This window comes from Kocuria turfanensis, from assembly GCF_001580365.1.
Classification (GTDB): domain Bacteria; phylum Actinomycetota; class Actinomycetes; order Actinomycetales; family Micrococcaceae; genus Kocuria; species Kocuria turfanensis.
In genome coordinates this window covers 624,492-681,257 of the sequence record NZ_CP014480.1, presented here as the reverse complement: position 1 = coordinate 681,257, position 56,766 = coordinate 624,492, and the positions used below count along the sequence as shown (strand labels likewise).

Annotated in this window: 53 protein-coding genes (2 of these 53 running past the window's edge); 36 read left to right on the top strand and 17 right to left on the bottom strand. The window is 74.6% G+C overall.

Translation table 11 applies throughout. The features are described from left to right. Both AYX06_RS03110 and AYX06_RS03105 read left to right on the top strand, forming a co-directional pair. Nucleotides 1–832: the 3' portion of a dihydrodipicolinate synthase family protein gene (locus AYX06_RS03110; protein ID WP_062734381.1), read on the top strand. It extends 68 nt beyond the left edge of the window; 832 of the gene's 900 nt are visible here — the last part of the coding sequence; the start codon falls outside the window, past its left edge; its stop codon occupies nt 830–832. A 250-nt stretch (nt 833–1,082) separates the two neighbouring features. Continuing rightward, nucleotides 1,083–1,985, top strand: coding sequence for an SDR family oxidoreductase (locus tag AYX06_RS03105; protein WP_062734379.1), 903 nt, complete (start codon nt 1,083–1,085; stop codon nt 1,983–1,985). A gap of 120 nt (nt 1,986–2,105) precedes the next feature. Here AYX06_RS03105 and AYX06_RS03100 read toward each other — a convergent pair whose 3' ends face one another. Continuing rightward, nucleotides 2,106–2,840 (bottom strand): VIT1/CCC1 transporter family protein, encoded by a 735-nt coding sequence (locus tag AYX06_RS03100; RefSeq protein WP_062734377.1) that lies wholly within the window; start codon nt 2,838–2,840, stop codon nt 2,106–2,108. Nucleotides 2,841–3,172: 332 nt separating this feature from the next. Here AYX06_RS03100 and AYX06_RS03095 point away from each other — a divergent pair, with 332 nt between their 5' ends. Next, on the top strand, nt 3,173–4,180 hold the full coding sequence (locus AYX06_RS03095) for a phenylacetate--CoA ligase family protein (RefSeq protein WP_232319383.1): 1,008 nt from the start codon (nt 3,173–3,175) through the stop codon (nt 4,178–4,180). A 3-nt stretch (nt 4,181–4,183) separates the two neighbouring features. Beyond that, nucleotides 4,184–4,585, top strand: a complete 402-nt coding sequence (locus tag AYX06_RS20370) for a phenylacetate--CoA ligase family protein (protein ID WP_232319382.1) — start codon at nt 4,184–4,186, stop codon at nt 4,583–4,585. A 5-nt stretch (nt 4,586–4,590) separates the two neighbouring features. Here AYX06_RS20370 and AYX06_RS03090 read toward each other — a convergent pair whose 3' ends face one another. The 3 genes from AYX06_RS03090 to AYX06_RS03080 form a co-directional block, all read right to left on the bottom strand. Further along, on the bottom strand, nt 4,591–4,899 hold the full coding sequence (locus AYX06_RS03090) for a hypothetical protein (RefSeq protein WP_147017535.1): 309 nt from the start codon (nt 4,897–4,899) through the stop codon (nt 4,591–4,593). 63 nt (nt 4,900–4,962) lie between these two features. Then, nucleotides 4,963–6,108, bottom strand: a complete 1,146-nt coding sequence (locus AYX06_RS03085) for an RNA polymerase sigma factor (RefSeq protein WP_062734372.1) — start codon at nt 6,106–6,108, stop codon at nt 4,963–4,965. A 6-nt stretch (nt 6,109–6,114) separates the two neighbouring features. Then, nucleotides 6,115–6,522 (bottom strand): YciI family protein, encoded by a 408-nt coding sequence (locus AYX06_RS03080; protein ID WP_062734370.1) that lies wholly within the window; start codon nt 6,520–6,522, stop codon nt 6,115–6,117. 374 nt (nt 6,523–6,896) lie between these two features. On the opposite strand from AYX06_RS03080, the gene AYX06_RS03075 reads away from it, so the two are divergent. Together AYX06_RS03075 and AYX06_RS03070 are read left to right on the top strand one after the other, a co-directional pair. After that, nucleotides 6,897–8,402, top strand: coding sequence for an FAD-dependent monooxygenase (locus AYX06_RS03075; protein ID WP_062734368.1), 1,506 nt, complete (start codon nt 6,897–6,899; stop codon nt 8,400–8,402). Nucleotides 8,403–8,592: 190 nt separating this feature from the next. Beyond that, complete coding sequence (locus AYX06_RS03070; protein WP_062734366.1) at nt 8,593–9,129, top strand: ferritin; 537 nt, start codon at nt 8,593–8,595, stop codon at nt 9,127–9,129. A 44-nt stretch (nt 9,130–9,173) separates the two neighbouring features. On the opposite strand, the gene AYX06_RS03065 is transcribed toward AYX06_RS03070, so the two are convergent. Then, on the bottom strand, nt 9,174–10,226 hold the full coding sequence (locus AYX06_RS03065; protein WP_062734363.1) for a Gfo/Idh/MocA family protein: 1,053 nt from the start codon (nt 10,224–10,226) through the stop codon (nt 9,174–9,176). Between the two features lie 42 nt (nt 10,227–10,268). Then, a complete protein-coding gene (locus AYX06_RS03060) occupies nt 10,269–10,541 on the bottom strand; it encodes a hypothetical protein (RefSeq protein ID WP_062734360.1) in 273 nt (90 codons plus the stop codon). 381 nt (nt 10,542–10,922) lie between these two features. Between AYX06_RS03060 and AYX06_RS03055 the strand changes: the two genes are divergently transcribed. From AYX06_RS03055 to AYX06_RS03020, 8 genes are all read left to right on the top strand, one after another. Continuing rightward, on the top strand, nt 10,923–11,159 hold the full coding sequence (locus AYX06_RS03055) for a hypothetical protein (RefSeq protein ID WP_062736849.1): 237 nt from the start codon (nt 10,923–10,925) through the stop codon (nt 11,157–11,159). Nucleotides 11,160–11,211: 52 nt separating this feature from the next. Then, entirely contained in the window at nt 11,212–12,495 is a 1,284-nt protein-coding gene (locus AYX06_RS03050; RefSeq protein ID WP_062734358.1) for an aminotransferase class V-fold PLP-dependent enzyme, read from the top strand. Between the two features lie 114 nt (nt 12,496–12,609). After that, entirely contained in the window at nt 12,610–13,083 is a 474-nt protein-coding gene (gene sufU, locus AYX06_RS03045; protein ID WP_062734355.1) for a Fe-S cluster assembly sulfur transfer protein SufU, read from the top strand. A 49-nt stretch (nt 13,084–13,132) separates the two neighbouring features. After that, nucleotides 13,133–14,140, top strand: a complete 1,008-nt coding sequence (locus AYX06_RS03040) for an MsnO8 family LLM class oxidoreductase (RefSeq protein WP_062734353.1) — start codon at nt 13,133–13,135, stop codon at nt 14,138–14,140. 266 nt (nt 14,141–14,406) lie between these two features. After that, the gene (locus AYX06_RS03035; protein ID WP_062734351.1) at nt 14,407–14,976 is read left to right on the top strand and encodes a nucleosidase; all 570 of its coding nucleotides are present in this window, start codon (nt 14,407–14,409) and stop codon (nt 14,974–14,976) included. A gap of 24 nt (nt 14,977–15,000) precedes the next feature. Beyond that, nucleotides 15,001–15,717: a lipoate--protein ligase family protein gene (locus AYX06_RS03030; RefSeq protein ID WP_062734347.1), complete on the top strand. Its 717-nt coding sequence runs from the start codon at nt 15,001–15,003 to the stop codon at nt 15,715–15,717. Between the two features lie 38 nt (nt 15,718–15,755). After that, a complete protein-coding gene (locus tag AYX06_RS03025) occupies nt 15,756–16,592 on the top strand; it encodes an SOS response-associated peptidase (RefSeq protein ID WP_062734344.1) in 837 nt (278 codons plus the stop codon). After that, nucleotides 16,589–17,008 (top strand): pyridoxamine 5'-phosphate oxidase family protein, encoded by a 420-nt coding sequence (locus AYX06_RS03020; RefSeq protein ID WP_062736848.1) that lies wholly within the window; start codon nt 16,589–16,591, stop codon nt 17,006–17,008. The genes AYX06_RS03025 and AYX06_RS03020 overlap by 4 nt, the downstream gene beginning before the upstream one ends. An 18-nt stretch (nt 17,009–17,026) precedes the next feature. Here AYX06_RS03020 and AYX06_RS03015 read toward each other — a convergent pair whose 3' ends face one another. Beyond that, the gene (locus AYX06_RS03015; RefSeq protein WP_062734342.1) at nt 17,027–17,542 is read right to left on the bottom strand and encodes a GNAT family N-acetyltransferase; all 516 of its coding nucleotides are present in this window, start codon (nt 17,540–17,542) and stop codon (nt 17,027–17,029) included. A 327-nt stretch (nt 17,543–17,869) separates the two neighbouring features. Between AYX06_RS03015 and AYX06_RS03010 the strand changes: the two genes are divergently transcribed. From AYX06_RS03010 to AYX06_RS02980, 7 genes are all read left to right on the top strand, one after another. Continuing rightward, a complete protein-coding gene (locus AYX06_RS03010; protein ID WP_062734339.1) occupies nt 17,870–18,193 on the top strand; it encodes a DUF6504 family protein in 324 nt (107 codons plus the stop codon). Between the two features lie 109 nt (nt 18,194–18,302). Beyond that, a complete protein-coding gene (locus AYX06_RS03005; protein WP_062734336.1) occupies nt 18,303–19,142 on the top strand; it encodes a fumarylacetoacetate hydrolase family protein in 840 nt (279 codons plus the stop codon). A 78-nt stretch (nt 19,143–19,220) separates the two neighbouring features. After that, nucleotides 19,221–20,189, top strand: coding sequence for a TIGR03885 family FMN-dependent LLM class oxidoreductase (locus AYX06_RS03000; RefSeq protein ID WP_062734332.1), 969 nt, complete (start codon nt 19,221–19,223; stop codon nt 20,187–20,189). Between the two features lie 63 nt (nt 20,190–20,252). After that, nucleotides 20,253–23,633, top strand: a complete 3,381-nt coding sequence (locus AYX06_RS02995) for a DNA polymerase III subunit alpha (RefSeq protein WP_084271419.1) — start codon at nt 20,253–20,255, stop codon at nt 23,631–23,633. A 205-nt stretch (nt 23,634–23,838) separates the two neighbouring features. Continuing rightward, nucleotides 23,839–24,786, top strand: coding sequence for a DUF2382 domain-containing protein (locus AYX06_RS02990; protein ID WP_062734329.1), 948 nt, complete (start codon nt 23,839–23,841; stop codon nt 24,784–24,786). Between the two features lie 285 nt (nt 24,787–25,071). Beyond that, the gene (thrS, locus tag AYX06_RS02985; protein WP_062734326.1) at nt 25,072–27,189 is read left to right on the top strand and encodes a threonine--tRNA ligase; all 2,118 of its coding nucleotides are present in this window, start codon (nt 25,072–25,074) and stop codon (nt 27,187–27,189) included. After that, complete coding sequence (locus AYX06_RS02980; protein WP_062734324.1) at nt 27,186–27,764, top strand: HIT family protein; 579 nt, start codon at nt 27,186–27,188, stop codon at nt 27,762–27,764. The genes thrS and AYX06_RS02980 overlap by 4 nt, the downstream gene beginning before the upstream one ends. Nucleotides 27,765–27,875: 111 nt before the next feature. Here AYX06_RS02980 and AYX06_RS02975 read toward each other — a convergent pair whose 3' ends face one another. The 3 genes from AYX06_RS02975 to AYX06_RS02965 form a co-directional block, all read right to left on the bottom strand. Next, entirely contained in the window at nt 27,876–29,975 is a 2,100-nt protein-coding gene (locus AYX06_RS02975; protein ID WP_062734322.1) for a M3 family metallopeptidase, read from the bottom strand. A 73-nt stretch (nt 29,976–30,048) separates the two neighbouring features. Then, the gene (locus tag AYX06_RS02970) at nt 30,049–30,333 is read right to left on the bottom strand and encodes a hypothetical protein (RefSeq protein WP_147017537.1); all 285 of its coding nucleotides are present in this window, start codon (nt 30,331–30,333) and stop codon (nt 30,049–30,051) included. Between the two features lie 11 nt (nt 30,334–30,344). Next, complete coding sequence (locus tag AYX06_RS02965; protein WP_186815629.1) at nt 30,345–31,064, bottom strand: GAF and ANTAR domain-containing protein; 720 nt, start codon at nt 31,062–31,064, stop codon at nt 30,345–30,347. A 440-nt stretch (nt 31,065–31,504) separates the two neighbouring features. Here AYX06_RS02965 and AYX06_RS02960 point away from each other — a divergent pair, with 440 nt between their 5' ends. The 10 genes from AYX06_RS02960 (at nt 31,505) to AYX06_RS02915 (ending at nt 43,066) form a co-directional block, all read left to right on the top strand. Beyond that, nucleotides 31,505–32,812, top strand: a complete 1,308-nt coding sequence (locus AYX06_RS02960; RefSeq protein ID WP_062734314.1) for a Mur ligase family protein — start codon at nt 31,505–31,507, stop codon at nt 32,810–32,812. A gap of 11 nt (nt 32,813–32,823) precedes the next feature. Further along, the gene (locus AYX06_RS02955) at nt 32,824–33,546 is read left to right on the top strand and encodes a type 1 glutamine amidotransferase (RefSeq protein ID WP_062734312.1); all 723 of its coding nucleotides are present in this window, start codon (nt 32,824–32,826) and stop codon (nt 33,544–33,546) included. A gap of 261 nt (nt 33,547–33,807) precedes the next feature. After that, a complete protein-coding gene (locus AYX06_RS02950) occupies nt 33,808–34,569 on the top strand; it encodes a YebC/PmpR family DNA-binding transcriptional regulator (RefSeq protein ID WP_062734308.1) in 762 nt (253 codons plus the stop codon). 26 nt (nt 34,570–34,595) lie between these two features. Continuing rightward, nucleotides 34,596–35,192 (top strand): crossover junction endodeoxyribonuclease RuvC, encoded by a 597-nt coding sequence (gene ruvC / locus AYX06_RS02945; protein WP_062734305.1) that lies wholly within the window; start codon nt 34,596–34,598, stop codon nt 35,190–35,192. A gap of 97 nt (nt 35,193–35,289) precedes the next feature. Beyond that, entirely contained in the window at nt 35,290–35,931 is a 642-nt protein-coding gene (gene ruvA / locus AYX06_RS02940) for a Holliday junction branch migration protein RuvA (RefSeq protein WP_062734303.1), read from the top strand. Nucleotides 35,932–35,957: 26 nt separating this feature from the next. Next, entirely contained in the window at nt 35,958–37,055 is a 1,098-nt protein-coding gene (gene ruvB, locus AYX06_RS02935) for a Holliday junction branch migration DNA helicase RuvB (protein ID WP_062736847.1), read from the top strand. Nucleotides 37,056–37,155: 100 nt separating this feature from the next. Next, nucleotides 37,156–37,605 carry a preprotein translocase subunit YajC gene (gene yajC, locus AYX06_RS02930; protein ID WP_062734301.1) on the top strand — a complete coding sequence of 150 codons (450 nt, stop codon included), beginning with the start codon at nt 37,156–37,158 and terminating at the stop codon, nt 37,603–37,605. 91 nt (nt 37,606–37,696) lie between these two features. After that, nucleotides 37,697–39,520: a protein translocase subunit SecD gene (secD, locus tag AYX06_RS02925; protein WP_062734299.1), complete on the top strand. Its 1,824-nt coding sequence runs from the start codon at nt 37,697–37,699 to the stop codon at nt 39,518–39,520. Then, entirely contained in the window at nt 39,520–40,539 is a 1,020-nt protein-coding gene (gene secF / locus AYX06_RS02920) for a protein translocase subunit SecF (protein WP_186815630.1), read from the top strand. Before secD ends, secF begins: the two co-directional genes overlap by 1 nt. Nucleotides 40,540–40,741: 202 nt before the next feature. Continuing rightward, nucleotides 40,742–43,066 carry a RelA/SpoT family protein gene (locus AYX06_RS02915; RefSeq protein WP_062736845.1) on the top strand — a complete coding sequence of 775 codons (2,325 nt, stop codon included), beginning with the start codon at nt 40,742–40,744 and terminating at the stop codon, nt 43,064–43,066. Nucleotides 43,067–43,140: 74 nt separating this feature from the next. Here AYX06_RS02915 and AYX06_RS02910 read toward each other — a convergent pair whose 3' ends face one another. Together AYX06_RS02910 and AYX06_RS02905 are read right to left on the bottom strand one after the other, a co-directional pair. Then, nucleotides 43,141–43,737 carry a type IV toxin-antitoxin system AbiEi family antitoxin gene (locus AYX06_RS02910; RefSeq protein WP_062734296.1) on the bottom strand — a complete coding sequence of 199 codons (597 nt, stop codon included), beginning with the start codon at nt 43,735–43,737 and terminating at the stop codon, nt 43,141–43,143. Nucleotides 43,738–43,912: 175 nt separating this feature from the next. Further along, complete coding sequence (locus AYX06_RS02905; protein ID WP_371860062.1) at nt 43,913–45,421, bottom strand: DUF349 domain-containing protein; 1,509 nt, start codon at nt 45,419–45,421, stop codon at nt 43,913–43,915. A 308-nt stretch (nt 45,422–45,729) separates the two neighbouring features. Between AYX06_RS02905 and hisS the strand changes: the two genes are divergently transcribed. Next, on the top strand, nt 45,730–47,082 hold the full coding sequence (hisS, locus tag AYX06_RS02900; RefSeq protein WP_062734294.1) for a histidine--tRNA ligase: 1,353 nt from the start codon (nt 45,730–45,732) through the stop codon (nt 47,080–47,082). A gap of 234 nt (nt 47,083–47,316) precedes the next feature. Here hisS and AYX06_RS02895 read toward each other — a convergent pair whose 3' ends face one another. Beyond that, the gene (locus tag AYX06_RS02895) at nt 47,317–48,600 is read right to left on the bottom strand and encodes an APC family permease (RefSeq protein ID WP_062734292.1); all 1,284 of its coding nucleotides are present in this window, start codon (nt 48,598–48,600) and stop codon (nt 47,317–47,319) included. A 144-nt stretch (nt 48,601–48,744) separates the two neighbouring features. On the opposite strand from AYX06_RS02895, the gene aspS reads away from it, so the two are divergent. Together aspS and AYX06_RS02885 are read left to right on the top strand one after the other, a co-directional pair. Next, nucleotides 48,745–50,685 (top strand): aspartate--tRNA ligase, encoded by a 1,941-nt coding sequence (aspS, locus tag AYX06_RS02890; protein ID WP_232319380.1) that lies wholly within the window; start codon nt 48,745–48,747, stop codon nt 50,683–50,685. Between the two features lie 97 nt (nt 50,686–50,782). Next, complete coding sequence (locus AYX06_RS02885; RefSeq protein WP_062734290.1) at nt 50,783–51,409, top strand: maleylpyruvate isomerase family mycothiol-dependent enzyme; 627 nt, start codon at nt 50,783–50,785, stop codon at nt 51,407–51,409. 227 nt (nt 51,410–51,636) lie between these two features. Here AYX06_RS02885 and AYX06_RS02880 read toward each other — a convergent pair whose 3' ends face one another. From AYX06_RS02880 to AYX06_RS02865, 4 genes are all read right to left on the bottom strand, one after another. Beyond that, the gene (locus AYX06_RS02880; RefSeq protein ID WP_062734287.1) at nt 51,637–52,923 is read right to left on the bottom strand and encodes an amino acid permease; all 1,287 of its coding nucleotides are present in this window, start codon (nt 52,921–52,923) and stop codon (nt 51,637–51,639) included. Beyond that, nucleotides 52,920–54,110, bottom strand: a complete 1,191-nt coding sequence (locus AYX06_RS02875) for a glutathionylspermidine synthase family protein (RefSeq protein WP_232319379.1) — start codon at nt 54,108–54,110, stop codon at nt 52,920–52,922. The genes AYX06_RS02880 and AYX06_RS02875 overlap by 4 nt, the downstream gene beginning before the upstream one ends. Before the next feature lie 47 nt (nt 54,111–54,157). Beyond that, on the bottom strand, nt 54,158–54,568 hold the full coding sequence (locus AYX06_RS02870; RefSeq protein WP_147017544.1) for a hypothetical protein: 411 nt from the start codon (nt 54,566–54,568) through the stop codon (nt 54,158–54,160). A gap of 169 nt (nt 54,569–54,737) precedes the next feature. After that, the gene (locus AYX06_RS02865) at nt 54,738–55,079 is read right to left on the bottom strand and encodes a phosphatase PAP2 family protein (protein ID WP_186815631.1); all 342 of its coding nucleotides are present in this window, start codon (nt 55,077–55,079) and stop codon (nt 54,738–54,740) included. Between the two features lie 55 nt (nt 55,080–55,134). Here AYX06_RS02865 and dtd point away from each other — a divergent pair, with 55 nt between their 5' ends. Both dtd and AYX06_RS02855 read left to right on the top strand, forming a co-directional pair. Next, nucleotides 55,135–55,587, top strand: coding sequence for a D-aminoacyl-tRNA deacylase (gene dtd / locus AYX06_RS02860; protein WP_062734276.1), 453 nt, complete (start codon nt 55,135–55,137; stop codon nt 55,585–55,587). A 256-nt stretch (nt 55,588–55,843) separates the two neighbouring features. Continuing rightward, on the top strand, nt 55,844–56,766 hold the 5' portion of the coding sequence (locus tag AYX06_RS02855; RefSeq protein WP_371860063.1) for a replication-associated recombination protein A. It continues 400 nt past the right edge of the window; only the first 923 of its 1,323 coding nucleotides appear in the window; it begins with the start codon at nt 55,844–55,846; the stop codon falls past the right edge of the window.

Sequence of the window (56,766 nt, the reverse complement as noted above, 5' to 3'; positions counted from 1 at the left end):
CACCGGCCTGGTGCAGCGGCTGGCGGCGGCGCAGGTCGACTCCGTCACCGCCCTGGGCTCCACCGGCTCCTACGCCTACCTGAGCACCGAGGAGCGACGCCGGGTCGCCCGGCTGGCGGTCGAGCACGCCGGGACCATCCCGGTGTTCGTCGGCATCGGAGCGCTGCGCACCTCACAGGTCCTCACCCACCTCGAGCACGCCCAGCAGGCCGGGGCCTCCGCGGTGCTGCTGGCGCCGATGAGCTACCAGCCTTTGACCGACGACGACGTGGTCGGGCTCTTCGACACCGTCACCGCCCACTCCTCGGTGCCGGTGATCGTCTACGACAACCCGGGCACCACCCATGTCACCTTCAGCACCGAGCTCTACGGGCGCATCGCGGAACTGCCCCGGATCGCCTCGATCAAGATCCCCGGTGTGCCCTCCGACCCCCGGGCCGCACGGGCGCGGGTGAGCGCGATCCGCGCGGTGGTCCCGGAGCACGTGAGCATCGGGGTCTCCGGGGACGCCACGGCAGCCACCGGCCTGGTCGCCGGCTGCGACGCCTGGTACTCGGTCCTCGCCGGCACGCTGCCGGCCCCGGCGCTGAGGATCACCCGGGCCGCCCGGGAGGGGCGAGCCCTCGAGGCCGCGGCCGAGTCCGAGCGGCTGACACCGCTGTGGCGGCTGTTCGCCGAGCACGGGAGCCTGCGGGTCGTGGCCGCCATCGCCGAACAGGAGGGGCTGGCGACCGGGGCGTGCCTGCCGCTGCCCCTCCGGGGACTGGACGACGCGCAGCGCGCCCGCCTCGCACGCGTCCTCGGCGACCTCGGCCTCGCCCGGCAACGCTGACGCCGGTCCGGCCCGCGGCGCGGCGGACCCCGTGCCGAGGACCCCGTGCCGCGGACCCCGTGCCGATGACCGCGCGCCGCGGTCCCGCCAGGGCAGGCACCACCTGGTAGGTTCCCCCGCATGAGGACCGCATGAGGACCGCATGAGGACCGCATGAGGACCGCATGAGGACCGCATGAGGACCGCATGAGGACCGCATGAGCGCCTGCCCCGTGACCGCCGCATCCCCCAGCACGCCAGGAGCACCACCATGCCTCACCCGACGCCCGTACGACCCCTGCAGGGCAGGACCGCCCTCGTCACCGGGGTCTCGCGCCGCCGTGGCATCGGCTACGCCGTGGCCGTCGAGCTCGCGTCCCTGGGGGCGAGCGTGTTCTTCCACCACCACGGCCCGCACGACGCGGACCAGCCCTGGGGCGGCGACGACCTGGACGCGGTCCGCGCCGGCGTCCGGGAGGCCCTGGTCGAGGGGGCGACGGCCGGCGACGCCTCCGCGGACCTGCGCGACGCGGACGCCGTGGAGCAGCTCGTGGACCAGGCGTGGGCCCTGACCGGCCGGCTGGACATCCTGGTCTGCAACCACGCCCGCAGCGGAGGGGACGGGTCCGTCCTCGACATGACCGCCGAGGTCCTGGACGCGTTCTGGGACACCAACACCCGCTCCACGCTGCTGCTCACCCGTCACTTCGCCCACCGTCACTTCGCCCACCGCCGCACCGCCACGGCCGCGCCCCACGCACCGGCCCGCCCCGGAGACCGTGTCCGGGGCGGCGGACCGGTCGACGAACGGACCGCGGGCCGGGTGTTCTGGATGACTTCGGGCCAAGGCGAGGGGCCGATGCGCGGTGAGGTCGCCTACGCCACCAGCAAGGCCGCCCTGGCCGGGGCGACCCCCACGGTGGCCGCGGAGCTGCTCGAGCTCGGCATCGTGCTGAACGCCGTCAACCCGGGGCCGGTCAACACCGGCTACCTCGACCCGGAGAGCACCGACCGGTCCCTGGCGGAGATCGAGGCGTGGCGCGAAGCCACCCCGTTCGGCCGCTGGGGACGCCCGACGGACCCGGCGCGGCTGATCGGGTGGCTGGCCACCGACCAGGGCGTGTGGGTCGCCGGGCAGGTCATCACCACCGACGGGGGCATGGGCCTCGTCTGAGCTCCCCGGGCCGTGCCCGCGCGGGGCGGGGAGCGCCGGGCGCAGCGGTCCGGAGCGGAGCTGGCCGACTTCGGCACGGCCGGCCGCGCTCGTCCGCCGGAGGAGCCTCCGGCGCCGCCTTCAGAGCTGGTGACCGAGGAGGAGACCGATGCCGTAGGTGATGACCATGGCGGTCAGGCCCCCGGCGACCGTGCGCAGCGCCGCCCGAGCTCGTGGAGCTCCGCCGAGGTGGGCGGCGAGCGAACCGGTGACAGCCAGGGCCATGACCACGGACACCATGGTGACCGGCACGGCGACCGGCCGCGGGGAGGCGAGGATGGTGAGCAGCGGAACGAGCGCGCCGAGCACGAAGGCGGCCGTCGACACCCGGACCGCGTGCCAGGGGTTGGTCAACTGTCCCGGGTCGATGCCCAGCTCGTAGCGGGCGTGCGCGGTCAGCGGACTCCCGGTCATCAGCTGCTCGGCCACCTGACGGGCCAGAGGGGCCTCGATGCCCTGAGCTGCGAACAAGCCGGTGAGACGGTCGATCTCGTGTGCGGGGTCGGTGTCGAGCCGACGCTGCTCGTGGGCCAGTTCGGCCTCCTGGGCGTCGCGCTGACTGGAGACCGACACGTACTCGCCCACGGCCATGGACAGGGCGCCGGCGATCACCGCAGCCACTCCCGAGGCCAGCAGGGCGCTGCTGCCGACGGCTGCCCCGGCCACGCCGACCACCATGCCGGCGGTGGAGACGATGCCGTCGTTGGCGCCCATCACCGCGGCCCGCAGGCCGTTCAACCGGGAGGCGATGACCCCGCCCCGGGCCTCCTCGAACGGCACCCCCACCGACGGACGCGAACTCCTGCGGAAGCCCATGGTGCTCCTCCCTCCGGAAGCCCCGGGCGGCGCTCCGGGACACCTCCATGTCACCACCGGGGACCGCCGAGGTCCACGCCTTCGCCCCGGGGCCGCAGCAGACGGGGGCACGAACGACGCTGCGCCCAGGGCCACCGGGCCCAGGCAGCCGTCTCAGTCCCGCCGTCACAGTGCCGGTGTCGACGGGCGGCCCGGGACGAACGCGCGCACACCGGCGGCACCGACCTGGACGAGGAGGACCGGCCCACCGGCCGCAGGGGGGCACGAGGACTGATGGCGTCACCTGTGCCGAGGCTCTGTCACCCCCGGCGCGGGGTTCCTAGAGTCGTTCCATGGGGGCACGAGGGGAACGCGTCACCGGTGACCGCGGCGGCAGCGCGTGGCGGGTGTGGTGGGACGCGCGCCGGACCCGACGTCGGGGCCCGGAGGCGGTCCGGAGGCGGCAGCAGGAGCGGCTGGCGGAGCTGGTGGTCTTCGCGCGGACGAACTCCCCGTACTACCGGCGGCTCTACCACGGGCTGCCGGAGCGGATCGAGGACGTCACCGCACTGCCGGTGACGGACAAGCGGGCGCTGATGGCCTCCTTCGACGACGTGGTCACGGATCCGGCCGTGACGCGCGCGGCGGTCGATGAGTTCGTGGCGGACCCGGCCCGGATCGGGGAGCCGTTCGCCGGGAAGTACCTGGTGGCCACCACTGCCGGCACCACCGGCACCCGGGGCGTCTTCGTGCTCGACGACCGGTACCGGGCGGTGACCTCGGGCCTGATGGCCCGGCTGAGCGCGGACTGGCTGTCGCCCCGGGAGGTGGTGCGGCTGGTGGTCCGCGGGGGACGCTTCGCCGCGGTCGTGGCCACCGGCGGGCACTTCCTGGCCGTGGCCACCAGCACCCGCGAGCAGCGGGAGCGGCCACGGCGCCACCGCCGGCTGCGGATCCTGTCGATCCACCGGCCGCTGCCCGAGCTGGTGGCCGAGCTCAACGCCTTCGACCCGCTGCTGCTCGGGGCCTACGCCAGCGTGCTGCGCCTGCTGGCCTCCGAGCAGCAGGCCGGGCGGCTGCACCTGCGACCGGTGCTCGTGCTCAGCACCGCCGAGGGCCTGCCCCCGGAGGAGCGCATCCGGCTCGAGCGGGCCTTCGCCGCACCCGTGCGGGAGGTCTACGGCTGCACCGAGTCCGGCTACGCCGCCTCCAGCTGCACGGAGGGCTGGCTGCACCTCATCGGGGACTGGGTGATCCTCGAGCCGGTGGACGCCGAGCACCGCCCCGTCCCGCCCGGGACGATCTCGCACACGGTGCTCATGACGAACCTGGCCAACCGGGTCCTGCCGATCATCCGCTAGGACGTGGGCGACCGCGTGCTGGTCAAGCCCGACCCGTGCGCCTGCGGGAACCCGGCCCCGGCCCTGCGCGTGCAGGGGAGGGCCTCGGACGTGCTGGCCTTTCCCGCCGCCGACGGCCGGGGCCGGGTGACGGTCCCTCCGCTGGCGCTGGGCACCGTCGTCGACCGCGTCCCCGGGGTGGAGCTGTTCCAGATCGTCCAGACCGACCCCACCGGTCTGCGGGTGCGGCTGCATCCCGCCGCGGAGGCCGACCCCGAACAGGTGTGGACGGCCGTGCTGAGCGGGATCGCCGGCCTGCTCGACGATCTGGGCCTGGCCCACGTCACCGTGCAGCGGGCGGCGGAGGCGCCGCAGCAGAGCCCCGGCGGCAAGTACCGCACCGTGGTCCCGCTGCCCGCGTCCTGACCGGATCAGCGGGGCGGGGCGTGCCGAAGCCGGCCCACGAGCCAGCCGGCGCAGAAGGCCAGGACGACGAGGCCGGCGACGACACCGGTCCACCCGGCCGCCGCCTCCGGGGTCACCCAGAGCACGTCGGGGAACGTCCCGTCGCCGAGCGGGGCGTACGCGAACCACCCGAACGAGGCCTCTGCAGGATTGAGCAGCACCAGCAGCGCTCCGCCCAGACCCACGACCACGCCCAGGCTCACCAGGACCACCAGCCATCGCGGCAGGCGGCGCGGCGGAGGGGTCCCAGGAGCGGTGGATCCGGCGGAGTTCATGTCCCGGAGCCTAGGAGCTCGGTCCCGCGATCCGGTGCATCCACGCCGGTTCGGACGGACCGCTCAGCCGCGCAGCCGCGCGTTGAGCCGTGCGGCCTGCCGCGTCAGGTGGTCGCGTTCGGGGAGCGTGGTCGCCAGCCGGGCGGCGTCGGCGTAGAGCCGTGCTGCGGTCTCCGTGTCGCCGGCTCGCTCGTGCAGGTAGGCCGCTGCGGCGGTGCGGCGGGGCAGCCGGGGATCGAGCCCGGCCAGGGCGGCCAGCCCGGCCCGCGGGCCCTGGGCCTCGCCGACCGCCACGGCCCGGTTGAGGCGGGCCACCGGGCTGTCGGTGAGGCGCAGCAGCTCGTCGTACCACTCGACGATCTGCACCCAGTCGGTCTCCTCGGGCGTGCGGGCGTCGGCGTGCAGCGCGGCGACGGCGGCCTGGGCCTGGAGCTCGCCCAGCCGGTCCCGGGCGAGGGCTGCCTGGAGAACCTCGACACCCTCGGCGATCAGGCGGGTGTCCCACCGGCGGCGGTCCTGCTCGGCCAGGGGCACGAGGCTGCCGTCGGGGCGGGTCCGTGCCGGTCGGCGCGCGTGGTGGAGCAGCATGAGCGCGAGCAGTCCCGCCACCTCCTCGTGCTCGGTCCCGGCCCGGAGCCGTCGGGTGAGCCGGATCGCCTCGGCGGCGAGGTCGACGTCACCGGAGTAGCCCTCGTTGAAGACCAGGTACAGCACGCGCAGCACCGTGGTGAGATCACCGGGCTGGTCGAACCGCACGCCCGAGACGGTCCGCTTGGCCCGGCTGATCCGCTGGGCCATGGTCGCCTCGGGCACCAGGTAGGCCCGGGCGATCTGCCGGGTGGTCAGGCCGCCGACCGCGCGCAGGGTGAGCGCGACGGCCGAGGCCGGGGTCAGGGAGGGGTGCGCGCACAGGAAGTACAGCTGGAGCGTGTCGTCCACCGCCCGTCCCGGGCCGGGCGGGGGATCCGCCTCGACGCGCTCCTCGCGCCGCCGCCGTGCGGTGTCGGCGCGGAGGGCGTCGAGGAACTTGCGCCAGGCCACGGTGACCAGCCAGCCCTGCGGGTCCCGCGGCGGATCGCGCGGCCACACGCGCACCGCTTCGAGCAGAGCGTCCTGCACGGCGTCCTCGGCCGCCGCGAAGTCGGCTCCACGGCGGACGAGGACGCCCGTCACGGTGGGGGTGAGGGCCCGCAGCAGGTCCTCGTCCACCGTGCGTCACTCCGTGACGGTCGGGGGCGCGGCCAGGAACGGGCGCACCTCGAGCCACTCGTGGATCGGCTTCCCGCCCGCCCCCGGGGCCGCGGACAGCTCACCGGCCAGCTCCAGCGCCCGTTCCCAGCTCTCGACGTCGATCACCATCCACCCGGCGATCAGGTCCTTGGTCTCCGCGAACGGGCCGTCGGTGACCGGTGGCCGGCCCTCGCCGCCGTAGCGGACGAACGTGCCCTCGGGGGACAGCGCCTGCGCGTCGACGAACTCGCCGGTGCTCTCCAGCCGTGCGGCGAAGTCGTTCATGTACTGCACGTGCGCCGATATCTCCTCCGGGGTCCACCGGTCCATCGGCACGTCGTTGACCGGCGCCGGGGCGCCCCGGTAGTGCTTGAGCAACAGGTACTTGGCCATCGTGATCTCCTCGGTGCGGTACGGCCCATTGTGGCCGTGCTCACCCCCAGGACGGAGCCGCCCGCAGGATCTCGACATCCCGGCGCGACATGTTCCGTCGAATGCCACGGGCACCCCGGACGAGGACGAGGGCGTCGGCGAGGACCCGGACGGGGACGAGGAGGAGCGTCGTGAGGATCGCCGGGGCCGGCCCGGCCGGGACACGTGCCGGGGGCTGCGCAGCACGGGGCCGTGGGGCACGCCTCGGCGCGGAGGACCTCCCTCACCTCCACGGTACGGCGCCGCGGGGGGCTTGCGGCAAGCCCCCCGCGGGGCCGCAGAATCACAGACCGGAGCCGGGGAGGAACCGGCACCGGCGGACCGAGGGGGAGCGGATGAACGAGCACGCGGTGGTGATCGTCGGCGCGGGGCCGACGGGCCTGATGCTGGCGGGCGAGCTGGCGCTGGCGGAGATCGACGTCGCCGTCCTGGAACGGCGGCCCGGGCAGGACCTGGTCGGCTCGCGCGCCGGAGGGCTGCACGCGCGCACCATCGAGGTGCTCGACCAGCGTGGGCTCGCCGACCGGTTCCTGTCCCGGGGCACGACCGCTCAGGTCGCGGGGTACGCCGGCGTTCCCCTGGACATCAGCGACTTCCCCACCCGCCATCCCTACGGACTCGCGCTGTGGCAGCACCACATCGAGCGCCTTCTCGCCGACCGGGCCGGCGAGCTGGGGGTGCCGGTCCACTACGGCCACGAGGTGGCGGGCCTCGTCCAGGACGGCGCCGGGGTCGACGTCGCCCTGTCCGACGGCCGGCGGTGGCGAGCGCAGTACGTCGTCGGGTGCGACGGCGGGCGCAGCCGGATCCGCGAGGCCGCCGGCATCGCCTTCCCGGGCTGGGACGCCACGACCAGCAGCCTGCTCGCCGAGGCCGAGACGGACGAGGAGCCGGAGTGGGGCATCCACCAGGACGCCCTCGGCAAGCACGCCTTCCGCCGGACGGAGGGAGGGCAGGTGGGGATCATGGTGACCGAGCGCCACGTCGGGCCCGGCCGCGAGCCCACCCTGCGCGAGCTCCGCGAGGCGCTCGTGGCGGTGTACGGGACCGACTACGGGGTCCACGGTCCCACCTGGCTGACCCGGTTCACCGACACGACCCGGCAGGCGGCGTCCTACCGGGAGGGGCGGGTCCTGCTGGCCGGCGACGCCGCCCACGTGCACGCCCCGGACGGCGGCCAGGGCCTCAACACCGGGGTGCAGGACGCGGTGAACCTGGGCTGGAAGCTGGCCCAGGTCCTGCGGCGGACATCGCCGGAGGACCTCCTGGACACCTACCACGCCGAGCGGCACCCGGTCGCCGCCCGCGTGCTGCGCCACACGATGGCCCAGGTCGCGCTCCGGCGGCCCGACGAGCGCCTCCGGGCCGTGGGCGAGACCGTCGCCGAGCTGCTGGGCATGGAGGAACCGCGCCGCCGGTTCGCCGCGATGATGTCCGGACTGGACGTCCACTACGACCTGGGTCCGGGACACCCCCTGCTGGGGCGGCGCATGCCGGACCTCGACCTCCGCACGACGGACGGCCCCTTGCGGGTGTTCGCCCTCCTGCACGAGGCCCGGCCGGTGCTGCTCGAGCTCGCCGAGCAGGAGCCGCACGGCGTCGACGTCCGCCCCTGGGCGGACCGCGTCCGACGGGTGCACGCCGAGTGCTCCGGCACCTGGGAGCTGCCGGCGCTGGGCGCCGTCCCGTCGCCCACGGCCGTGCTGATCCGACCGGACGGCCATGTGGCCTGGGTGGGGGAGGGGACCCGGTCCGGGCTCGAGGAGGCGCTCACCACCTGGTGCGGACCGCCTGCCGGGGCTCGCGGCGGGGCGGCCCGGACTGCCGCTCCGCAGCCCTGACCGCCCTGCCGCCGGGCGGTGCCGGAGGACTAGAATCGAGATCCTCACCGGGGTGCCGTGCCGTGGCCCTCCGGTGCCGTCCGGCCAGCACGTGTCAGGCGTACAGCCCCGGTCCCGGTCGGCGACGACTGCGCGGGCCGGCACGCAGCGTCGGTCTCCGCCCGGGACGCCGAGAACCCAGGAGCGTCCGATGGCACCCGAGTCCTTCACCCAGCTGCTGACCCGTCAGGTCGGGCACGAGTTCGCCGCCTCCCACCAGTACGTCGCCGTGGCCGTCTGGTTCGACAGCCAGGACCTGCCCCAGCTGGCCCGGCACTTCTACCGGCAGTCCCTGGAGGAGCGCAACCACGCCATGATGATCGTCCGGTACATCCTGGACCGGAACCTGCCCCTGGCCATCCCGGGAGTCGGGGAGGTGCGCAACGACTTCACCGATGTGCGCGAGCCGCTCGCCCTGGCGCTGTCCCAGGAGCAGGAGGTCACCGAGCAGATCAAGGCGCTGTTCGCCGCCGCCCGGGCCGAGGAGGACCCGCTGGGGGAGCAGTTCATGCTCTGGTTCCTCCAGGAGCAGGTGGAGGAGGTGGCGTCGATGACCACGCTGGTGAACGTCGCCGCCCGGGCCGAGAACCTTTTCGACCTGGAGAACTTCGTGGCCCGCGAGCACATCGGCGACGGCGGGCACGGCCATGGCTCGGGAGCCCCGGAGGCCGCCGGCGGGGCGGTCTGACCGGTCCTCGCCGCGTCTCCCGGCCGTCCCTTGCCGGCCGGCCCTTACCGGCCGTCCACTGGGCCGGAGGTCGCGGGGGCCTCCCGGGCGCCCGTGGCGGCGCTGCGGCGGGCGGCGTCGAGCACCGCGGCCGTGGCGACGGCGTCGGCGGGGTCCACCGGGGCTGGCCCGCCGTCGAGGATCCACCGGGCCACGTCCCGGTAGAAGTCGGCGGGCCCGCCGGCGGCGGTGGGCACGGGGGTGCTCTCGGCGCCGCGGACCAGCCAGCCGGTCGCCCCGTCCCCGGGGGCCAGGACGTCGAAGGGGCCGGGGCTGTCCTCGTGGCCGGGCACCAGGAAGGCGCCCTCCGAGCCGAGCACCCGGGTCCGCGGCCCGGGGGCGCCGACCAGGCTCGCGGCCCACAGGTGGCTGACCGTGCCCGAGGCGTGGTCCAGGGCCAGGAAGACGTCGTCCTCCGTGGGCGTGGTCAGGGCGCGCAGCTCGGCCCGGACCCCGGTCACGGGACCGAAGAGCTGCATCGCGGCGTCCACGAGGTGCGGGCCGAGGTCGAGCAGCAGCCCGCCGCCCGCACCGACCGCGTTCTCCCGCCACCGGTTCTTGGGCACCGGGCGCCAGCGCTCCCAGCGGCGCTCGAACCGGTGCACGTCCCCGAGCCGGCCCTCGGCCAGCAGCCGGGCGAGGGTCAGCTGCTCGGCGTCCCAGCGGCGGTTCTGGAAGACGGTCAGCGGCGTCCCGGTGGTCTCGGCCCGCCCGGCGACGGCGGCGGCGCCGGCGTGGTCGAGGGCCAGCGGCTTGTCGACGACCACGGGGATCCCGGCGTCCAGGCCGGCCAGCGCGTGCTCGACGTGCCGGCCGGTCGGGGAGGCGACGACCAGAACGTCCGGCCGGGAGGCCTCCAGCAGCGCGGTGAGGTGGGGGTGCACCGACACCCCGGGCCAGTCGGCGTCCGCCTCGGCGCGACGGCCGGGGTCGGTCGTGACGACGTCGGTGACCCGGCAGCCGGCCTCCCGCAGCAGCGGCGTGTGGAACTGCCGCCCGGCCATGCCGTATCCGACCAGTCCGGCGGTGAGCGTCCGTCCTGCGTGGTGTGGGGCCATGCCGTCACGATATCGGACCGGCGGGGCCCCGCCGTGACCGGGTCACGTCTCCGACCTGCCGTCGATGGGGCGCAGGTCCCGGGAGCAGGGCACCCGGGCGCCGGGCACCATGCGGTTGGTGATGCGCGCGAGGCTGTCCCGGTGCCGGGGCACCAGGTGCAGGGCATGGTGCAGGTAGGCGTCGACCTCCAGCTCGTCGACCTCCCCGCCGCTGCGGCGGTACTCCTCCCACAGCTCGTGCACGCCCAGCCCGGCGTCGCTGATCGCGGCGCGGATCATCCGGGCCTGGGTCCTGGCGATCGTCCGGTCGTCCATCCTGCACCTCTCGACCAGTTCCGCCCAGCGTAGTCCCGCCCCGGCGGCGCGCGTGAGGGGGCAGACGCCGCCGGGGCGGTCACCGGCACCCGCGGCGGCCCCGGCCTCGACCCCGAGCCGGTCGCCCGCGCGCCGCCGGTGCCGTCCCGGCGGGGCACCGCCTTCGCCCCGGTGCCTTCGCCCCGGTGCCTTTGCCCCCGGTGGCCGGGGAGGCGATCATGGTCCTGTGCTCCGCCGCCCCGCACGGTCCTGCTCCCGTCCCGGTGCGCGGACCCGCCGCGGCCGCCCGTCGTCGCCGGTGGGGCCGTGCGACGGCGAGCGGGCCTGCCGACACCGCCGGTGACCCGCCGGCACCGCGCACCGATGCTCGAGAAGGACACCATGACCGACCACCAGACCCCCGACGACGAGCCGGACCCGCCCCGGCGCAGCCTCTTCCGCCGCTTCGACGACCTCGCCATGCGGTTCTACGGACCTGCGGCGCGCAGCCGCCGGGACCTGCGGGGCCAGGACCAGCCCAGCGAGCAGACCCGGCAGTGGTACCAGGACCTGCAGCAGGATTACGTCGTGGAGAAGGACGCCAGTGGCCGCACCTATCTCCGGCCCCGCCGACCCTAGCGGCCGGCCGTGCCCGGGACGGCCGCCGGCCCGGGCCGTAGAGTGTCGGACCATGGACGGAAACGACGTGCAGCCGCTGACCGACGCCGAGGTGCGCGCCATCCGGGAGGACTTCCCCCTGTTGACGGGCGCCCCGGGGATCTACCTGGACTCCGGGGCCACCTCGCAGAAGCCGCTGGCCGTGCTGGACGCCGAGCGGGAGTTCTACCTGCACCGCAACGCCGCGGTGCACCGCGGCGCGCACGCCCTGGCGGTGGAGGCCACCGACGCCTACGAGGAGGCCCGCCGGGTCGTGGCCGGCTTCGTCGGGGCCACCGAGGCCGAGCTGGTGTGGACCTCCAACGCCACCGAGGCGATCAACCTGATCACCTACTCCTTCTCCAACGCCGCCGCCGGGCGCGGGGGAGAGGCCGCCGGGCGGTTCCGGCTCGGGCCGGGCGACGAGATCGTGACCACCGAGGCCGAGCACCACGCCAACCTCATCCCGTGGCAGGAGCTGGCCGCCCGCACCGGGGCGAGCCTGCGCTGGATCCCCGTGGACGAGGCCGGGCTGCTCGACCACGCGGCCGCCCGGCAGGTGATCGGGGAGCGCACGAAGGTGCTGGCCTTCAGCCACGTCTCCAACGTCACCGGGGCGGTCACCGACGTCGCCGACCTGGTGGGCCTGGCCCGGGAGGCGGGGGCGCTGACCGTGCTGGACGCCTGCCAGTCGGTGCCGCACCTGCCGGTGGACCTCCCCGCCCTGGGCGTGGACTTCGCGGTGTTCTCCGGGCACAAGATGCTCGGGCCCACCGGCATCGGCGCCCTGTGGGGGCGGGGGGAGCTGCTGGACGCGATGCCGCCGTTCCTCACCGGCGGGTCGATGATCACCCGGGTCACGATGGAGGGCGCCTCCTACCTGCCGGCGCCGACCCGCTTCGAGGCCGGCACGCAGCGGATCGCCCAGGCCGTGGCCCTGGCTGCGGCCGTGCGCTACCTGCAGGGCGTCGGCATGGAGCGCGTCGCCGCCCACGAGCGGGAGCTGGGGCAGCGGCTGGCCGCCGGACTCGCCCAGCTCGAGGGGGTCCGGCTGATCGGCCCGCCCCCGGGGGCCGACCGGGTGGGGCTGGCCGCGGTGGACGTGGCGGGGGTGCACGCCCACGACGTCGGCCAGGTCCTCGACGTCGCGGGAGTGGCTGTGCGGGTGGGCCACCACTGCGCCCAGCCGCTGCACCGGGCCCTGGGGCTGACCGCGACCACCCGGGCCAGCGGCTACCTCTACACCACCACCGCCGACGTGGACCGGTTCCTGGCCGAGCTGGCCGGGGTCCGCGCCTACTTCGGCGTGGCAGGCTGATCCCGTGCGCACCGACCCCGTGCGCTTCGAGCCCATGCGCTTCGAGCCCATGCGCTTCGACCCCATGCGCTTCGACCCCATGAGCACCGCACCGGACCGACCGAGGAGACGACGATGAGCGCGCTGGACGGGCTGTACCAGGAGGTCATCCTGGACCACGCCAAACGGCGCTCCGGGAAGGGCCTGGCCGACCCGGCCCCCGGTCACGCCGTGGGCGAGTCGCACCAGTACAACCCCACGTGCGGGGACGAGATCACCGTGCGCGCCGAGCTGGCCCCGGCGCCCCCGGGCACGGAGGGCACGGAGCCGGTGGTGCAGCGGATCACCTGGGAGGGCGAGGGCTGCTCGATCTCCATGGCCGCGGCCTCCGTGCTGGCCGAGACCGCCCCGGGCCTGACACGGGCCGAGCTGCTGGCGCTGATCGGGGCGTTCCGGGAGCTGCTGCGCTCCCGCGGCACCGTGGAGCCGGACGAGGAGGTCCTCGGCGACGCCGCCGCCTTCGCCGGGGTCTCCCGGTTCGCGGCCCGGGTCAAGTGCGCGATGCTCGGCTGGGTCGCCGCCGAGGAGGCCGTGGGCCGGACCGGGTGAGCCGCGGCGGCCCCGGAATTCCTCTCCCGCCGCGGCGGTTGAGCCGGACATGCCCCTCTCCGACGTCGCCCTGTCCCTGCTCGACCGCGCCAGCACCCGGCGCGGGTCCACGGAGGCCGAGGCGCTCGCCCGCGTGCTGGACCGGGCGCAGCGGGCGGAGGAGCTGGGCTACCACCGGTTCTGGGTGGCCGAGCACCACGGGGTGCCCGGCATCGCGGGCTCCGCGCCGGCGGTGCTGATGGCCGCGGCCGCGGCCCGCACCCGCCGCATCAGGATCGGCTCGGGCGGGGTCATGCTGCCCAACCACCAGCCGCTCGTGGTCGCCGAGCAGGCCGCCACCCTCCAGGCCCTGCACCCCGGCCGGATCGACCTCGGGGTGGGCCGCTCGCTCGGGTTCACCGCCGCGGTCCGGGACGCCCTGCGCACGGGCAAGGAGGCCGCGGACCGCTTCGGGGCCGACCTCGCCGAGCTGCTCGCCCACCTCTCCGGCACCGCCGCCGTGACCGCCCGCCCGCGCGACCACGCCGCGACCCCGGTCTTCGTGCTGGCCACCGGCGCCGGGGTGGACGTCGCGGCGCGGGCCGGGCTCGCCGTGGTGCTCGGCGGGCCGGCCCTGTTCCGTCCGGGCCCGGAGGGCGCCACCGCGGTGCTGGAGCGCTACCGGGAGCGGTTCCGCCCGTCGTCGTGGTGGCCGCAACCGTACGTGGTGGTCTCGGCGAACGTTGCGGTGGCGGGCACCCGGGAGGCCGCGCGGCGGCTGCTCCTGCCCGAAGCCCGCGCCCTGGCCGTCTCCCGGACGCGGGGCGAGTTCCCGCCCCTGGAACCGGCGGGACCGGCGGACCCGCAGGCGCTCCCGGACCGGGAGCGGCGCCTGGTGGAGGAGTCCCTGGCGGCCTCGGTGCACGGCACCGCCCCGGAGGTCCGGGCGGGCCTGGAGCGGCTGGTCGCCCGGACCGGGGCGGACGAGCTCCTGGTGACCGGCGGCGCGTACGACCTCGAGGCCCAGGCGGAATCCGACCGCCGGCTCGCCGCGCTGTTCGCCCTCCGCCCGCGCTGAACGCCGCGGCGCCGAGTCCCCCGCGCCGCACCCGGCGACGGCGCCCCACGGCGCCGGATCCCCGGTGATCCACCCTGTTGCGCCGAGTCCCCCCTGTGCGCGCAGATCCCCCCGTCCGATCGGGGGGATCTGCGAGGACAGGGGGGACTCGGCGGTGCGGACCGGTGGGAGTGGGGGACTCGGCGGTGCGGACCGGCGGGAGTGGGGGACTCGGTGCCGGGTGCGGGGCGGGTGGGGGCACACGGGGGTGCGGATAGAGTGGGCGGGTGCAGAAACTGCTCGTGCTCGCCGCCCACCCGCTGGAGACCAAGTACTTCCCGGACGACATCGACCTGGTCCTGATCGGCGTCGGGATGTCGGCGGCGGCGGTGCGCACCACCGAGGCGGTGCTCACCCGCTGCCCGGACCCCGCGCGGCGGGCGGAGCTGACGGTGCTCAACATCGGCAGCGCCGGGGCGCTGCGGGACGGGCTGCACGGGGTGCACGAGCCCTCCCGGATCATCAACCGGGACGTGGACGAGCAGCTGCTGCGCGCGGCCGGGATCCCCGTGGACAACGTCATCGAGCTCGGCGGCACCGGCCCGGTCCTCGCCACCGGGGACTCGTTCGTGGCCGGCGGACCCGCCCGGGACGCCCTGGCCGCCCGGGCCGACCTCGTGGACATGGAGGGCTGGGCGATCGCGGTGGCCTGCCGGCACCTGGGCGTGCGGCTGCGGATGGTCAAGCACGTCTCCGACGCCGCCGACGAGGCCGCGCTCGCGTGGGCCGAGAAGGTCGAGGTCAGCGCGGTGGCCCTGGGGCAGTGGTTCCGCGCCAGCGGCATCGCCGCGCGCTGACCCGCGACTAGACTGGGATCCAGCATGAAACTACTCCGCCAGCGCGAGTCCCTGGGCGCCCAGCAGGACTACGAGAGCGCCATGACCCTCCTCGCCGACGTCCGCCGCAGCGGTCCCGTGCTGCGCCTCTACGAACCGGCGCCCACGGTCGCCTTCGGCCGCCGGGACGAGCTGCGCCCGGGCTTCGCCGACGCCGCCCGGGCCGCCCGCGAGAGCGGCTTCGAGCCCCTGGTCCGGCGGGTGGGCGGGCGCGCGGCGGCCTACCACGGCGGGTGCCTGATCGTGGACCACCTCGAGGCGGCCGAGGACCCGACCACGGGCATCCAGGACCGCTACCGCCTGTTCGGGGACATGCTCGTGGCGGCCCTGGAGGAGCTCGAGGTCGAGGCCGACGTCGGGGAGATCCCCGGCGAGTACTGCGCCGGGGAGCACAGCGTGCACGGGACGCACCCGGCGTCGTCGTCGACCCCGGGCCGGAAGGTGAAGCTGGCCGGCACCGCCCAGCGGGTGGTCGCGGGCGCCTGGTACTTCAGCACCGTGCTGGTGATCGAGCAGTCCGAGCCCATCCGCTCGGTGCTCACCGACGTCTACGCCGCCCTGGACCTGGAGTGGGACCCCGCGACCGCCGGGGCCGTGGACGACCTGCGCCCGGGCACCACCGTGGCCGACGTCGAGCGCGGGATCCGCAAGGTGTACGGCATGTACTCCGAGTACCTGGGATACGGGCCGCTCACCGACTGAGTCCCGGCCGCGCGCCGGGCAGACCGAGGAGGCAGCAGATGTGCGGACGCTACGTCATCGCCCGGGCCGTGGGCGACCTCGTGGCCGAGACCGGGGCCGTCCCGGACGAGAGCCTCGGCGAGGCCGACTCCGAGCGGCTGCGGGCCAACTGGAACACCGCGCCCACCACCGACGTGCCCATCGTCCTGGAGCGCCTGGCGGGCGGGGACGGCCGGGACGACGGCGGGGAGCTGGTCCGCGAGCTGCACGTGGCCCGCTGGGGACTGGTCCCGGGCTGGGCCAAGGACCCCGCGGTCGGGTCGAAGATGTTCAACGCCCGGTCGGAGACCGTCCTGGAGAAGCCGTCCTTCCGCAAGGCGGTCCGCGCCCGCCGCTGCGCGGTCCCCGCCAACGGCTACTACGAGTGGAAGCGCGAGCCGGGCCCCGGCAAGGGCGGGCGCAAGCAGCCCTACTACGTCCACCCGGCCGACCCGGACGAGACCATCTGGTTCGCCGGGATCTACGAGTGGTGGCGGGTGCCCGAGGGCGCGGAGCTGCACTCGGCGGCCCTGCAGCCCGGCCGGGACGGCGGGGACAGCACGTGGCTGCTGTCCTGCTCGATCCTCACCACCGACTCCCCGGAGCCCTCCGCCGAGCACCCCGTGCTCACGGAGCTGCACGGGCTGCACGACCGGATGCCGATCCCGCTGGCCCCCGAGCACGTCGACGACTGGCTGCGCCCGGGGGAGGACGACGCCCCGCAGCTGGTGGACCTGGTGCGGGCCGAGGCGCACCGGACGGCCGCCCGGTGGGTGCTCGACCCGGTGGACCCGGCCGTCGGCAACGTGCGCAACAACTCCCCGGAGCTCGTCCTCCCGCAGCGGAGCCTGTTCTGAGCGCCGGGGAGGCCCTCCGCCGGGTCCGCGACTTCGTGCGGGCCCACGGCGGCGGGGTCGTGGCGACCAACAGCGGCACCGGCTGCCCCGAGTCCGCGTGGATCAACCTCGCGGCCCACGAGGACGGGCGGCTGGTCTTCGGCACGAACGAGCGCAGCCGCAAGTACGCGAACCTGCGGGCCGACCCCCGGGTCTCCCTGGTGGTGGTCTCGGGGGACGGCCAGGAGTTCCAGCTCGAGGGGCGCGCCGCGGTGCTCGAGGGCCCTGCGGCGCAGGACGCCGGCGAGCTGCTGGAGTCCCGTCACCCGGGCGCCACGGGCAAGGACAGCACCCGGCTCGTGGCCGTGCGCCTGCACTGGGCCCGGTTCGTGGACGTCGCGGCCGACCCCCCGGTCCGGGAGGACCTCACGCTGTGAGCCCGGCCCCGCCGGGGCTCAGACGTAGTCCGTCTCGTAGTCCGTCTCGGGGACCCAGCGGTTGAAGTCGAGCGTCAGGTACAGCGCGAGCGCCGCCGCGTTGTCCTCCGCGATGCGCAGGCTCACCTGGTCGTAGCCGTGGTCGTAGAGGGTGCTCATGGCGCAGCGCACCAGCTGCTCGGCCAGGCCCTGCCGGCGGCGGGAGGCCGCGGTGAACAGCTCGAAGATGTAGGGGGCGTCGGGCAGGTCCTCGCCGACGCGCCGGGCCAGGACCAGGGCCGCGGCCACGATGGTCCCGTCGTCGTCCACCACCACCGGCGAGGCCTCGGGCAGGAAGGGCCCGTACTCGCCGTCGAAGACGCCCCGGATCACCGTGCGCGCCTCCTCGAGGCTGGAGACCCCGCCCTGCTCGTAGGAGGAGTAGTAGAGCTGGGCGAGACTCTCGGCGTCCTCCGGGGTGGCCGGTCGCAGGGACACGGCAGGAGTCCTGGTGTTCTCCGTCGTGTGGGCGATCAGCGTGATGGTTCCGGTCATGGAGGCCTCCGTGATGTCGGCGCCGGGTGCTCCGGCGTGGGTCGGGCGAGGGGACAGGGGACGACCCGGGGGGTCTCGCGGGGCAAGCCCTCCGTGCTTTCAGCGTATCCATTTCGCCGGTCTTGTCCATGCTTCCCCGCCGCTCCCCGGCGCACCCGGAGCGCGGGGCAGGGCGGTGACCGGCCCGCGCGGAAGCGGCCACCGCCGGGGAACAGGTGTTCCGTCGAAGCTGTCCGGAGGGTTAGCCTGTCGTACAGGTGTTCTAGCTTCCAGAGGACAGGGCGCGCCGCACGGCGGGCGCCGGGACCGAGGAAGGGAGGGGCCGTCGTGGGCTTTCTGACGGAGGGCGTCGAGGTGGACTGCGACGCCGGCGGCGTGCCGGTGACCGTGCGCTGGCGCGGACGGGGCTACCGGGTGGCGCAGGACCCCGTGCGCTGGTACGAGCGCCGGGCGTGGTGGGCCGAGGACGCCCGGCTGCCCAAGGACCGCGGGATCGGGGCGGTGGACCAGCAGATGTGGCGGGTCCAGGTCCAGCTCACCGTCCGCTCGGAGCTGCTGACCCTCGAGCTCGTCCACACCCTCGACACCGGTCGCTGGCGGCTGCTGGCGGCCACCAGCGCCTCGGGGACCCAGGTGGTGCGCTGCGCCTAGGGGCGCCGGCCACCGCGCCCCGGGCGCATAGGATCGGAGTGCAGGGCCCGCCCGCCGCGCGCGGGGGAGCCCGGAGGCGCAGCACCCGCGGCACAGAAAGGCGGCACCCGTGAGACTCGGCACCGTGCGACGCAACGGCACCACCCAGGCCTTCCGCCAGGAGGCGGGGGAGACCGTCTACCTGCCCGTCCCCGACGTCGGGGCCCTCCTCGCCGGGGGCGACCTGCGGCTGGCCGGGGAGCCGGGTCCCGCGCCCGCCCCGGAGGAGCTGGCGGCGCCCGTGCTGCGCCCCGGCAAGATCCTGTGCGCGGGGCTCAACTACTACGACCACGCGGAGGAGGTCGGCCAGGAGATCCCGGAGCACCCCACGATCTTCGCGAAGTACGCCACCGCGCTGATCGGCCCCACCGACCCCATCGCCATGCCGGAGGAGTCCGAGAAGATCGACTGGGAGGCCGAGCTGACCGCGGTGATCGGCTCGCCCCTGCGCCACGCCACGCCGGAGCAGGCCCGCGCCGCCATCGCCGGGTACACGATCATGAACGACATCTCGGTGCGGGACTGGCAGGGCCGGACCTCCGAGTGGTTCCAGGGCAAGAACTTCGACCGCACCACCCCGGTGGGGCCCGTGGTCGTGACCCCGGACGAGGTCGACCCCGAGGCGGGGCTGGCCATCCGCTGCAGCGTCGACGGCGTGCTCCACCAGGACTCGGGCACCGACCGGATGATCTTCTCCGCCGTGGCGCTGGTCGAGTACCTCAGCCGGTTCCTGACCCTCGAGCCCGGGGACCTCGTGGCCTGCGGCACCCCCGCCGGGGTGGGCCTGGCCAAGAAGCCCCGCCGGATCTGGTTGCGCGACGGCCAGGAGGTCGTCACCGAGATCGAGGGCATCGGGCAGCTGCGCAACGTCTGCACCCCCGCCGAGGAGCTCCTGACCCGGAGCTCCTGACCCGGGCTGGCCGTCCGGGCCGGCCGACGGCACCCATCCCGACCCCGACCCCGACCCCGACCCCGACCGGAGGGCCCCATGGCGACCATCGGCTTCCACGCCTCCCACGAGCAGATCCCGCCCGAGCAGCTGCTGCGCGACGTCCGGCACGCCGAGCAGGCCGGCTTCGGCGCCGCCATGTGCTCCGACCACCTGGAGCCGTGGTCCCCGCGCCAGGGCCACTCCGGCTTCGCCCTGTCCTGGCTGGGCGCGGCGCTGGCCACCACGGCGCTGCCGTTCGGGTTCGTGCACGCCCCGGGCCGGCGCTACCACCCCGTGGTCACCGCCCAGGCCACTGCCACCCTCGCCCGCATGTTCCCCGGCCGGCTCTGGGCCGCCCTGGGCAGCGGGCAGCGGCTCAACGAGCGCCCGGTCAGCCCGGAGTGGCCGGAGAAGGAGCAGCGCCAGCAGTTCCTCGAGGCGAGCTTCGACGTCGTCCGCCGCCTGCACGCGGGGGAGGAGGTCAGCCACCGCGCACCGCTGCACGCCGACCGCGCCCGGGTCTGGGACCCCCCGGAGGTCGCCCCGCCCCTGCTGGTGGCCGCCCTCACCCCGGCCACCGTCCGCCGCTTCGCCCCCGTGGCCGACGGGTTCATCACCGTCAACCAGCCCCTCGAGGACCTGCGCCGGATGCTCGGGACCTGGCGCGAGGCCGGCGGCACCGGGCGGACCGCCCTGCAGGTGCACCTGAGCTGGGCGCCCTCCCTGGAGCAGGCCCGGGCGATCGCCTTCGACCAGTGGCGCACCAACGTCTTCGACCCCGTCACCATGGCCGAGCTCGCCTCCCCGCAGGACTACCAGCGCAAGGCGGTCCAGCAGGACGTCGGGGACGAGCAGATCGCCGGGGCGGTCAACGTCTCCGCCGACCTCGGCCGGCACGCGCAGTGGCTGCACGAGTACGCCGAGCTCGGCTTCGACGAGATCCACCTGCACCACGTGGGACAGGAGCAGGCGTCCTTCCTCGACGCCTTCGGGGACGCCGTGCTGCCCCAGTTCGCCGGGGCGTGATCCGCCCGCCCCGCACCGGCGTTTGCAATTGACTTAAGTTCGAACACATATTCGAATACCGGTGTGAGCTTTCCGCACCTGCACGTCGCCACCGCCTTCAGCGCCCACTACGGGGTGAGCCGGCCCTCCGTCCTCGTCGCCGCGGCGGCCGCGGACGGCGCGGAGGTGCTCGCCTGCACCGACCGGGACGGGCTCTACGGCGCGGTCAAGCACCTGGGCGCGTGCCGGGAGCACGGCATCGACCCCGTCCTGGGCGTCGACCTCGCCCTGTACGGTCCCGGGCGCGAGCGCGTCCTCGGCCGCGTGCTGGTCCTCGCCGCCGGCGGGACCGCCGGTGCCGGCTACGCCGCCCTGTGCCGGCTCGTCTCCGCCGCCCACGCCGGCGGCGGCCCGCCCGGGGTGGACCCGGACCAGATCGCCGCCCACGCCGTCCGCCCCGGGTGCACGGGCCCCCTGCTGAGCGTGCTGCTCGGGCCGGCCTCCGACGTCGGGCAGGAGCTTGCCGCCCGCCGCTACCGCGCCGGCCGCGCCGCCCTGGCCCGCTGGCGGGCCCGGCTGCCGGCGGAGGCGCTCGCCGTGGAGGTGGTCACCCACCTGGCCGCCCCCGGCACCGCGTGCAGCACCTCCCACGCGGCCCGGCTGCTGCGCGCCGCCGTCGAGGCGGGGCTGACCCCCGTGCTGACCAACGCGGTGCGCTACGCCACCCCCGCCGAGGCGGCGACCGCCGACGTCCTCGACGCCGCCCGCGCCCTCACCCCGCTCGAGGCCCTCGGCCGGGCCGGTCCGTCCGGCGGCGGGGGCGCCGCCGACCGTCGGGCGCCCCCGACGGAGCCGCTGCAGCCCAACGGCCAGGGCTGGCTCAAGTCCACCCGGCAGATGCGCTCGCTGGCCGCGGAGGTCGCCCGGGCCGCCGACCTCGGGGTCGCCGGCGCCACGGCCCTGCTGGCGGGCACCCAGCGGATCGCCGACCGGAGCCGCCTGGACCCGGTGGCCGACTGCGGCTGGGGGCGCCCGGTGGTGCCCGAGGCCTCCGTGCTGGGCCTGCGGCGCCCGGCGCCCGCGGAGCTGCGGGCCCGCTGCGAGGCCGGCCTGGCGCGGCGCTACCCGGGCCGCCGGGCGGGCCCGGCGGTGCGGTCCCGGCTGGACCGGGAGCTGGGGGTGATCGGGGAGCTGGGCTTCGCCTCCTACTTCCTCACCGTGGCCGAGGTCTCCGCGATGATCGGGGCGATGGGCGTCCGGCACGCCGCCCGCGGCTCCGGGGTCTCCTCGCTCGTCAACTACCTGCTCGACGTCTCCCAGGTGGACCCCCTGGAGCACGACCTGCTCTTCGAGCGCTTCCTCTCGCCCGACCGCTCGACCCTGCCGGACATCGACATCGACGTCGAGTCCGCCCAGCGCCACCGCGTCTACCGGGAGATCTTCGACCGCTTCGGCGCCGAGCGGGTGAGCCTCATGAGCATGCAGAACGCCTACCGGGCCCGCGGCGCCGTCCGGGACGCGGGGCTGGCGCTCGGACTGGACCCCGAGACCGTGGACACGGTGGCCAAGCAGCTGTGGCACCTGCCGGCCTCGGCCCTGCGCGAGACCCTCGCCCGCCAGCCGGAGCTGCGGGAGTTCGCCGAGCAGGTGTCCCGGGAGAAGCAGCTGGACCTGCTCGTGGACCTCACCGAGCGCCTGGACCGCCTGCCCCGGCACATCTCCATGCACCCGTGCGGGGTGATCCTGGGGGACCGCTCCCTCCTGGACCGCACCCCGGTGCAGGCCGGCGGGGCCGGGATGCCGATGAGCCAGTTCGACAAGCACGACATGGACCCCATGGGCATGCTCAAGCTCGACGTCCTCGGCGTGCGGATGCAGTCCGCCCTCGCCCACGCCGTCGAGGAGGTGGCCCGCATCCATCCCGGACGGCCCCGCCTGGACCTGGAGTCCGTCCCCGTCGACGACGAGGCCACGTTCGAGCTCATCCGCTCGACCCACACCCTGGGCTGCTTCCAGATCGAGTCCCCGGGCCAGCGCGAGCTCATCGGCAAGATGGCGCCGACGAGCTTCGGCGACCTCGTCGTGGACATCTCCCTCTTCCGCCCCGGCCCCATGCACTCGGACATGGTCCGGCCCTATCTGGAGCACCGCCACGGCTGGTCCCGGCCCGTCACCGTCCACCCGCGCCTCGACCCGATCCTCGCCGAGACCCACGGGGTGACCGTCTTCCACGAACAGGTCCTGCGCATCCTCGACGCCTTCACCGGCTGCGGTCTGGCCCGGGCCGACGAGCTGCGCCGCCGGCTCGGCTCGGACCGGCAGCTCGAGGTGGAGGCGTACTTCCGCGAGCGGGCCCGGGAGCGGGAGTACCCCCTGGACGTCGTGGACCGGGTGTGGGGGATCCTGGCGGCCTTCGGCTCGTTCGGCTTCTGCAAGGCCCACGGCGCGGCCTTCGCGGTGCCCACCTACCAGTCCGCGTGGCTGAAGGCCCACCACCCGGAGGCGTTCCTGGCCGGGCTCTGGGAGCACGACCCCGGGATGTACCCCAAGCGCCTGCTCGTGGGGGAGGCACGGCGGATGGGCATCCCCGTCCTGCCGGTGGACGTCAACCGCTCCGACGAGCACTACCGGGTGGAGCGGCTGGCGGAGGACCCCGGGCGCCTGGGCGTGCGCCTGGCCCTGACGGGCATCCACGGGGTCTCGCAGGCCGAGGTGCGCCGGATCGTGGCCGGGCAGCCCTATGCCTCGCTCGCGGACCTGCGGCAGCGGGCCCGCCCCGCCCGGCGCACCCTCGAGCGCCTCGCCGCCGTCGGCGCCTTCGACGGCCTGCTGCGCCGCTCCGGGGGAACCGCCTCCCGCGCCGACCTGGTGCACGCCCTGCGCACCCGGGCGGACAGCGCCCGTCCGCCCCGGGACCCCGGGAGCCGGGAGGTCCAGGGGCAGCTGGCCCTGGACCTGGGGGACCTGGAGCTGCGGGGCCTGCCCGCGGAACGGCCCGAGCCCACCGTCGAGGAGAAGGTGCGCACCGAGCTGGACCTGCTCGCGGTCGACGTCTCCGCGCACCTCCTGGACAGCTGGGCCCCCCTGCTGCGGGAGCTGGGGGCCGTGCCCGCCGAGCGGCTGCTGGAGCTGCGCAACCGGTCCGAGGTGCTCGTGGCGGGCGTGCGGGTCTCGACCATGACCCCGCCCCTGCGCAGCGGCCGGCGGGTGGTCTTCGTCAGTCTCGACGACGGCACGGGCGCGGTGGACTGCGCCTTCTTCCCCGACGCCCAGGAGCGCTCGGGGCAGCACCTGTTCGGCACGCGGCTGCTGCTGGTGCGCGGGCGCACCCGGCGCACGGGCCCCCGCGGGATCAGTCTCAGCGCGGAGCAGGCCTGGGACCTCGCCGACCCGGCGACCCCGGCGGCCGTCCGCTCCTCGGCCCGCTCAGCGGCACGCTCAGCGGTCCGCTCACCGGCCCGGTGAGCGGACCGGGGTCGGGGCATCATGCGCGGGGGACCGCCGCGGATCCAGCAGTTTCACTCTGGGAGAATCCATTGGCCAGCGGGCTGATAGCCAGTATGGTTACTAATAACAGCGAACGAGTTGCAGCCCGCCCCCCGGCGGGATTCGTCCGCGGCGGGCCCCTCCCGGGTGCCCGTTCTCCAGCAGATCAAGAGAAGGAGTTCTCATGGCTACGTACGACGTCAACGCACTGCTCTCGGCCACCGCCTACGACTCGGACGGCGACAAGATCGGCAAGGTCGAGCAGGTCTTCCTGGACGACAACACCGAGGATGTCACGTTCGTGACCGTCAACACCGGTCTGTTCGGCACCAAGGAGAGCTTCGTCCCGGTCGAGGGCGCCCGGCAGGACGGCGACCGCCTGGTGCTCCCCTACGCCAAGGGTGTCGTCAAGGACGCCCCGAACGTGGACGCGGACCAGCACCTCTCCCCGGCCGAGGAGGAGGAGATCTACCGCTACTACAAGATGAACTACTCCGGCACCGGCGGCGACCGTGACACCGACCGCGACCGCGACGGCCGGACGGACTACGCCACGACCGACTACACCGGCACCGGCACCACCGGCCGTGACGCCGGCGACACGCTCGGCACCGACCGCAACGCCGTGCCCGGCGCGGGCACCGCCGGCTACGCCGAGGTCGACCGCGGCACCGCCGACCGCGACGTCACCGACCGCGACCTCACCGACCGCGACCGGGACCTCACCGACCGCGCCGACAACGGCGTGGTCCGCCACGAGGAGCGGCTGCACGTCGGCAAGGAGCAGCAGGAGACCGGCCGCGCCCGCCTGCGCAAGTACGTGGTGACCGAGCGCGAGACCGTCGACGTCCCCGTCGAGCGCGAGGAGGTCCGGGTCGAGCGCACCCCGCTCAGCGGCACCGAGGCCACCACCGGCACCATCGGCGAGGAGGACGTCGAGGTGACCCTCCACGAGGAGCGCCCCGTCGTCGCCAAGGAGACCGTGGGTGTCGAGAAGGTCGGGATCGAGAAGGAGACCGTCCGCGACACCGAGCGCGTCGACGCCGACGTCCGCAAGGAGCAGGTCGAGGTCGAGACCGACGCCGAGCGCGGCACCGGCCTCACCGACCGCGATCGCCGCGACCGCATCTGATCGCACCGATCGTTCCGGGCCCCCGTCACCGCGAGGTGACGGGGGCCCGTCGTCGTGCCGGGCCCGTCGGAACACCGCCCGTACCGGGCCCGGCTCGGGCGGGGTCCCGCCGGGCCGAGGGCGCCGGACGCGGCCGCCCCGCGGGCCGGCCCGGCCTCACCGCCCCACCGGTCAGCACCGCACCGGACGGGTACCATCGATGCAGTGCGCGCCGCCCGCCGGTGCCGCTGCCTCGTGCCCCCCGTACGGGTGCGTGCCGTTGCCGACCGAAGGAGACCCCTCCCCATGACCACCGCGCCGGAGCACCAGCCCGAGTCCGCACCCCTCACGATCACCGTCGACGGCGAGCAGCGCACGGTGGGGGCCGGCACCTCCGCCGCGGAGCTGTACCGCGAGGAGCGCTCCGTGGTGGTCGCCCGCGTCAACGGTGTGCTGCGGGACCTCGCCACCGAGCTCGCCGACGGCGACGCCGTGGAGCGGGTGCTGATCTCGGAGCCGGAGGGGCTCGAGGTGCTGCGCCACTCCACGGCCCACGTGATGGCCCAGGCCGTGCAGCAGCTGCACGAGGACGCGAAGCTCGGCATCGGCCCGTACATCACCGACGGCTTCTACTTCGACTTCGACGTCGAGCAGGCGTTCACCCCCGAGGACCTCAAGGCGATCGAGAAGCGGATGCAGCGGATCGTCAACTCCACCCAGTCCTTCCGCCGCCGCGCCGTGAGCGAGGAGGAGGCCCGGACCGAGATGGCGGACGAGCCGTACAAGCTCGAGCTGATCGGCCTGTCCCAGGGCCCCGGCTCGGGCGGGGACGTGGACGCCGCCGCCGAGGGCGCGTCCGTGGAGGTCGCCGCCGGGGAGCTGACGATCTACGACAACGTGGACCGCAAGACCGGGGAGACGGTCTGGAAGGACCTGTGCCGCGGCCCGCACCTGCCGGACACCAAGCTGATCGGCAACGGCTACGCCCTCATGCGCTCGGCCGCCGCCTACTGGCGCGGGTCCGAGAAGAACAAGCAGCTGCAGCGCATCTACGGCACGGCGTGGCCGTCCAAGGAGGAACTGAAGGCCTACAAGGACCGCCTGGCCGAGGCCGAGCGGCGCGACCACCGCCGGCTCGGCTCGGAGATGGACCTGTTCTCCTTCCCGGACGAGCTGGGCTCCGGCCTGCCGGTGTTCCACCCGAAGGGGGGGATCATCCGCAAGACCATGGAGGACTACTCCCGCAGCCGCCACACCGAGGCCGGCTACGAGTTCGTCTACACCCCGCACATCACCAAGGGCCACCTCTACGAGGTCTCGGGGCACCTGGACTGGTACCGGGAGGGGATGTTCCCGGCCATGCACGTGGACGAGGAGCGCGACGCCGAGACCGGCCAGCTCACCAAGCAGGGCCAGGACTACTACCTCAAGCCCATGAACTGCCCCATGCACAACCTCATCTTCCGCTCGCGCGGCCGGTCCTACCGGGAGCTGCCCCTGCGGCTGTTCGAGTTCGGGCAGGTCTACCGCTACGAGAAGTCCGGCGTGGTGCACGGCCTGACCCGGGTGCGGGGCATGACCCAGGACGACGCCCACATCTACTGCACCCGTGAGCAGATGAAGGCGGAGCTGACCACCACCCTCACGTTCGTCCTCGACCTGCTCAAGGACTACGGGCTCGACGACTTCTACCTGGAGCTCTCCACCAAGGACCCGGAGAAGTTCGTGGGCTCGGACGAGCTGTGGGAGGAGGCCACGGCGACCCTGGCCGAGGTCGCGGCGGAGTCCGGGCTGAACCTGGTGCCGGACCCCGGGGGCGCGGCCTTCTACGGCCCGAAGATCTCGGTCCAGGCCAAGGACGCCATCGGGCGGACCTGGCAGATGTCGACCATCCAGCTGGACTTCAACCTCCCGGAGCGCTTCGACCTCGAGTACCAGGCCGCGGACGGCACGCGGCAGCGCCCGGTGATGATCCACCGCGCGCTGTTCGGCTCCGTGGAGCGCTTCATGGGCGTGCTCGTGGAGCACTACGCCGGGGCGTTCCCGGCGTGGCTGGCCCCCGTCCAGGTGGTGGCGATCCCGGTGGCCGAGGCGTTCAACGACTACCTGCAGGACGTGGTGGACACCCTCCGGGCCCGCGGGGTGCGCGTGGAGCTCGACGCCGGCTCCGACCGGTTCCCCAAGAAGATCCGCACCGCCTCCAAGGAGAAGGTGCCGTTCGTGCTCATCGCCGGCGGGGAGGACGCCGAGGCGAACGCGGTGTCCTTCCGGTTCCGCGACGGCTCCCAGGACAACGGCGTCCCGGTCGGCGAGGCCGTCGAACGGATCGTGGCGCACATCCAGCGCCGGGTGAACGAGGAGCCGACGGCCGCCCTGCCCGAGGACCCCCACGCCGCCGCGGAGACGGCCGGGGTCGGGCAGTGACCGGCCGGGCGCCCGAGGGCGGACCTCCGCACCACTGGATCCGCCAGGACGAGTTCGAGATCCCGGGGGTGCCCGACAGCTTCCAGCGGCTGTGGACCCCGCACCGGCTGGCCTACGTGCGCGGGGAGGACCCGTCCGTGCGGGAGGACCCCGGGTGCCCGTTCTGCCACGGCCCGCAGCGCGCGGACGAGGAGTCCCTGATCGTCCACCGCGGCGCGCACTGCTTCGTGATCCTCAACCTCTTCCCGTACAACCCCGGGCACCTCATGGTGTGCCCGTACCGGCACGTGGCCGACCTGACGGAGCTGGGGGAGGAGGAGCTGCGCGAGCTCACGGACCTGACCCGCACCGCCGTGTCGACGATCCGCCGGGTGGCCTCCCCGCACGCCTTCAACGTGGGGATCAACCTGGGGGCCGCGGCGGGCGGGTCGCTCTCCGGGCACCTGCACCAGCACGTGGTGCCCCGCTGGAACGGGGACGCGAACTTCATGCCCGTGCTCGCCGGGACCAAGGCGATCATGCAGACCCTCGGGGACACCCGCCAGGACATCGCCGACGCCTGGCCGGAGGCCTGAGCCCCGGCCCGCCGCGTCCCGCACCGGGCCACGGCCCCGCCGGGTGCCCGGACCGCTCCGGGCACCCGGTCCCGTGCGTGATCCGTCAGGGCCTGCCCGGCCGCGGGCCGCTCAGGCCCGGTCCGGGCCCCCGGCCTCCGGGGCCGGGGCGCCCCGCCGCCGGTGCACGAACTCCTCGCGGGGCAGCAGCCCGCGCCGCTGCAGCAGGGCGCTGAGGTGCGGGCGCCGGCCCAGCAGCGCCTCCACCGCCTCGAGGGGTGCCGTCTCGTTGCCGCGGGAGAGCACCTCCTCCGCGAAGCGGCGGCCGTTCTCCCGGGTGAGCCCGCCGTGGGCGGTGAACCACCGGGCGGTGTCCGCGTCGAGGATCTCGGACCAGATGTAGGCGTAGTACCCGGCGGAGTAGCCACCGGCGAAGATGTGCTTGAAGTACCCGGTCCGGTAGCGCGGGGCGATGCCGGGCACGTCGATCCCGGCCCGCTCCAGGGCCTCCTGCTCCACGGTGCGCGGGTCGGGCAGCCGGGACGGGTCCTCGATCCCGTGCCAGGCGAGGTCCAGCCAGGTCGAGGCCAGGTACTCCACGGTCCGGAAGCCCTGCCCGTGCGCGGCGGCCTGCCGCAGGGCGGCCAGGGTGGCCTCCGGGACCGGCTCCCCGGTGCGGTGGTGCCGGGCGTAGTGCGGGGCCACGTCCGGGTGCAGCACCCACATCTCGTGGACCTGCGAGGGGTACTCGACGAAGTCGCGGGGGACCTTCGTGCCGGAGAACGAGGGCAGGTGCACGTCCGAGAGCAGCCCGTGCAGGGCGTGGCCGAACTCGTGGAAGACCGTGACCACCTCGTCCAGGGTCAGCAGCTTCGGCCGCCCGGCGGGCGGGCGGGTGAAGTTCGCGTTGTTCACGACGACGGGCCGCTGCCCGGTGAGCCGGTTCTGGTGCACGAGCGAGCCCATCCAGGCCCCGCCCTGCTTGGTTGGCCGGGTGAACCAGTCGCCCAGGAACAGGCCCACCCCGTCCCCGTGCTCGTCGGTGACCTCCCACACCCGCACCTGCGGCAGATAGCCGCGCAGATCGGGGCGCTCGGTGAAGACCAGTCCGTAGAGCTCACGGGCGGTGCGGAATATCCCGTGCTCGAGCACCGACTCCAGCTCGAAGTACTCCCGCAGCGCGGAGGCGTCCACGCGGTAGCGCTCCCGGCGCAGCCGCTCGGCCCAGAACGGCCAGTCCCACGCCTCGATCGGGTGGCCCGCGAGCCGTTCCAGCTCGGCGCGCTCCTCGAGCGCGTTGCGCACCGCGGGCCCGGTGATCCGCTCGAGCATCTCCTGCACCGCCTCGGGGGAAGGAGCCGTGCTGCCCGCCATGACGTGGTCGCCGTGGCTGCGGTAGCCCAGCAGCCGCGCCTGCTCCGCGCGCAGCCGGGCGATCCGCGCGGCCAGGGGGCGCAGGTCCGTGCGGCTCTGCGAGCCCTCGCCGTCGGGCTCGCCGGTGCCCCGGTGGACGGCGGCCAGGTGGATCCGCCGGCGCAGCGCGCGGTCCGTGAGCACCGACAGCACCGGCTGGACGGTGAACAGCGCGGGCGTGAGCAGGTAGCGTCCCCGGTGGCCGTTCTCGGCGGCCGCGGAGGCGGCGGCCTCGATGTCCGCGGGGTCCATGCCGTCCAGCGCCTCGGGGTCGTCCACCACGACGGCGGAGGCGTTGACCTCCCGGAGCAGGTCGTTGCCGTAGCGGATGCTCAGCGCGGAGAGCTCGTCGTTGACCTCCCGCAGCCGCTGCTGGTCGTCCAGGTCCAGCTCCGCCCCGGAGTTCTGGAACCAGGAGACGTACTCGTCCAGCACCCGCAGCTGCCAGGGCTGCAGGTCCGTGCGGTCCACCCGCCGGACGCGGGAGTAGAGCTCCTTGTTGAGCGTGAAGTCCGCCTTGTGCTCGGACAGCCGCGGCGCGAGCTCCTGGTAGATCCGCTGGACGCCGGCGGTGTTGTGCGCGGCGGTGAGGGTGAAGAAGACCGACTCGACCCGGTCCAGGGCCAGCCCGCCGCGCTCGAGGGCCTCGACGGTGTTCGCGAACGTGGGAGGCGCGGGGTCGGCCAGGACCGCCCGCACGCACTCCAGGTCCTGGGCCATCGCGGCCTCGAAGGCCGGCAGGAAGTGCTCCTCCCGGATGCTCCGGAAGTCCGGCAGCTCGTAGGGCAGCTCGCTGGGGCGCAGGAGGGGGTTGTCCAAGGCTCAGTCCCTGTCGGACTCGATGGGCGGGCAGGTTCGGTGGAACACCCTACCGGGGCAGCGCCGTCCCCGGTCAGTCCGGGGGCGTGCCCGGGTCCTGGGGGGCACCGGGCAGGTCCACGGAGTACGGGGCCCGCGGCGCGCCCGGCCGGAGCAGCCCGTTGGCCGCGTGCGCCAGGAGGTCGCGCTGGAAGGGCGGCAGCCCCAGGCACTCGTGCAGATAGGCGTCGACCTCCACCGCGCCGACGTCACCGCCCAGGCTGAAGTAGTCCATCCACAGCCGGCCCAGACCGACCCCGGCGCCCTCCACGGCCAGGCGCAGCAGGCGGGCCTGCTGCGCGGCTCCGTCGTCGTCCACGGGGGCGCCCATCAGAGCTCGGGGTCCGGGGCGCGCTCGAGCACCCGGGAGGCGATGCGGGTCATGGGCAGGTCCAGGGCGCGGGAGGCGTGCAGCAGGGTGATCCGGGCGCTCTGCGCGTCCGTGCCGTGGCGCTCCATCAGCATCCCGGTGGCGAGGTCGACGGCCCGGCGGTCGGCCAGGGCGGCCCGGAGCGAGGCGCTGAGCCGGTTCGGCGCCTCCGGGGCCAGGGCCGAGCCCAGCAGCGTGGCCGCGGCCTCGGCCAGCAGGCCCAGCACCTGCTCCTCCCGGGCGGTGAAGGCGTGCGGGGCGGCGGCGTAGACCTTCATCGCCCCCAGGGCGCGGTCCTGCCGCACCAGCGGCACGCTGAGCACCGCGCGGATCCCCGCGCCGGCGGCGGCCGCGGACCAGGCCGGCCAGCGCCGGTCCTCGGTGGTGTCCTCGACCCGCTGGGCCACCCCGGTGGCCCAGGCGCTGAGGCAGGGACCCTCCCCGAGCTCGTACTGCAGGGCGTCGGCCGCGTCCACGGACGCGCCGGTGGACCCGGTCGTCCTCCGCCGGCCGGCCTCGTCCAGGAGCGAGACCCCCGCTCCCGTCGCCCCGTCGACGAGCACGCACGCCGCCTCCGCGAGCCGCCGCGCCGCACCGGCGGCGCCGTCCTCGCTCAGCAGCATGCCGCTCAGCCGGGCGAAGACCATGCTCAACTCGGCCATGGGGCTCTCGGTCTCCACCCGTTCCCTCCGTCCGCAGGTTCCGACCGAGGCCCCGGGGAACCACCGCGGCCACCGGCTCCGGTCTTGGTGCATCCAGGGTACGCGCACGTCCCACCGGGCGCACCCGATCACCCGCCGGTGCCCGCCGCCGCCCGGTCGCCGCATCGTCCGGTCGCTGCATCGTCCGGTCGCTGCATCGTCCGGTCGCCGCCGGACCAGGAACGGCCGGACCACGAACCGCCGGACCAGGAACCGCCGGACCAGGAACCGCCGGACCAGGAACCGCCGGACGCCGACCGGCCGGACGCCGAAGGGCCGGGCGCGGTGGCCGGGCCGGGCGCGGTGGCCGGGCCGGGCGCGGTGGCCGGGCCGGCGCGGCGGCCGGGACCGGTTCGCGGCCCGCCCGTGGCGCCGCGACGAGCCGCCGCGCCACGGGCGGACCGTCCGCACGCCCTAGGATGGAGCGCATGTCCAGACCCCACGTGCGCCTGCTCGGCCAAGGCATCCGGTACCTGACGACCCTGCGCGGAGGCGGCTCCGCCTTCCCCGGCCTCGTGATGGAGAAGCTGCACCCCGGGTTCGTGGCGGAGCAGCTCGGGCGGCTGCCGCACGGGGTCGTGGTCGTCAGCGGCACCAACGGCAAGACCACCACCACCAAGATGGCCGTCCAGCTGCTGCGCTCGCAGGGGTACAAGGTCTTCACGAACCGCACCGGCTCCAACTTCGTGCGGGGTGTGGCGGCGGCGCTGCTGGGGGAGATGAGCCTCACCGGCCGGCTCGACGCCGACATCGCCGTGCTCGAGCTCGACGAGGCCCACGCGGTGCACTTCGTCAAGCAGGTCAAGCCCCGCCACGCACTGCTGCTCAACGTCATGCGCGACCAGCTCGACCGCTTCGGGGAGATCGACACGACCCGCCGGATGCTCGCCCAGATCGCCGCGGCCACCACGGGCACCGTGGTGCTCAACCGGGAGGACCCCCGGATCGTGTCGCTGGCCGAGCACGTCCCGGACGGCACCGACGTGCGCTGGTTCGGCCTCGCGCCGGAGCTGCGCCGCATGTTCCCCTCCGACGACGACATGCGCTCCGCCGGCGGTCCCGAGGCCGGGGAGGACCACGAGCGCGAGCTCGCCCCGCGCCCGGCCGCCGAGGTGGAGCTGACCTCCTTCGCGGCGAACCGGGTGCACCTCACGGTGGGCGGCGAGGACGTCGAGGCCACCGTGGAGCTCTACGGCGTCTACAACATCTACAACGCGGCCGCTGCCCTGGCGCTGGTGCTCGCCGTCGCCGGCCCGGACGCCGACCGCCCCGCGCTGGTGGACGAGCTGTCCCGCGTCACCCCGGCCTTCGGGCGCGGTGAGACCATTCACGTCGACGGCCGGCCGCTGCAGCTGCTGCTCGTGAAGAACCCCTCCGGGTTCCGCCTGTCGCTGGCCTCGGCCCGGCCCGGCGACTACGCCACCATGGTCACCATCAACGACGAGTACGCCGACGGCCGGGACGTCTCCTGGCTGTGGGACGTCGACTTCCACTCCCTGCGCGACGCCGGGGTGGACGTCGTCGGCGGCACCCGGGCGTGGGACATGGCGCTGCGCCTGGACTACGACGAGGTCCCCGTGCACGACGTCGTCCCCGACCTCGGCGACGCACTGCGGCGCTTCGTGGCCGCCGCCGGCGACCGGCCCATGCGCGTCTTCTGCACCTACACGTCCATGCTCGAGCTGCGCCGGGAGCTGTCCCGCGTGGCCGAGGTCGCCGAGATCTGAGCGGAGCCCCCATGACCGACCGCACCGTCCACCTCGTCCAGCTCTACCCCCGGGACATGAACATCTACGGCGACTGGGGCAACACCCTGACGCTCAAGCGCCGGCTGGAGAAGTACGGCTACGCCGTGCGGCTGTCCGACCACGACCCCGGGGACCCCTTCCCCGCCGACGCCGACCTCCTCGTGGGCGGCGGCGGGCAGGACTCCGGGCAGTTCCGCGTCCAGGAGGACCTGCAGCGGATCGCCCCGGAGCTGCGCGCGATGGCCGCCGACGGCGTGCCGATGCTGGCGATCTGCGGGCTCTACCAGCTCTTCGGCCACGAGTTCCGCACCGGCGCCGGGCAGACCCTGCCCGGGATCGGGATCCTGGACCTCACCACGGTGGGCGGGCCGACGCGCCTGATCGGCAACATCGTCCTGGAGTCCCCGGAGTTCGGCACCGTGGTCGGCTACGAGAACCACTCGGGGATCACCCGGCTGGGCTCCGGGCAGGCCCCGCTCGGCACGGTGCGCAAGGGCGCCGGCAACAACGGCGAGGACGGCACCGAGGGCGCGCGCATGCACCACGTGGTGGCCTCCTACCTGCACGGGTCGATGCTGCCGAAGAACCCCGCCGTGGCCGACCACCTCATCCGGGCCGCGGTGGAGCGCCGGTTCGGGACCTTCGACGCCGAGCCGCTGGACGACACGCTCGCCGAGCGCGCCCGGGAGGTCGCCGTGACCCGTCCCCGCTGATCCGTCCGCCCTGCACCGTCCACACCGTCCGGGCCGGCCGGTTTCCGCCGGCCGGTTCCCCCAGGCCCGTTGTCGCCGGCCGGTTTCCGCCGGCCGGTTTCCGTCGGTCGCCGGGAGCGGGCGGCGCCGCACCCGGTAGGATGGAGCAGGACTTTTCCGGCCCGTCCCCGCCTGCCGCCCGGACGGGCCGCCCCGGGACGGCGGCCGGCGGCTCCCGAGCCCCGAGCACGACGTCCCGTCACGACTTCCGAGGAGGAACGCATGTCAGGTCACTCCAAGTGGGCCACGACCAAGCACAAGAAAGCCGCGATCGACGCCAAGCGCGCCAAGGCCTTCGCCAAGTACATCAAGGGCATCGAGGTGGCCGCGCGCATGGGCGGGCCCGACACCGCGGGCAACCCGGCCCTGGACCTCGCCGTGTCCAAGGCCAAGAAGAACTCGGTGCCGGTGGCGAACATCGACCGCGCGATCAAGCGCGGCGCCGGGCTGACCGGCGAGGTCGTCGACTACACCGAGATCCTCTACGAGGCCCGCGGCCCGCAGGGCACGGCCCTGTACATCGAGTGCCTCACGGACAACAAGAACCGCGCCGCCTCCGAGGTGCGCGTGGCCGTGACCCGCAACGGCGGCACGATGGCCGACTCCGGGTCCGTGGCCTTCCTCTTCGAGCGCAAGGGCGTCGTGGAGGTCACCCGCACCGACGGGCTCACGGAGGACGACGTCCTCATGGCCGTCCTGGACGCGGGCGCCGACGAGGTCGTGGAGCAGGAGGAGGTCTTCGAGGTCGTCTCCGAGGCCACCGACCTGCCCGCGATCCGCGCGGCCCTCGACGAGGCCGGGCTCGAGTACAACAACGACGACCCCCAGTTCCGCCCGAGCATGCTGGTCGAGCTGGACGCCGAGGGCGCCCGGAAGTTCCTGCGCCTGGCCGAGGCCGTCGAGGAGCTCGACGACGTGCAGAACGTGTACTCCAACGCGGACATCCCCGCCGAGGTCCTCGCCCAGCTCGACACCGAGGACTGACCACGGCCACGCAGCGGATCCTCGGGGTGGACCCCGGACTGACGCGGTGCGGGTTCGGCCTGATCGACATGGCCGGCAACCGCACCGCGTCCTTGGTGGACGTCGGCGTGGCCGGCACGGACGCCGCCGACCCGCTCGACGTGCGCGTGCTGCGGATCTGGGAGGCCACCGAACGGTGGATCGAGCGCTACCGCCCCGACGCCCTGGCCCTGGAGCGGGTGTTCGCCCAGACCAGCGTGAACACGGTGATCGGCACCGCCCACGCCTCCGGGGCCGTCATCGCCTCGGCCGCCCGCCACGGGGTGCCGGTGGCCTGGCACACCCCGTCCGAGGTCAAGGCCGCGGTCACCGGCGAGGGGCGGGCCGACAAGGCCTCGGTGGCCCGCATGGTGGTGCGGATCCTGCGGCTCGAGGAGGCGCCCCGGCCCGCCGACGCCGCCGACGCCCTGGCCATCGCCATCTGCCACGGCTGGCGCGGTGGCGGCACGGGCGTGGACGCCACCGCCCGCACCGAGACGCACCAGGGCGCCCGCCCCCTCGCCGCCGCCCGCTCCGGGATGACCCCGGCGCAGCGCGCCTGGGCCGAGGCGGAGGCGCGGGCCCGCCGGGGCGGGCGCGGCTGAGTCGGCGGCCCCTGCTAGAGTGGCGGCGAGTCGTCATTCGTAGATTTGTTCGAGCAACCGTTCCCGGCCCCGCCGGGGCACGGGAAGGAGGCGCGCGGTGATCGCGTCCATCACGGGACAGGTCGAGCACGTCGGCCTCACCACCGCCGTCGTGGCGGTGGGCGGCTTCGGCGTCCAGGTCCAGGCGACCCCCGAGACGCTGTCCGGGCTGCGGATCGGGGGAGAGGTCCGGCTCGACACGGCGTACGTGGCCCGCAAGGACGAGTCCCCGCTGCTCTTCGGCTTCCGCAGCCCCGCCGAGCGCGAGGTCTTCGAGATCATGCTCGGGGTCAGCGGCGTCGGCCCCCGCACCGCCCTGGCGGTGCTCTCCGTGCTCGGCCCGGACGACGTCCACCGGGCCATCGCGCAGGGCGACGCCAAGGCGTTCACGGCCGTTCCCGGCATCGGCCCCAAGGGCGCCCGCCGGATCGTGCTGGAGCTGGCCGACAAGCTGATCGTCCCCGACCGCCCCGCCCCGGCCGCCGCCGCGCCCGTGGAGCCCTGGCGGGAGCAGGTGCTGGAGGCCCTCGTGGGGCTGGGCTGGAACGAGAAGGACGCAGCCCGCGGCATCGCCGACGCCCTCGCCGGCCGCGAGGAGCTGGGCGCCTCCGGGGACGTGCCCGCCATCCTGCGCACCGTGCTCGCGTGGCTCGGCGCCGCCAAGGCCGGTGCCCGCACCGGCGCGGAGCGGGGGGCCTGAGCGTGGCCCGCGAGGACGGCGCCGCCGTGAACGCCCGCGACCGGCTCGTCTCCCCGGCCGACGAGCCCGACGAGAAGCAGCTCGAGTCGGCCCTGCGCCCGGCCAACCTGGACGAGTTCGTCGGGCAGAAGCGGGTGCGCCGGCAGCTGTCCCTGGTGCTGGAGGCCTCCCGGCTGCGGGGCCGCTCCGCCGACCACGTCCTGCTCTCGGGCCCGCCCGGGCTGGGCAAGACGACCCTCGCGATGATCATCGCCGAGGAGATGGGCGCGCCCCTGCGGATCTCCTCCGGCCCGGCCATCCAGCACGCCGGCGACCTCGCGGCGATCCTGTCCTCCCTCACCGAGGGGGAGGTGCTGTTCCTCGACGAGATCCACCGCATGTCCCGGCCCGCCGAGGAGATGCTGTACATGGCCATGGAGGACTTCCGGGTGGACATCGTGGTCGGCAAGGGCGCCGGCGCCACCTCCATCCCGCTGGACCTGCCGCCCTTCACCCTGGTGGGCGCCACCACCCGGGCGGGCCTGCTGCCCGGCCCCCTGCGCGACCGCTTCGGCTTCACCGGCCACCTGGAGTTCTACTCCGTGGAGGAGCTCGAGCTCGTGCTGCGCCGCTCGGCCGGGCTGATGGACCTGGCGATGACCGCCGAGGGCTTCACCGAGGTGGCCTCCCGGTCCCGGGGCACCCCCCGCATCGCCAACCGGCTGCTGCGCCGGGTGCGGGACTGGGCGCTCGTGCACGGCATCGACCGGATCGACGCCCGCACCTCCTCCGCGGCCCTGGACATGTACGAGGTGGACGCCCGCGGTCTCGACCGCCTGGACCGGTCGGTGCTCGAGGCGCTCGTGACGAAGTTCGGCGGGGGGCCGGTGGGCCTGTCCACGCTGGCCATCGCGGTGGGGGAGGAGACCGAGACGGTCGAGACCGTGGCCGAGCCCTACCTGGTCCGCGAGGGCCTGCTCGGGCGCACGCCCCGGGGACGGATCGCCATGGCGGCCGCCTGGGACCACCTGGGCCTGGCCGTCCCGGAGCACGCGGCGTTCCAGGACCCCGGTCTGCGGGCGGCCTTCGGCGCGGCGGCGAGCCCGGCCGCGGACGAGGACGCCCCGCCCCTGTTCGAGGACTGATCCGCGGCCGCCGCGCGGATCCGCCGGTGGACGTCCAGGACGCTCGGGGTTCCATCACCTACCATGGGACGGACACCCACCACCGATCGAACGGAAGTCCGTGAGCTCGCTCCTCCTCACCCAGTCCCTCTCCGCCCAGGCCGCCCAGCCCACCGGAGGCGGCACCTCCTGGCTGCTGCCGTTCATGCTCGTGGCCCTGGTGCTGCTGGTCTGGCTGCCCATGCGCCGGCAGAAGAAGGCGATGGCCCAGGTCAAGGAGAAGCAGGCGGCCATGGCCCCGGGCACCGAGGTCATGACGAACTACGGCCTCTACGGCACCGTCCGCTCGATCGACCGGGACGCGAACAAGGTCGTCCTGGAGATCGCCCCGGGCACCGCCGTGACCGTGCACCTGCAGACCGTCACCACCGTCGTCGAGGAGGCGGCCCCCGCCGCCGGCACCGCGGCGCCGGTCGAGCCCGGGGTGCGCGACGCCGACGGCACCGGGTCCGGTCCGGTCGACCCGCTGGACGACGACTCCCGGCGCGATCCCGGACCGCGCAACGACTGATCCCCCCTTTCGGGGCGACGGGCCGACCGCTGGTCGGCCCGTTCCCATGAGCAGGCCCGGGACGCCCGGGCCGTGGTGCGTAAGGAAGACCATGGCACTGACCACACGCAAGACCTCCGGCGCTCCCGCCGCCCCCGGGCGGGGCGGGGGGAGCACCGCGCCGGCGCGCTCCGGCGTGCGGGCCGCCCTCTCGGGCGCGCGCCGCTCCCTGATCGGGCTGCTCGTCCTGCTGGCGCTGCTGGGCGGGCTCCTCGCCTGGGGCGCGGGCACCGACCGCACCGGGTGGGGGCCCAAGCTCGCCCTCGACCTCGAGGGCGGCACCCAGATGATCCTCTCCCCGTCCCTGCAGGGCGAGGAGGCCGGCCAGGAGGTCACTCCCGAGCAGCTGGACCAGGCCGTGGAGATCATCCGCCAGCGCGTGGACGGCTCCGGCGTCGCCGAGGCCGAGATCGCCACCCAGTCCGGCAGCACCATCGTGGTCTCCATGCCCGGGGTGCCCTCGGCCGAGACCCGCGAGCTGATCCAGACCTCGGCGCAGATGAACTTCCGTCCCGTGCTCACCACCGCGGCCGCCGAGCCCGTGCCCGAGGACCAGCGCGTGCCCGAGGACGAGCTGCCCGAGCCCGCCGCCGAGCCCGCCGACTCCTCCGACCCCAACTGGATCACCCCGGAGCTGTACCAGCAGTTCGAGGAGACCGACTGCACCGCGCCGCAGTCCCCCGAGGAGCGCGAGGCCCAGGACGCCGACGCACCCGTGGTCGCCTGCGAGCCCGAGACCGGGACCAAGTACCTCCTGGGCCCCGTGGAGATCCAGGGCACCGGGATCGAGGACGCCTCCTACGGGACCGCGCAGAACTCCCAGGGGGCGTCCCTGAACCAGTTCGCCGTGAACCTGCAGTTCGGCCCGGACGCCACCGAGCGCTTCCGGCAGCTCTCGGAGCGCCTCTACGGCATCGGCCAGTCCACCCCCGAGGACCCCCGCAGCCAGTTCGCCATCCTGCTGGACGGCCAGGTGGTCTCCGCCCCGCAGATGAACGCGGTGATCTCGGACGGCCAGGCGCAGATCACGGGCAGCTTCACCGAGGAGCAGGCCCGCTTCCTCGCCGAGCAGCTGAAGTACGGGGCGCTGCCGATGAGCTTCGAGATCCAGTCCGAGCAGCAGATCTCCGCGACCCTGGGCGCCGACCAGCTGCGGATGGGCATCATCGCCGGGATCATCGGCCTGGTGCTGGTGTGCGTGTACTCCCTCTTCCAGTACCGGCTGCTGGGGCTCGTGACCATCAGCTCGCTCGTGGTCGCCGGCGTGCTCACCTGGCTGGCCATCAGCCTGCTGGGCTGGTCGGCGAACTACCGGCTCTCCCTGGCCGGCGTCGCGGGCCTGATCGTGGCGATCGGCCAGACCGCCGACTCCTTCATCGTCTACTTCGAGCGCATCCGCGACGAGATCCGCAGCGGCCGCTCCATCCCCGCGGCGGTCGACCACGGCTGGCGGCGGGCCCGGCAGACCGTGCTCGCGTCGAAGGCCGTGAACCTGCTGGCCGCCGTCGTGCTGTACTTCGTGGCGGTGGGCAACGTGCGCGGCTTCGCGTTCACCCTCGGGCTGACCGCGATCGCGGACCTGCTCGTGGTCTTCCTGTTCACCCACCCCGTGATGGTGCTGCTCGCGCGCACCCGCTACTTCGGCGGCGGCGGCACGCACTCCGGGCTGAACCCCGAGGCCCTGGACGCGGTGCCCCTGTACCGCGGCGCCGGGCGGCTGCGCGAGCCGGGGACCGGCGACGGGCTGACCATCGCCGAACGGCGCAGCCGTGCGGCGGAGGGGATCCCGCCGGACCGGCCCGGCGAGCCCGCACCGCAGGACGCCCCGGTCGGCGCCTCGTCGTCCTCGGCCCGCACCCCCGAGGAGAACGCCTGATGTCCCGGTTCGCTGATTTCGGCAACGCCCTGCACAGCGGGCGCACCTCCTACCCCTTCGTGGGGCGGGCGAAGCTGTGGCTGACGATCGCCGCCGCCCTGGTGGGGCTCTCCCTGCTGGTGCCCGTGGCCAAGGGCGGGTTCAACCTCGGCATCGACTTCACCGGTGGCTCCGAGTTCACCGTCTCCGCGGTGGCCGAGCCCGAGGTGGAGACCGGCCGCGAGGCCGTCGCGGCGTCCTCGGACGCCGCGGAGGTCGAGGTCACCAACATCGCCCCCGGCACGATCCGGGTGCAGACCGAGCAGCTCGACGACGACGAGACCCTCGCGGTCAAGGACGCCCTGGTCGAGGCCTACGGCGTGAGCGAGGACGAGGTGACCTCCACGTTCGTCGGACCCACGTGGGGCGCCGGCGTGACCCGGCAGGCGCTGCAGGGACTCGTGGCGTTCGTGGTGCTGGCGACCGTGCTGATGGCCCTGTACTTCCGGACCTGGAAGATGTCCGTCTCGGCGATCGCGGGCATGATCGCGTCCGTCGCGATCACCGCCGGGGTCTACTCCCTCGTGGGCTTCGAGGTCACCCCCTCCGCGGTCATCGGCTTCCTCACGGTGCTCAGCTACTCCCTCTACGACTCCGTGGTGGTCTTCGACAAGGTCCGGGAGAACACCGAGGGCCTGCTCGACGGCACGGCCCCGCCCGAACGGGCGGGGCGGCGGTTCTCCGACCAGGTGAACCTCGCCGTGAACCAGACCCTGGTGCGCTCCATCAACACCTCCGTGGTCGGCATCCTGCCCGTCGGCTCGATCCTGTTCATCGGCTGGCTCGTGCTCGGCGCGGGCACGCTCAAGGACCTGTCGCTGTCGCTGTTCGTCGGCATCATCGTGGGCACCGTCGCGACCCTGTTCGTGGCCTCGCCGCTGTACGCGCTGCTGCGCTCCCGGGACGCGGACGTGCGCGAGCAGGAGGCCCGGGCGGGCGCCCCGGCCGAGCGTGCCGCCGAGGAGGCCGCGGCGCACTAGACTGAGGTCCACCGCAGGGCGGACCGCGCAGCCGCGACCCGCCGCACAGCAGCACACGTCAGCTCGACGACCGGGGCGGCGGCCGCACGGCCGCCGCCCCGGTCGCATCGATGGGAAGGGAGCTACGGTCATGAGCTCGTCCGACGACGGGGGCGTCCCCGCCGGCCAGGGCACCGCCCCGACACCGCCGCGCCGCTCGGACATGGCCGGCACGCACTACGTCGTGCCCGCCTCCCGGCCGCTGCAGGGCCGGGCCGTGTTCCCGGGCCGCAGCGACCGCACCCGCTCCAGCCTGTCCTACCTCTCCGGCCGGCCGATGGACCACTCGCCGATCCTGGAGCCGCTGCTGCACACCGTGCGCGCCACCCACCCGGAGGAGGACATCGAGGTCCTGGCGCGCGCGTTCAAGGTCGCGGAGAAGTGCCACGAGGGGCAGAAGCGCAAGAGCGGGGACCCCTACATCACCCACCCCGTGGCCGTGACCACGATCCTCGCCGAGCTGGGCATGACGGGGGCCACCCTGGTCGCCGCGCTGCTGCACGACACGGTCGAGGACACCGACTACACGCTCGAGCAGCTGCGCGCCGAGTTCGGCGACGAGGTGGCCGCGCTCGTCGACGGCGTGACGAAGCTGGACAAGGTCCAGTACGGGGACGCCGCGCAGGCCGAGACGGTGCGCAAGATGATCGTGGCGATGGCCAAGGACATCCGCGTGCTCGTCATCAAGCTCGCCGACCGGCTGCACAACGCCCGCACGTGGCGCTTCGTCTCCCAGTCCTCCTCCTCGAAGAAGGCGCGGGAGACCCTGGAGATCTTCGCCCCGCTGGCCCACCGGCTGGGCATGAACACCATCAAGTGGGAGCTCGAGGACCTGGCCTTCGCGGCGCTCTACCCCAAGGTCTACGAGGAGATCGTGCGGATGGTGGGGGAGCGCCAGCCCCAGCGCGAGCGCTCCCTGGCCAAGATCCGGGAGCGGATCGCCCTGGACCTCTCCGAGGCGGGGATCGAGGCGACCATCACGGGCCGGCCCAAGCACTACTACTCGATCTACCAGAAGATGATCGTGCGCGGGAAGGACTTCGACGAGATCCAGGACCTGCAGGCGGTCCGGGTGCTCGTGAACACGGTGCGGGAGTGCTACGCGGCGCTGGGCGCCCTGCACGCGCGGTGGCGGCCGCTGCCGGGGCGGTTCAAGGACTACATCGCCATGCCGAAGTTCAACATGTACCAGTCCCTGCACACCACGGTGATCGGCCCGGACGGGCGGCCGGTGGAGATCCAGATCCGCACCCACGAGATGCACCGGCGCGCGGAGTACGGCGTGGCCGCGCACTGGAAGTACAAGGACCAGGCCAACCAGGCGAACTCCGCCACGCCTAAGGCGCAGGAGGGGGACCTCGCGTGGCTGAGCTCCCTGGTCTCCTGGCAGGAGGAGACGCAGGACTCCTCCGAGTTCCTCGACTCGCTGCGCTACCAGATCAACACCTCCGAGGTGTACGTCTTCACGCCCAAGGGCGAGGTCATGGCCCTGCCGGCGGGTTCCACGCCGGTGGACTTCGCCTACGCGGTGCACACCGAGGTGGGGCACAAGACCATCGGCGCCCGGGTCAACGGCAAGCTCGTGCCGCTGTCCTCGGAGCTGCAGCACGGGGACTGGGTGGAGGTGCTCACCTCCAAGTCCGAGCACGCCGGGCCCTCCCAGGACTGGCTGAAGTTCGTGAAGTCCCCGCGGGCGCGCAACAAGATCCGGCAGTGGTTCTCCAAGGAGCGCCGCGAGGAGGCCATCGAGAAGGGCAAGGACGCCCTCACCCGCGCCCTGCGCAAGCACCACCTGCCGCTGCAGCGCACCCTCACCCAGGAGTCCCTGCTGGCGGTGGCCCAGGACTTCCACCGCACCGACATCAGCTCCCTCTACGAGGCGATCGGCTCGGACGTGGTCAGCGCCCAGGACGTGGTGGAGAAGATCGTCGGCAACCTGGGCGGGGCCGACGGCGCGGAGGAGGACTTCGCGGAGACGACCATCGCCACCCAGCCGGTGCGCCCGCGCGTGTCCGACTCCGGGGTCGTGGTCAAGGGCGCCACGGACGTCTACGTCAAGCTCGCCCGCTGCTGCACCCCGGTGCCGCCGGACGAGATCATGGGCTTCGTCACCCGGGGCGCCGGCATCTCGGTGCACCGCAAGGACTGCGTCAACATGCTGGCGCTGACCTCCACCGAGCGGGTGGTCGAGGTGGAGTGGGCCCCGACGCAGTCCAGCGTGTTCCTGGTGGAGATCCAGGTGGAGGCCCTCGACCGGAAGTCCCTGCTCTCGGACGTCACCCGGGTGCTCTCGGAGAACCACGTCAACATCCTCGCCGCCTCGGTGCACACCTCCAAGGCCCGGCTGGCCATCTCCCGCTTCGCCTTCGAGATGGGCGACCCGCGCTACCTGGACCACGTGCTCAACCAGGTCCGCCGGATCGACGGGGTCTACGACGTCTACCGCACCTCCGGCAACCGGCCCATCTCGGAGCCGTCCTCCCGCTGAGCCGTCGGCACCGGTGCCACAGCCGGTGTCCGAGCCCCGGACGGTGCGCCGCCGGGCCCGGTGCCGAGGCGGGGTCACGGCACGGGCCGGCCGATCGCCCGGGCGGCGCGGCGCACCCGCAGCAGCGCCGCCTGCCGTCCGGGCATCCGCTCGAAGCTCTCGAGCGCGGCCTGCACCAGCGGCGGCGGGCAGTGCAGGTGCGGGGCGTGCATCAGCCGCTCCAGGGCCGCCAGCCCCTCACGCTCGGGGACGTGCAGGGCCAGGTCCACGGCCGTGCGCAGCGGTGTGGTGACCCGCACGGGCCCGGCGTCGTGCACGTCGTAGCCGCCCAGGGTGACCTGGTGCAGCGCCATGCCGTCCGGCACCGGGGACATCGTGGTGCGCCGCAGCTTGTCCAGCAGCACCGGGAGCACGGTGGGGCGCGGGGCGCAGTCGTAGAACCACGCGGCGGAGAGCCGGCCGAGCACCCCGCGGCCCAGCAGGTGCGGGGGCAGCTGCGCCTCGAGGGCCGCGAGCTTCACCGCCCGCGTCACCGGGCGCCCGCGCAGCACGTGGGCCTCCAGCACCACGGGCACGAGCACCCCGTCGCTCACGAGGGCGGAGAGCTCGGCGCGGGAGAAGGGCCGGTCCGGCAGCAGCAGGGTGTCCGGGGTCCAGGGCGGGTCGTGCATGGGGTCAGCCTCGCCGACGGGCCGGGCACGGGGAAGGCCCCGGGCCGGTGCTGTGGACAGCACGGGCCCGGGGCCTCCCGGGTCCCACCGACGACCGCCGCGGGCGGTGCGGGGCGGATGGTGCGGCGCGGACGAGGCGGGCGGTTCGGCGCCGGTGGTGTCGGCGCCGGTGGTGTCAGCGCAGGTCGGCGGCGGAGCGGTGCAGGGTCTCCAGCCACTGCCGGCTGGTGGCGAGCTCGCCCTCCAGCTTGGCCGCGCGCCGGGTGTCCCCGGCCGCCTGCGCCTTGGCCAGGGCGGCCTCCTGGTCCTCGATCTTCGTCTCGAGCTGGCTGAGCATCGAGTTGGAGCGGGCCTTCGTCTCGGGGTTGGAGCGCTGCCACTTCTCGTCCTCGGCCTGGCGCACGGCGTCCTCGACGGTGCGCAGCTCGGCCTCCACCCGGCGCATGTGGGCGCGCGGGACCTTCCCGGCCTGCTCCCACCGGTCGAGGATGTCGCCGAGGGCGCGCTTGGCGGCCTTGAGGTCCGTGATGGGCAGCAGAGCCTTGGCCTCGGCGAGCAGCTGCTCCTTCACCGCCAGGTTGCCCTCGAACTCCTCGTCGATCCGGTCGTTGTCGGCCTTGCGGGCCTCGAAGAACTTGTCCTGGGCGGCACGGAAGCGGGCCCACAGGGCGTCGTCGTCCTTCTTCGAGGCCCGCTTGGACTCCTTCCACCGGTCCATGAGCCGTCGGTACTCCGCGGCCGTGGCGCCCCAGTCGGTGGAGCCGGAGAGGGCCTCGGCCTCGGCGATCAGGGCCTCCTTGGCCTTCTTGGCCTCGGCGTTGTCGGCGTCGAGCTGGGAGAAGAACGCCCGGCGGTGGCGGTCGAAGGTGGTGCGGGCGGTGCGGAACCGCTTCCACAGGGCGTCCTCCGCGGCCCGGCCCAGCCGGATCCCGGACTTCTGGTGGGCCTTCCACTGGTCGAACAGCTCGGCCATCCGGGCGGAGGACTGCTTCCACTGGGTGCGCTGCGGGTCCTGGGCGGCGATCTGCTCCGCCTCCGCGACGATCGCCTCGCGCGCCGCGACGTTCTGCGCCCGCTGGGCCTCGTGGGCGGCCCGCTCGGCCGCCTCGAGCTCGCGGATCGCCGGGCGCAGGGACTCGAGCCGGCCCTCGAGGCCGCGGATGTCCCCGAGCATGTTGCGCTGGCCCACCTGCTCGGCGAGGTGGTCGACCGTGGTCAGCATGTCCGCCGACGGGGCGCCGGCGGACACCCGCTGCTCGAGCAGGGCGACCTGCGCCTCGACGTCGTCGTACTTGCGGGCGAAGTAGCCCAGCGCCTCGTCCTCCGTGGCGTCGGGGAACTGCCCGCACAGCACCTCCTCGCCGTCCACGACGACGTAGACGTGCCCGTCCTCGGTCACCCGCCCGAAGGCGCGGGCCCGGGCCACGGACTCCGGCGAGGCCAGCGCGGGAGCCGCCGCCGGCTGGGCCGCCACGGGCTGCGCGGCACCCGGCTGGACGGCCGCCGGGCCGGGGGCGGGGGCCGCCGGGACCGCGGGGCCGGTCGCACCGGGCTTCGGGGCGCCGGGCTTCACGGCGCCGGGCTTCACGGCGCCGGGCTTCGGCACGCCGGGCTTCGGCGCGGCTCCCGGGCCGGGAACGGGGCGGGGGGTGGGCTGGTCGTCGGATTCGAGACGTTCTGTCACCGCTACAACTCTTTCGCTCTCGCCGGACCGGCGCCGGGATCGGGTCCGGCGCCGTCGCCCGGCTTCGGACAATCGTCCTGTCCATACTACCGAGGCGGCGCCCGCCCCACGGCGGCCGGCAACCAGTCCCGGGCCCGCCGCGGCGCCCGACCCGGGGGGCGGGGCGGCGCCGGTGCGCCGGGCGGTGCTTCGGGCGGTGCTTTGGGCCGTGCGGGGGCGGCTCTCTAGGATGAGGGCGGAACCGTCCGGGCCGCTCGGCCCGCGCGCTCCGCCCGCCCACCACCGTCCCACCCGAGGAGCACCTCCCCATGGCCCGCAAGACCTCCCTGTCCGGTTTCCCCGAATGGCTTCCGGAGGAGCGTCTGGTCGAGCTGCACGTCCTGGACGTGCTGCGGGAGACCTTCGAGCTGCACGGCTTCTCCTCGATCGAGACCCGGGCGGTGGAGACGGTCGAGCAGCTGCTGCGCAAGGGCGAGATCGACAAGGAGGTCTACGTCGTCTCCCGACTGCAGGAGGACGAGGACGCCCCGGAGAAGGACGACGCCCGCCTGGCCCTGCACTTCGACCTCACCGTGCCCTTCGCGCGGTACGTGGTCGAGAACGGCGGGCACCTCACCTTCCCCTTCCGCCGCTACCAGATGCAGAAGGTCTGGCGCGGCGAGCGCCCGCAGGAGGGCCGCGCCCGCGAGTTCACCCAGGCGGACATCGACGTGGTCGGCGACGGCGCCCTGCCGTTCCGCTACGACGTGGAGCTGGCGCTGGTGATGATCGACGCGCTGGCGAAGCTGCCGATCCCGCCGTTCGTGCTGCGGGTGAACAACCGCAAGCTGGCCGAGGGCTTCTACCGCGGCATCGGCCTGCAGGACACGGCCGGCGTGCTGCGCAACATCGACAAGCTCGAGAAGATCGGGCCCGAGAAGGTCGCCCAGGCCCTCTGCGACGAGCTCGGGGCGTCCCCCGAGCAGGCCCGGGCCGCGCTGCAGCTGGCGTCCATCCGCACCGAGGACACCTCCTTCGTGGAGCAGGTCCGCGCCCTCGGGGTGAACACCCAGCTGCTGGAGGAGGGGCTGCAGGAGCTCGCCGAGGTGGTGGGCGAGGCCTCCCGCCGGGCCCCCGGGACGGTGGTGGCCGATCTGTCCATCGCCCGCGGCCTGGACTACTACACGGGCACCGTCTACGAGACCGTGCTGGTGGGCCACGAGCAGCTGGGCTCCGTGTGCTCCGGCGGGCGCTACGAGTCCCTGGCGTCCACGGGCAAGAAGACCTATCCCGGTGTGGGCCTGTCCGTGGGCGTCACCCGCCTGGTCTCCCGGATCCTCTCCCAGGGCATGGCCGAGGCCTCCCGGAAGGTACCCACCGCGGTGCTGGTCTCGCTCGTGGACGAGGAGTCCTGGTCGCAGGCCCAGGACGTGGCCGGGCAGCTGCGCGCCCGCGGCATCGCGTGCGAGGTCTCGGCCAGCGCCGCGAAGTTCGGCAAGCAGATCCGCTACGCCGAGCGCCGCGGCATCCCCTTCGTGTGGTTCACGGTCCGCGCCGAGGACGGGACCCTCACCCACGAGGTCAAGGACATCCGCTCCGGCGAGCAGGTCCGCGCCGACCCCGCCACCTGGACCCCGCCGGCCGAGGACCTGCGCCCCGTGGTGCGCTCCGCAGGCGCCTGACCGTCCCCGGTCCTCCCGCCGCCCGCCGAGTCCCCCATGTCCCGACCGGCCCGGGGCGCTGAGTCCCCATCGCCGGTGGGCTCGGGACACCGAGTCCCCAGTCCTGTCTCGTCTCCCCAGTCATTTCCCTGGGGAAACGCCGCGGTACTGGGGACGCGGCGGCGGTCGGCGTCGGTGGGCGGCACGGGGCGGGCCGTGGGCCTTGGGCTGTGGCGGCTGTTGTTCGGGGCGGGGTCAGCGCCGCCGGGACAGGGCCAGGGCGCGGCCGGTCAGGCCGACCGCGAACACCCCGAGCATCGTCAGCACCGAGACCGCCGGGAGCGTGAAGGCCAGCAGCAGGCAACCGGCCAGGCCCAGGGCGTTGACGGCCCGCGGGGCCCAGCCGGGGCGCTCGGTCAGCGTGAGGGCGGAGAGGTTGGCCAGGGCGTAGTAGACGAGCACCCCGAAGCTGGAGAACCCGATCACGGTGCGCACGTCCCCGGCCAGCACGAGCACCACCACGACCCCGGCCACGGCCAGCTCCGCGGCCCACGGGGCCCGGTGCCGCTGCGACACCGCGCCCAGCGGGCCGGGCAGGTCCCGCTGCCGGGCCATGGCCAGCACCGTCCGCGAGATCCCGGCGACCAGGGCCAGCAGCGCCCCCAGCGTGGCCAGGGCCGCGGCGACGGTCACCAGCACGGCGCCGGCGGTCGTGGCTCCGGCGGACCATCCCGCGTGCTCGACCACGGCGAGCAGCGGCGCGGTCGCCGCGGCGAGCCGGTCCACCCCCAGGAACCGGAGCAGGCCCAGCCCCAGCGCCGCGTAGAGCAGCAGGGTGAGTGCCAGGGCGCCGAGCACCGCCCGCGGGATGGTCCGAGCCGGGTCCCGGACCTCCTCGCCGAGGGTGGCCACGCGGGCGTAGCCGGCGAAGGCGAAGAAGAGGGTCCCCGCCGCGGGCAGCACGCCCCATCCGCTGCCCTCCCACCCGGGCGCCGAGCCGGCCGCCGGGCCGGGGACGGTGTGCAGCAGCACCGTCACGGCCAGCAGCACGGCCAGGACGGGGACGACCAGCAGCTTCGTCAGCCGGGCGGTGCGGCTCACCCCGCCGAGGTTCACCGCCGTGAGGCCCAGGACGGCGACGACGGCGAGCAGCCGCGCCCCGGCGTCACCGGCTCCCAGCAGCTCGGCGGCGTACAGGCCGAACGTCAGCGACATGGCCGCGGCGGAGGCGGTCTTGCCGGTGACGAAGCCCCACCCGGCCACGAAGCCCGGCCACGGGCCGAGCTGCCGGTTCGCGTAGAGGTAGGTCCCGCCCGAGGCCGGGTGCACGGCGGCCAGCTGGGCGGTGGACGTCGCGTTGCACCAGGCGACCACCGCAGCGAGCAGCAGGGCCGCGGGCAGCCACGGTCCGGCGTGGGCGGCGGCCGGGGCGAAGGCCACGAACACCCCCGCCCCGACCATGGAGCCCACCCCGATCACGGTGGCGTCGAGGGTGCCCAGCCGGCGGGCGAGGGCCGGGTGGCCGGGGGCGCTGCTCATGGGTGGTCCTGTCGTCGTCCTGGGGCCCGGAGGGCGGGCTGTAAACTCGTTCCCGAACGAGAGTAGGGGCACCGGGTGAATCCCGGGGAAACGTGCGATCCGCGCGGCCCCGTCCGGACCTCCCGAACAACGAAGGGTTTTTGAGTGCTGCGCACACACAACCTCGGCGAGCTGCGCGCCGAGCACATCGGAGAGACCGTCACGCTGGCCGGCTGGGTCGGCCGGCGCCGCGACCACGGAGGGGTGGCCTTCCTGGACCTGCGCGACGCCTCCGGGGTCGCGCAGATCGTGGTGCGCGACGAGGCGGACTTCCACCACCTGCGCAACGAGTTCGTGCTCCAGATCACCGGCACCGTGGAGCGCCGCCCCGAGGGCAACGAGAACCCCGCCCTGGCCACCGGCGAGGTCGAGGTCATCGCCGAGACCGTGACCGTGCTCAACACCGCCGCCGCGCTGCCCTTCCAGATCGACGAGCACGTGGAGGTCGGCGAGGACGCCCGCCTGCGGCACCGCTACCTGGACCTGCGCCGGCCCGAGCCGGCCCGCATCATGCGGCTGCGCTCCGACGCCAACCGGGTGGCCCGGGAGCTGCTGCACGAGGACGGGTTCACGGAGGTCGAGACCCCCACGCTGACCCGCTCCACCCCCGAGGGCGCCCGCGACTTCCTGGTGCCGGCCCGCCTGGCCCCCGGCTCCTGGTACGCCCTGCCGCAGTCCCCGCAGCTGTTCAAGCAGCTGCTGCAGGTCGGCGGGATCGAGAAGTACTACCAGATCGCCCGCTGCTACCGGGACGAGGACTTCCGCGCCGATCGCCAGCCCGAGTTCACCCAGCTCGACATCGAGGCCTCCTTCGTGGAGCAGGACGACGTCATCACCCTGGGCGAGCGCATCGTGGCCGCCCTGTGGCGGCTCATCGGGGTGGAGATCCCCACCCCGATCCGCCGGATGACCTACGCCGAGGCGATGGCGAAGTACGGCTCCGACAAGCCGGACCTGCGCTTCGGCCTGGAGCTCACCGAGCTCACCGACTACTTCCAGGACACCACCTTCCGCGTGTTCAAGGCCCCCTACGTGGGTGCGGTGGTCATGCCCGGCGGGGCCTCCCAGCCGCGCCGCACGCTGGACGCCTGGCAGGAGTGGGCCAAGCAGCGCGGCGCCAAGGGCCTGGCCTACGTGCTGGTCGGGGAGGACGGCACGCTGAGCGGTCCCGTGGCCAAGAACATCACGGAGACCGAACGCGAGGGCCTGGCCGCCGCGACCGGCGCGCAGCCCGGGGACTGCATCTTCTTCGCCGCCGGCGAGAAGAAGTCCTCCCGCGCCCTGCTGGGCGCGGCGCGCGTGGAGATCGGCCACCGCACCGGGCTGATCGACGAGGACGCCTGGGCGTTCGTGTGGGTCGTGGACGCGCCGCTGTTCGAGTCGGCCGCCGAGGCCGTGGAGTCCGGCGACGTCGCCGTGGGCGCCGGCCAGTGGACCGCCGTGCACCACGCGTTCACCTCGCCCAAGCCCGAGTTCCTGGACACCTTCGACCAGGACCCCGAGCACGCCCTGGCCTACGCCTACGACATCGTGTGCAACGGCAACGAGATCGGCGGCGGCTCCATCCGCATCCACCAGCAGGACGTCCAGCGGCGGGTCTTCGAGGTCATGGGCATCGGCCAGGCGGAGGCCGACGAGAAGTTCGGCTTCCTGCTCGAGGGCTTCAAGTACGGCGCGCCCCCGCACGGCGGCATCGCCTTCGGCTGGGACCGGGTGGTCGCCCTGCTGGCCGGGACCGACTCCATCCGCGAGGTCATCGCGTTCCCGAAGACCGGCAACGGCTACGACCCGCTGACGGCCGCCCCGGCACCGATCACGCCGCAGCAGCGCAAGGAGGCCGGGGTCGACGCCAAGCCCGAGCCCAAGGCCGCACCCCAGGGCAAGCAGGCCGAGGGCAAGCAGGCCCAGGGCGCTCAGACCGGGGTCGAGCAGGCCGACGGCCGGGCGTCCGGAGCGCAGCCGGGCGGGAACGTGCGCGCGGCACAGGACGTCACGGAGCAGGCCACCGGCGGCGGATTCGGGTCCGCGGCCACGTCCGCGCAGTAGGCTACGGCTCACCGGAGGGCCGGGTCCCGTCCTTCCGGACGGGGCCCGGCCCTCGCCGTGCTGCCTGACCCCGGCCGCCGCGACCCAGGGGGATGCCGTGACCCGAGACCCTGCCGCCGCCCGCGCCGCCTTCCTCGAGGCCGGGGCGTGGTTCGCCGAGCTCGTGGAGGAGCTGCGGCCGCACCACTGGACCCGGCCCGCGCTGGGCACCTGGGACGTCCGCGCCCTCGTGGGCCACACGCACCGGGCCCTGGTCACCCTCGCCGACTACCTGGGCACCCCGGCCGAGGAGGCGGTGTGCTCCGACACCGGGCAGTACTACGCGCTGTCCGCCGCGGCCACGGATCCCGCGGCGGTCGCCGCGCGCGGCACGGCGGCCGGCCAGGAGCTGGGCCGGCACCCGGGGGCCACGGTCCGGGCGTCCCTGGAACGGGCCCGCCAGGCGCTGGCCCGGGTGCCCGTGGAGGAGGACCCGGTGATCCGCACCGTCGTCGGCGGCACGCGGCTCGGCGCCTACGTCCCCACGCGCACCTTCGAGCTGGCCGTCCACGGCCTGGACGTCGCCGCGGCCTGCGGCCTGGACCGCCGGCCCCCGGAGGCCGTGCTGGCCGACGCCGGGCACACCGCGATCGAGATCGCGGCCCCGGCCGGCCGGCTGCCCGAGGTGCTGGTGGCGCTCACCGGCCGACGGGGGCTGCCAGGAGGGTTCACCGTGCTGCCCTGAGCCCGGTGCTGCGCTGAGCGCGCTACCCTTGTGCGCCCCGTCCCGCTGCATGCGTCCCGCTGCTGTGCACCGTGTTGCCGCGCGCCGTGCTGCGCGCCCCGTGCTGCGTGCGCCCTGCTGCTGTGCGCCGTTCCGCTGTGCGTCGGCGCTGCTGTGTGCCGTTCCGCCGTGGGCCGCTGTCGCCGCGACCCCGCCGCTCGGGGCCCCGTGCCGCCCCGGCACGCCGCTCAGTTGCGCAGGCTCTCCAGGTGCGGGGCGCGCTCGTGCGCGCCGGGCAGCGGCTCGCGGCCACGGCCCAGGAGGAACCACAGCGGCACCACCAGCAGCACGAGGACCGCACCGGCCCAGACCCAGGCGGCCGAGAGCACGTACTCCAGGCCGGTCAGCACCAGGGCCACGGCCATCAGGGCGGCCCCGGCCGCCCCGAGGAGTCGGGCGCCCGCCGTGCGCGCGAGCTTGGCGGTGGCCGCGCAGGCCAGCCCGTAGTACAGCGCCACGAGCACCGAGATCACCCCGACCGTGTCGTCGAAGAGCGGGCCCGAGAACGTCATCCAGGCCGCGGCCACGGCCGCGGTGGTCCACGTCGCGAAGGACAGGGACAGGAACCGCCGCGGCAGGTGCCCGCCGCGCGCCATGGACATCAGGCCGCGCGAGGTGGGGATCATGGTGGTCCCGATCGAGGCGGCCGCCGAGATCGCCACGAGGCCGGCCAGCAGCGGTGAGCCCACCGAGGCCCCGGGCACGTAGGACCAGCCGATGACGGCGTAGACGGCGGCCACCACGGTCAGCGCGATCCACGCCGAGACGCGCGGCGCGCGCTGGGTGGTGGACTCCTCGGTGAGGGAGAACGTCGAGTCCCAGCCCCAGTACAGGAACAGGGCCAGGAGCAGGGCGGCGGCCACGTTGCCCGCCGTGAGCTCCCCGCCGGCCAGGACGGCGGTGTAGAACCCGCTCCACTCGCCCTCGCCCTCGGCCGCGCCCTCGACGACGGGGGCCGTGCGCGTGGCCCACACCAGCAGCCCCACCCCGACGAGCTGCAGGGCGGCGAAGACGGCCTGCACCGCCGCCGAGACGCGGATCCCGGTCGAGGAGATCGCGGCGAAGACCGCCATGAGCGCCGCGGCCACCGCGGTGACGGCCCACGGGCCGGGCTCGGCGCCCAGGGCGAAGAGCGCCGAGTCGGCCGTGACCCAGGCCAGGGAGGCGAGCACGAGGGTCGCGGAGAGCCACAGCCCCCACCCGCCCAGGAAGCCCACGAATGCTCCGTAGGCCTCCCGGGCCCAGCGGTAGACGGTGCCCTGGTCCTCGTAGAGCTCGTCCAGCCGGGCGAAGCAGACGGAGACCACCGCCATCGGGACCACCGCGGCCACCAGCACCACCGGGGTCCACCGACCCACCAGGGCGTGCATGAGCCCGAGCGTGACCACCACGGAGTACAGCGGGGCGATCGAGGTCGCGCCGATCACGGCGGAGGTGGCCGTGGAGATGGACCGGGGGAGCAGGTGGGCGGTCACAGCAGGCCCTTCTTGTCGATGATGTTGGGCACGAAGCGGCACCAGTAGTCGGTGAGCGGGCCGTCGGACTCGCGGATGCCGATGCCGGCGGCCCCGTCGTCGCCGACCACCCAGGAGCCCACCACCGGGTGGTTGGGCGCCCCGTCCGAGCCGGGGAAGTTCCGCAGCGGCACGTAGGCCTGCCACACGTCCATCGGGGAGTCGTGGGGGCGCGGGGAGCGCACGTGCACGTCCCGGGCGCGGATCTCGATCCCGTCGCCCTCGCGGCCGAAGATGGGCTTGCGCACCCACTCCGCCAGTCCCTGGGGCCCGTCCGTGTAGGCGGGCAGCAGCAGGGGGTGGTCGGGGAAGCACCGCCACAGCGCCACGAGCAGCAGCTTGGTGGAGCAGAACATCTTCCAGGCCGGCTCGTACCAGTGGTGCATCAGCAGCGGGTCGTGCAGCACGAAGCCGCCCGGCTCGTCGTCGACCATCACCTCCCACGGGTGCAGGGCGAAGAGCTCCTCGATGGCGGAGACCACGGTGGGGTCGTCGACGTCCCCGGAGGCGTGCACCCAGGTGTTCGAGCGGGTGTCGAAGCGCACGTCCTCCACGGGCAGCAGCACCGTGCGGTACCCGGCCTCCGCGGCGGTCGCGGCGAGCACCGCCGCGTTCGCGGCGTCCTCCCCGCTCTCCTCCGCCCGGGTGTAGGCCACGTGCAGGGTTCCCGAGGCCGACGACGGCAGCCGCTGCCGCCAGCGCTGCACGAGCATCGGCCACAGGCCGTTGAGCTGGTCGAACTCCGCGTGGTCCTCGCCGAGTCCGGGATGCAGCGCCTCCACGCGGGACCACTGGCACACGGCGCCCTCCACCAGGCCGGTGGGGGTGTCGCCGTTGAACTCGAGCATCTTCGCCGGGCCCGTGCCGTCCCAGGCCAGGTCGAAGCGGCCGTAGATCGAGGGCTCGCGCAGGCTCAGGGAGTGCTGGGCGAGCTCGAACGCGGCCTCGGAGAGCCCGAGGGTGCCCAGCGCGCCGGTGGCCATGTAGCGGGCGGCCTCCAGCGTCATCCGGTACAGCTCGTCGGTGGCGGACTCCAGCTCCGTCACCTCGGCGGGGGACAGGACGTAGGCGGCCGTCTCGTTCCAGTAGGAGAACCGGGTGCCGTCCGGGCGCTCGGTGAAGGCATAGGTGAGACCCTCCTCGTGCACGGTCCGCTCCCACCCGGGCCGGGGCGGGAGCCCGTCGACGCGCCGCATCAGGAGCCCCAGCCGCTCGAGGAGCCGCCGAAGCCCTTCGACACCCCGGACCGGCCCACGGAGGTCCCGGACGGGGCGAAGCCCCGGGCCACGGTGGCGGAGGCCGGCGGGCGCGTGGTCGTGAAGCCGGAGGAGGGCGGCACCGGGGAGCCCACCGGCGGCACGGCGAAGGAGCGGCCGGCGTTGAGGAACAGGAACATGGGGATGAACGAGCCGCGCGGGCGCCCGGCGTCGTCGCACTCGTCGTCGTCCACGCGCACGTCCTCGCCCGTCTCCGGGTCCTGCTGCACGCAGATCTGGGCGTAGTCGGCGTCGACCTCCTGCGCGTCCTCGCCGCAGCCGGTGAGCGCGACGACGAGGGCGCCGATCGAGGCGGCGCTCATGATGCGGGTCGTGGGGCGTGGTGACACGGCAGGTCCTCGGGTCTCGGGTCGTCGGGGCGGCCGGGAGCCGCCCGCCCTCCCATCCTCGGGCACGCGGGCCCCCGCTGTCGCGCGGCCGCGCCGCTGCCGCCGGAGCGGGGCCGGCGCGGGCGGCGGTGCGGGGCCGGTGCGGGCGGCGCCGGCGCGGGACGCCGGCTCAGCGCAGCGAGGCGACGGCGGCGGTGTAGGCCAGTCCGATCAGCACGCCGATCAGCGCCCCGACCACCGTCTGCGCCGGGGTGTGGTCGCCGGTGCGCACCCGGGACAGGGCCACCAGGACCGGGACCGGCGCCGCGAGCGGCACGGCCCACGGGGCGGCCAGGGCGCCGAGGCCCACGGCCCAGCACGCCGCCATCGCCACGTGGGCGGAGACCTTCCAGCGCAGCGTCACGGCCAGCAGCACCAGGAGGCCCAGCACCAGCGGGGCGGGCGCGAACACCTCCGCCACCAGGGCGGCGGGTCGTGCCCGCGCGGGTGCGGGTGCCGCGGGGGACGTCATGGCACGAGGGTAGCCGGGAACCCGCCCCGCGCCGCGCCTGTGGTGGACTGGGCCCATGCGCATCGTTCTGCAACGGGTGGCCCGGGCCGCCGTGACCGTCGAGGGCTCGGTGGTGGGCCGGATCGAGGAGCCCGGGCTGGTCGCCCTGGTGGGCGTCACCCACGACGACGACGCCGCCACCGCGGCGAGGCTGGCCGAGCGCACCTGGCACCTGCGGCTGCTGGAGGGCGAGCGCTCCTGCGCGGAGCGCGGCGCCCCGGTCCTGGCGATCAGCCAGTTCACCCTCTACGGCGACGCCCGCCGGGGCCGGCGCCCCTCGTGGTCGGCCGCCGCGCCCGGAGCGGTCTCGGAGCCGCTGTTCGACGCCTACGTGCACGCGCTGCGCGAGCTCGGTGCGCACGTGGAGACCGGCCGGTTCGGGGCCCGGATGCAGGTGGAGCTGGTCAACGACGGCCCGGTCACCCTGGTCCTGGACAGCGCCGAGCTGGACCGGCCGCGGCGGGCCTGAGCACTCCGTCCCGGTCCGGGGTGACCGGGGGAACCACGGACGGGTCCGGAGGAGCGTGTTCCCCTGGCGCGCGGCCGAGCGCGGCGTGGGCAGGGGGCAGGCCCGGCCGTCGGGGACGGGGGCTACGCTGGACGGCGTGACCGGCTCCCTCTTCGACGACCTCGACCCCACCGGCTCCGGCGCGAGCGGGCCCCGCGAGGAGGCCCCTCCCGGCCGGGCACGGCGGTCCCGCGGCCGCTCCCCGCTGGCGGTGCGGATGCGCCCGCGCAGCCTCGACGAGATCGTCGGCCAGCAGCACCTGCTCCGCCCCGGGTCCCCGCTGCGGGTGCTGGCGGGGGAGGACCGCGGCCCGGCCGGACCGTCGTCGATCATCCTCTGGGGCCCTCCGGGCACCGGCAAGACCACGCTGGCCCACGTGATCGCCCGCGGGGTGTCCCGGAAGTTCGTGGAGCTGTCCGCGATCACCGCCGGGGTCAAGGACGTGCGGAAGGTGATGGACGAGGCGCTGACCGACCGGGACCTGCACGGGCGCACCACCGTGCTGTTCCTGGACGAGATCCACCGCTTCACCAAGGCCCAGCAGGACGCCCTGCTGCCCGGGGTGGAGAACCAGTGGGTGGTGCTGGTCGCGGCCACCACGGAGAACCCGTCGTTCTCCGTGATCTCCCCCCTGCTCTCGCGCTCGCTGCTGCTGACCCTGCAGCCGCTGCAGCGGGCCGACATCGCCGGGCTGCTGGAGCGCGCCGTCGCCGATCCCCGGGGCCTGAACGGGGAGGTGGAGCTGTCCGCGGAGGCGCGCGAGCACCTGCTGGACCTGTGCGGCGGGGACGCCCGCAAGGCCCTGACCTCCCTGGAGGCCGCCGCGGGCGTGGCCTTCTCGGAGCTGGAGCAGGAGACCGACCCCGAGCCGGACCAGGAGCAGGCGGACGGGGGCGGTGCGACTCCCGTGATCACCCGCGAGCACGCGGAGGAGGCCCTGGACCGGGCGGCCGTGCGCTACGACAAGAACGGGGACCAGCACTACGATGTGGTCAGCGCCTTCATCAAGTCGATCCGCGGCTCCGACGTCGACGCCGCCATGCACTACCTCGCCCGGATGCTCGAGGCCGGGGAGGACCCGCGGTTCATCGCCCGCCGGCTCATCATCTCCGCCTCGGAGGACATCGGCACCGCCGACCC

Excerpts from the sequence above, each read along its gene's own strand:
- AYX06_RS03105 (WP_062734379.1), top strand. The coding sequence starts at position 1,083 with ATGCCTCACCCGACGCCCGTACGACCCCTGCAGGGCAGGACCGCCCTC.
- AYX06_RS03100 (WP_062734377.1), bottom strand. The coding sequence starts at position 2,840 with ATGGGCTTCCGCAGGAGTTCGCGTCCGTCGGTGGGGGTGCCGTTCGAG.
- AYX06_RS03095 (WP_232319383.1), top strand. The coding sequence starts at position 3,173 with ATGGGGGCACGAGGGGAACGCGTCACCGGTGACCGCGGCGGCAGCGCG.
- AYX06_RS03090 (WP_147017535.1), bottom strand. The coding sequence starts at position 4,899 with ATGAACTCCGCCGGATCCACCGCTCCTGGGACCCCTCCGCCGCGCCGC.
- AYX06_RS03080 (WP_062734370.1), bottom strand. The coding sequence starts at position 6,522 with ATGGCCAAGTACCTGTTGCTCAAGCACTACCGGGGCGCCCCGGCGCCG.
- AYX06_RS03075 (WP_062734368.1), top strand. The coding sequence starts at position 6,897 with ATGAACGAGCACGCGGTGGTGATCGTCGGCGCGGGGCCGACGGGCCTG.
- AYX06_RS03070 (WP_062734366.1), top strand. The coding sequence starts at position 8,593 with ATGGCACCCGAGTCCTTCACCCAGCTGCTGACCCGTCAGGTCGGGCAC.
- AYX06_RS03065 (WP_062734363.1), bottom strand. The coding sequence starts at position 10,226 with ATGGCCCCACACCACGCAGGACGGACGCTCACCGCCGGACTGGTCGGA.
- AYX06_RS03060 (WP_062734360.1), bottom strand. The coding sequence starts at position 10,541 with ATGGACGACCGGACGATCGCCAGGACCCAGGCCCGGATGATCCGCGCC.
- AYX06_RS03055 (WP_062736849.1), top strand. The coding sequence starts at position 10,923 with ATGACCGACCACCAGACCCCCGACGACGAGCCGGACCCGCCCCGGCGC.
- AYX06_RS03050 (WP_062734358.1), top strand. The coding sequence starts at position 11,212 with ATGGACGGAAACGACGTGCAGCCGCTGACCGACGCCGAGGTGCGCGCC.
- sufU (WP_062734355.1), top strand. The coding sequence starts at position 12,610 with ATGAGCGCGCTGGACGGGCTGTACCAGGAGGTCATCCTGGACCACGCC.
- AYX06_RS03040 (WP_062734353.1), top strand. The coding sequence starts at position 13,133 with ATGCCCCTCTCCGACGTCGCCCTGTCCCTGCTCGACCGCGCCAGCACC.
- AYX06_RS03030 (WP_062734347.1), top strand. The coding sequence starts at position 15,001 with ATGAAACTACTCCGCCAGCGCGAGTCCCTGGGCGCCCAGCAGGACTAC.
- AYX06_RS03025 (WP_062734344.1), top strand. The coding sequence starts at position 15,756 with ATGTGCGGACGCTACGTCATCGCCCGGGCCGTGGGCGACCTCGTGGCC.
- AYX06_RS03015 (WP_062734342.1), bottom strand. The coding sequence starts at position 17,542 with ATGACCGGAACCATCACGCTGATCGCCCACACGACGGAGAACACCAGG.
- AYX06_RS03000 (WP_062734332.1), top strand. The coding sequence starts at position 19,221 with ATGGCGACCATCGGCTTCCACGCCTCCCACGAGCAGATCCCGCCCGAG.
- AYX06_RS02990 (WP_062734329.1), top strand. The coding sequence starts at position 23,839 with ATGGCTACGTACGACGTCAACGCACTGCTCTCGGCCACCGCCTACGAC.
- thrS (WP_062734326.1), top strand. The coding sequence starts at position 25,072 with ATGACCACCGCGCCGGAGCACCAGCCCGAGTCCGCACCCCTCACGATC.
- AYX06_RS02960 (WP_062734314.1), top strand. The coding sequence starts at position 31,505 with ATGGAGCGCATGTCCAGACCCCACGTGCGCCTGCTCGGCCAAGGCATC.
- AYX06_RS02955 (WP_062734312.1), top strand. The coding sequence starts at position 32,824 with ATGACCGACCGCACCGTCCACCTCGTCCAGCTCTACCCCCGGGACATG.
- AYX06_RS02950 (WP_062734308.1), top strand. The coding sequence starts at position 33,808 with ATGTCAGGTCACTCCAAGTGGGCCACGACCAAGCACAAGAAAGCCGCG.
- secD (WP_062734299.1), top strand. The coding sequence starts at position 37,697 with ATGGCACTGACCACACGCAAGACCTCCGGCGCTCCCGCCGCCCCCGGG.
- secF (WP_186815630.1), top strand. The coding sequence starts at position 39,520 with ATGTCCCGGTTCGCTGATTTCGGCAACGCCCTGCACAGCGGGCGCACC.
- AYX06_RS02915 (WP_062736845.1), top strand. The coding sequence starts at position 40,742 with ATGGCCGGCACGCACTACGTCGTGCCCGCCTCCCGGCCGCTGCAGGGC.
- AYX06_RS02910 (WP_062734296.1), bottom strand. The coding sequence starts at position 43,737 with ATGCACGACCCGCCCTGGACCCCGGACACCCTGCTGCTGCCGGACCGG.
- hisS (WP_062734294.1), top strand. The coding sequence starts at position 45,730 with ATGGCCCGCAAGACCTCCCTGTCCGGTTTCCCCGAATGGCTTCCGGAG.
- AYX06_RS02895 (WP_062734292.1), bottom strand. The coding sequence starts at position 48,600 with ATGAGCAGCGCCCCCGGCCACCCGGCCCTCGCCCGCCGGCTGGGCACC.
- AYX06_RS02865 (WP_186815631.1), bottom strand. The coding sequence starts at position 55,079 with ATGACGTCCCCCGCGGCACCCGCACCCGCGCGGGCACGACCCGCCGCC.
- dtd (WP_062734276.1), top strand. The coding sequence starts at position 55,135 with ATGCGCATCGTTCTGCAACGGGTGGCCCGGGCCGCCGTGACCGTCGAG.